This window comes from Microbispora sp. NPDC046933, assembly GCF_040644635.1.
Taxonomy (GTDB): domain Bacteria; phylum Actinomycetota; class Actinomycetes; order Streptosporangiales; family Streptosporangiaceae; genus Microbispora.
In genome coordinates this window covers 1-48,786 of record NZ_JBEYWW010000054.1, presented here as the reverse complement: position 1 = coordinate 48,786, position 48,786 = coordinate 1, and the positions used below count along the sequence as shown (strand labels likewise).

37 protein-coding genes are annotated in these 48,786 nt (G+C 70.7%); 11 read left to right on the top strand and 26 right to left on the bottom strand.

Annotated elements, in window-relative coordinates:
* Positions 1-288 precede the first annotated feature (288 nt).
* Positions 289-1,233, top strand: coding sequence for an RNA polymerase sigma-70 factor (locus tag ABZ857_RS41185; protein WP_357055384.1), 945 nt, complete (start codon positions 289-291; stop codon positions 1,231-1,233).
* Between the two features lie 93 nt (positions 1,234-1,326).
* The gene (locus tag ABZ857_RS41180) at positions 1,327-2,550 is read left to right on the top strand and encodes an FAD-dependent oxidoreductase (protein WP_357055381.1); all 1,224 of its coding nucleotides are present in this window, start codon (positions 1,327-1,329) and stop codon (positions 2,548-2,550) included.
* A 234-nt stretch (positions 2,551-2,784) separates the two neighbouring features.
* On the opposite strand, the gene hpaD is transcribed toward ABZ857_RS41180, so the two are convergent.
* From hpaD to ABZ857_RS41145, 7 genes are all read right to left on the bottom strand, one after another.
* Positions 2,785-3,858: a 3,4-dihydroxyphenylacetate 2,3-dioxygenase gene (gene hpaD, locus ABZ857_RS41175; RefSeq protein ID WP_357055378.1), complete on the bottom strand. Its 1,074-nt coding sequence runs from the start codon at positions 3,856-3,858 to the stop codon at positions 2,785-2,787.
* Positions 3,859-3,872: 14 nt separating this feature from the next.
* Positions 3,873-5,396, bottom strand: a complete 1,524-nt coding sequence (gene hpaE / locus ABZ857_RS41170; protein WP_357055375.1) for a 5-carboxymethyl-2-hydroxymuconate semialdehyde dehydrogenase — start codon at positions 5,394-5,396, stop codon at positions 3,873-3,875.
* 62 nt (positions 5,397-5,458) lie between these two features.
* Complete coding sequence (locus ABZ857_RS41165; protein WP_357055372.1) at positions 5,459-6,142, bottom strand: GntR family transcriptional regulator; 684 nt, start codon at positions 6,140-6,142, stop codon at positions 5,459-5,461.
* Positions 6,139-7,629 carry a fumarylacetoacetate hydrolase family protein gene (locus ABZ857_RS41160; protein ID WP_357055369.1) on the bottom strand — a complete coding sequence of 497 codons (1,491 nt, stop codon included), beginning with the start codon at positions 7,627-7,629 and terminating at the stop codon, positions 6,139-6,141. Before ABZ857_RS41160 ends, ABZ857_RS41165 begins: the two co-directional genes overlap by 4 nt.
* Positions 7,626-8,408, bottom strand: coding sequence for an aldolase/citrate lyase family protein (locus ABZ857_RS41155; RefSeq protein WP_357055366.1), 783 nt, complete (start codon positions 8,406-8,408; stop codon positions 7,626-7,628). The genes ABZ857_RS41160 and ABZ857_RS41155 overlap by 4 nt, the downstream gene beginning before the upstream one ends.
* The gene (hpaH, locus tag ABZ857_RS41150) at positions 8,393-9,178 is read right to left on the bottom strand and encodes a 2-oxo-hept-4-ene-1,7-dioate hydratase (RefSeq protein WP_357055363.1); all 786 of its coding nucleotides are present in this window, start codon (positions 9,176-9,178) and stop codon (positions 8,393-8,395) included. Before hpaH ends, ABZ857_RS41155 begins: the two co-directional genes overlap by 16 nt.
* 57 nt (positions 9,179-9,235) lie before the next feature.
* A complete protein-coding gene (locus tag ABZ857_RS41145) occupies positions 9,236-10,489 on the bottom strand; it encodes an Nramp family divalent metal transporter (protein WP_357055360.1) in 1,254 nt (417 codons plus the stop codon).
* 628 nt (positions 10,490-11,117) lie between these two features.
* Here ABZ857_RS41145 and ABZ857_RS41140 point away from each other — a divergent pair.
* The 3 genes from ABZ857_RS41140 to ABZ857_RS41130 are packed head-to-tail and all read left to right on the top strand — an operon-like array spanning position 11,118 to position 13,888.
* Complete coding sequence (locus ABZ857_RS41140; RefSeq protein ID WP_357055357.1) at positions 11,118-12,110, top strand: PDR/VanB family oxidoreductase; 993 nt, start codon at positions 11,118-11,120, stop codon at positions 12,108-12,110.
* Entirely contained in the window at positions 12,103-13,341 is a 1,239-nt protein-coding gene (locus ABZ857_RS41135; RefSeq protein WP_357055354.1) for an aromatic ring-hydroxylating dioxygenase subunit alpha, read from the top strand. Before ABZ857_RS41140 ends, ABZ857_RS41135 begins: the two co-directional genes overlap by 8 nt.
* Entirely contained in the window at positions 13,334-13,888 is a 555-nt protein-coding gene (locus ABZ857_RS41130; RefSeq protein ID WP_357055351.1) for a hypothetical protein, read from the top strand. The genes ABZ857_RS41135 and ABZ857_RS41130 overlap by 8 nt, the downstream gene beginning before the upstream one ends.
* On the opposite strand, the gene ABZ857_RS41125 is transcribed toward ABZ857_RS41130, so the two are convergent.
* From ABZ857_RS41125 to ABZ857_RS41095, 7 genes are all read right to left on the bottom strand, one after another.
* Positions 13,855-14,571, bottom strand: a complete 717-nt coding sequence (locus ABZ857_RS41125; protein WP_357055348.1) for an FCD domain-containing protein — start codon at positions 14,569-14,571, stop codon at positions 13,855-13,857. The two genes, ABZ857_RS41130 and ABZ857_RS41125, sit on opposite strands and share 34 nt — an antisense overlap.
* A gap of 248 nt (positions 14,572-14,819) precedes the next feature.
* Positions 14,820-15,923, bottom strand: a complete 1,104-nt coding sequence (locus ABZ857_RS41120) for an ABC transporter substrate-binding protein (protein WP_357055345.1) — start codon at positions 15,921-15,923, stop codon at positions 14,820-14,822.
* Entirely contained in the window at positions 15,920-17,686 is a 1,767-nt protein-coding gene (locus tag ABZ857_RS41115; protein WP_357055342.1) for an iron ABC transporter permease, read from the bottom strand. Before ABZ857_RS41115 ends, ABZ857_RS41120 begins: the two co-directional genes overlap by 4 nt.
* A complete protein-coding gene (locus ABZ857_RS41110) occupies positions 17,683-18,828 on the bottom strand; it encodes an ABC transporter ATP-binding protein (RefSeq protein WP_357055339.1) in 1,146 nt (381 codons plus the stop codon). The genes ABZ857_RS41115 and ABZ857_RS41110 overlap by 4 nt, the downstream gene beginning before the upstream one ends.
* A 91-nt stretch (positions 18,829-18,919) precedes the next feature.
* Positions 18,920-20,362, bottom strand: a complete 1,443-nt coding sequence (locus tag ABZ857_RS41105) for an aldehyde dehydrogenase family protein (RefSeq protein WP_357055336.1) — start codon at positions 20,360-20,362, stop codon at positions 18,920-18,922.
* On the bottom strand, positions 20,359-21,996 hold the full coding sequence (locus ABZ857_RS41100) for a thiamine pyrophosphate-dependent enzyme (RefSeq protein WP_357055333.1): 1,638 nt from the start codon (positions 21,994-21,996) through the stop codon (positions 20,359-20,361). Before ABZ857_RS41100 ends, ABZ857_RS41105 begins: the two co-directional genes overlap by 4 nt.
* An 18-nt stretch (positions 21,997-22,014) precedes the next feature.
* Positions 22,015-22,215, bottom strand: a complete 201-nt coding sequence (locus ABZ857_RS41095) for a hypothetical protein (protein WP_357055330.1) — start codon at positions 22,213-22,215, stop codon at positions 22,015-22,017.
* A 174-nt stretch (positions 22,216-22,389) separates the two neighbouring features.
* Between ABZ857_RS41095 and ABZ857_RS41090 the strand changes: the two genes are divergently transcribed.
* A complete protein-coding gene (locus ABZ857_RS41090) occupies positions 22,390-23,115 on the top strand; it encodes an FCD domain-containing protein (protein ID WP_357055327.1) in 726 nt (241 codons plus the stop codon).
* A gap of 118 nt (positions 23,116-23,233) precedes the next feature.
* Complete coding sequence (hisC, locus tag ABZ857_RS41085; protein WP_357055324.1) at positions 23,234-24,304, top strand: histidinol-phosphate transaminase; 1,071 nt, start codon at positions 23,234-23,236, stop codon at positions 24,302-24,304.
* Between the two features lie 79 nt (positions 24,305-24,383).
* On the opposite strand, the gene ABZ857_RS41080 is transcribed toward hisC, so the two are convergent.
* The 3 genes from ABZ857_RS41080 to ABZ857_RS41070 form a co-directional block, all read right to left on the bottom strand.
* Positions 24,384-25,589, bottom strand: coding sequence for a M20 family metallopeptidase (locus ABZ857_RS41080; protein WP_357055321.1), 1,206 nt, complete (start codon positions 25,587-25,589; stop codon positions 24,384-24,386).
* 8 nt (positions 25,590-25,597) lie between these two features.
* Positions 25,598-26,803, bottom strand: a complete 1,206-nt coding sequence (locus ABZ857_RS41075) for an amidohydrolase family protein (protein ID WP_357055318.1) — start codon at positions 26,801-26,803, stop codon at positions 25,598-25,600.
* A 79-nt stretch (positions 26,804-26,882) separates the two neighbouring features.
* Complete coding sequence (locus ABZ857_RS41070; protein WP_357055315.1) at positions 26,883-28,322, bottom strand: hypothetical protein; 1,440 nt, start codon at positions 28,320-28,322, stop codon at positions 26,883-26,885.
* Between the two features lie 158 nt (positions 28,323-28,480).
* On the opposite strand from ABZ857_RS41070, the gene ABZ857_RS41065 reads away from it, so the two are divergent.
* Complete coding sequence (locus ABZ857_RS41065) at positions 28,481-29,956, top strand: hypothetical protein (RefSeq protein WP_357055312.1); 1,476 nt, start codon at positions 28,481-28,483, stop codon at positions 29,954-29,956.
* Positions 29,957-30,054: 98 nt separating this feature from the next.
* Here the strand turns inward: ABZ857_RS41065 and ABZ857_RS41060 are convergent, their stop codons facing one another.
* Genes ABZ857_RS41060 through ABZ857_RS41040 form a run of 5 tightly spaced genes read right to left on the bottom strand, consistent with a single transcriptional unit; the run spans position 30,055 to position 36,526 of the window.
* Positions 30,055-31,230: a M20 family metallopeptidase gene (locus tag ABZ857_RS41060; protein WP_357055309.1), complete on the bottom strand. Its 1,176-nt coding sequence runs from the start codon at positions 31,228-31,230 to the stop codon at positions 30,055-30,057.
* A complete protein-coding gene (locus ABZ857_RS41055) occupies positions 31,230-32,045 on the bottom strand; it encodes an ATP-binding cassette domain-containing protein (protein WP_357055306.1) in 816 nt (271 codons plus the stop codon). The genes ABZ857_RS41060 and ABZ857_RS41055 overlap by 1 nt, the downstream gene beginning before the upstream one ends.
* Positions 32,045-33,979, bottom strand: a complete 1,935-nt coding sequence (locus ABZ857_RS41050) for a dipeptide/oligopeptide/nickel ABC transporter permease/ATP-binding protein (protein ID WP_357055304.1) — start codon at positions 33,977-33,979, stop codon at positions 32,045-32,047. Before ABZ857_RS41050 ends, ABZ857_RS41055 begins: the two co-directional genes overlap by 1 nt.
* On the bottom strand, positions 33,976-34,965 hold the full coding sequence (locus tag ABZ857_RS41045; protein ID WP_357055302.1) for an ABC transporter permease: 990 nt from the start codon (positions 34,963-34,965) through the stop codon (positions 33,976-33,978). Before ABZ857_RS41045 ends, ABZ857_RS41050 begins: the two co-directional genes overlap by 4 nt.
* Positions 34,966-34,969: 4 nt before the next feature.
* The gene (locus ABZ857_RS41040; RefSeq protein WP_357055300.1) at positions 34,970-36,526 is read right to left on the bottom strand and encodes an ABC transporter substrate-binding protein; all 1,557 of its coding nucleotides are present in this window, start codon (positions 36,524-36,526) and stop codon (positions 34,970-34,972) included.
* Between the two features lie 738 nt (positions 36,527-37,264).
* On the opposite strand from ABZ857_RS41040, the gene ABZ857_RS41035 reads away from it, so the two are divergent.
* Positions 37,265-41,533, top strand: coding sequence for a bifunctional nitrate reductase/sulfite reductase flavoprotein subunit alpha (locus tag ABZ857_RS41035; protein WP_357055297.1), 4,269 nt, complete (start codon positions 37,265-37,267; stop codon positions 41,531-41,533).
* A 30-nt stretch (positions 41,534-41,563) separates the two neighbouring features.
* Here ABZ857_RS41035 and ABZ857_RS41030 read toward each other — a convergent pair whose 3' ends face one another.
* From ABZ857_RS41030 to ABZ857_RS41015, 4 genes are all read right to left on the bottom strand, one after another.
* On the bottom strand, positions 41,564-42,619 hold the full coding sequence (locus ABZ857_RS41030; RefSeq protein ID WP_357055294.1) for an ABC transporter ATP-binding protein: 1,056 nt from the start codon (positions 42,617-42,619) through the stop codon (positions 41,564-41,566).
* A complete protein-coding gene (locus ABZ857_RS41025; protein ID WP_357055387.1) occupies positions 42,601-43,362 on the bottom strand; it encodes an ABC transporter permease in 762 nt (253 codons plus the stop codon). The genes ABZ857_RS41030 and ABZ857_RS41025 overlap by 19 nt, the downstream gene beginning before the upstream one ends.
* Positions 43,363-43,472: 110 nt before the next feature.
* Complete coding sequence (gene modA, locus ABZ857_RS41020) at positions 43,473-44,282, bottom strand: molybdate ABC transporter substrate-binding protein (RefSeq protein ID WP_357055291.1); 810 nt, start codon at positions 44,280-44,282, stop codon at positions 43,473-43,475.
* 10 nt (positions 44,283-44,292) lie between these two features.
* On the bottom strand, positions 44,293-44,706 hold the full coding sequence (locus tag ABZ857_RS41015) for a helix-turn-helix transcriptional regulator (protein ID WP_357055288.1): 414 nt from the start codon (positions 44,704-44,706) through the stop codon (positions 44,293-44,295).
* Positions 44,707-45,868: 1,162 nt separating this feature from the next.
* On the opposite strand from ABZ857_RS41015, the gene ABZ857_RS41010 reads away from it, so the two are divergent.
* The gene (locus tag ABZ857_RS41010) at positions 45,869-47,275 is read left to right on the top strand and encodes a family 43 glycosylhydrolase (protein WP_357055285.1); all 1,407 of its coding nucleotides are present in this window, start codon (positions 45,869-45,871) and stop codon (positions 47,273-47,275) included.
* A gap of 18 nt (positions 47,276-47,293) precedes the next feature.
* The gene (locus ABZ857_RS41005) at positions 47,294-48,718 is read left to right on the top strand and encodes a family 43 glycosylhydrolase (protein ID WP_357055282.1); all 1,425 of its coding nucleotides are present in this window, start codon (positions 47,294-47,296) and stop codon (positions 48,716-48,718) included.
* The last annotated feature ends 68 nt before the right edge of the window (positions 48,719-48,786 follow it).

The window sequence follows — 48,786 nt, the reverse complement described above, 5'->3', positions numbered from 1 at the left end:
TGCTCAGTACCGATGTAGTTGTGGTTGAGCATCCGGGCCTCTTCCTGGGCCAGGACGACAACCCGCCGCGCACGGTCGGTGAACCTCTCGAACATGTCGGCTCCCTCCGGACTGAGCCTGAATCGGAGTCTCCACTCTAGTTGGATCGATCGGCCCGGCGTCCTCAGGTTCTTTCGCGTCAAGCGAAACCCGCGCCTGTGAGCCGGTTGAGCGGGACGACCCCCGTGAGGTACGGCATGACCGTAGGTGGCGGCGTCGGTTCGCACCGCGCGATCTAGGATCGGGGTCATGCCCTTGACCGCGAACGACGTCGACCGGTTCGAGGCCAGCAGGCCGCGCCTGGAGGCCATCGCCTACCGCCTTCTCGGCTCCGCCGGGGAGGCCGAGGACGCCGTGCAGGAGACGTACCTGCGCTGGCAGGCCGCCGACGTCGACCACGTCGAGGTCCCCGAGGCATGGCTGACGAAGGTCCTCACCAACCTGTGCCTCAACCAGCTCAGCTCCGCGCGGGCGCGCCGCGAGACCTATGTGGGCCAGTGGCTTCCCGAGCCGCTGCTCGCCGGGGACCCGATGCTCGGCCCGGCCGACACCGCCGAGCAGCGTGAATCGGTCTCGTACGCGGTCCTCACCCTCATGGAGCGCCTGTCCCCCAACGAGCGGGCGGTGTACGTGCTGCGGGAGGCCTTCGACTACCCACACCGGGAGATCGCCGAGATCCTCGACATCACCGAGGCCGCCAGCCAGCAGATCTTCCACCGGGCCAAGAAGCACGTCGCCGACGGCAAGGCCCGCACCGCGACCGACGAGGCCGCCACCCGGCGCATCGTCGAGGAGTTCCTGGCGGCCGCCACCACCGGCCGTATCGAGCCGCTCGTGCGCCTGCTCACGGAGGACGCCATCGCGATCGGCGACGGCGGCGGGAAGATCCCGGCCCGCGCCAAGGCGTTCGAGGGCGCCGTCGCGGTCGCGAAGTTCCTGCGGGGCCTGTTCAAACCGGCCGAGGTCAAGCGCGCCATGGTCGGCGGCACGCCCGAGGTCTACATCTGGACCGCCAACGGCGATCCCGCCGTCGTGGCCGTCGTGGAGGGCCGGGTCGTCGGTGTCATGTGCCTGGAGCTCACCGCCGGGGGCATCGCCGCGGTCCGCAGCCAGGTCAATCCCGACAAGCTCGAACGCGCGACCGCGCACTGGGCCGCCACGGACCACGGGGAGCCCCTGTTCGAGGCCCTCTGATCGCTATGTGAGGTGCTTCACATCGCGTTCCTGTCAGGAAATGGCGCGCCGCCCGGTTCAAGGGGCAAATCGCGCAAGACAGGAGCAAGGGCCATGCAGCACCGCATCGTCGTCCTCGGAGCCGGATACACCGGAGCCATCGCCGCCGGGCGCCTCGCCAAGCGGCTTCGCCGCGAGGACGTCGCCATCACCCTCGTCAACGCCGAGCCTGACTTCGTCGAACGCGTCCGCATGCACCAGCTGGCGGCCGGCCAGACCCTCAAGCCCCGGCCGTTGAGCGAGATGTTCGCGGGCACCGGCGTCGAACTGAGGCTCGCGAAGGTCACCGGCGTCGACGTCGACCGCAAGACCGTTGCCGTCGTCGACGCGAACGGCGCCGACGTGACCGCGCCCGGGTCCGGCGCCGAAGAACTCGCCTATGACACGCTCGTCTACGCCCTCGGCAGCGGCTGGAACGCCCAGGGCGTCCCCGGGGCCGCCGAGCACGCCTATGAGATCGCCGGCCGCCCCGGAGCACTCCGGCTGCGCGAGCGCCTGGCCCGCCTCGACGCGGGGCAGACCGTGGTCGTCGTCGGTGGCGGCCTCACCGGGCTGGAGGCCGCGACCGAGATCGCCGAGGCCCGCCCGGACCTCGACGTCGCCCTCGCCGCCGGCGGCGGCCTCGGCGACTGGCTCTCCCCCAAGGGCCGCGAGCACCTGCGGAAGGTCTTCGGCAGGCTCGGGATCACCGTGCACGAGCATGTCCCCGTGACCGGCGTCGAAGCCGACCACGTGGTCACCGCCGACGGCACGGCCATTCCGGCCGCGGTCACCGTGTGGACCACCGGCTTCGCGGTCCACCCGATCGCGAAGGCGACCACCCTGGAGGTCACCGGCACCGGCCAGATCGTGGTCGACGGGACCATGCGCTCGGTCTCGCACCCCGACGTGTACGCCGTCGGCGACGCGGCCATGGCGATGGGCCCCGGGAACAAGCCGCTGCGGATGTCGTGCGCCTCGGGAACTCCGGCCGCCTGGCAGGCCGCCGACGCGATCGCGGCGCGCCTGACCGGCGGGAAGCTCCCGAACGCGCCGATCCGCTACTTCAACCAGTGCGTCTCACTGGGCCGCAGGGAGGGCCTGATCCAGTACGTCACCGCCGACGACCGCGCCATGCAGGCGGTCCTGACCGGACGGCTCGCCGCCGTCTACAAGGAACTGGTCTGCAAGAGCGCCGCCTGGGGCGTCGCCAACCCGACGCTCGGGCTGCCGACCCGGCGCCGCCGCGTCACCCGGGAGCAGGCCGCGGCGGGCTCGGCCGTCAAGGCGCCGGCGTAGAGCACGAAGCGAAGCGAGCTCCCTCGATGCCGCCGTGTCCCCGGCCGGCCCTGCTCGTGGGCGCCTGCTGAAGATCCGGACAGTCGCCGGCTGCCCGGCCGTACGCAGGACGTCCCCGTACGCGGGCGCGGTGGCGGCCCAGGTCCTCTGAGCCGCCACCACCGCGTCGAGGCACGTCGGCCGTCCTCGGCCCCGGCGCCGGCGATCATCACGATGACGTCGCCCGCCGCCGGCTCACAGCTGCTCGCCGAGCTTGAAGCCGCGCTCGACGTCGCCCACACGGGTGTAGGAGAAGCCGTCTGCGCCGACCGTCACGGCCATCTCGCTGGTGTGCGTGCGCTCCACCACCGGCACCGGATTGCCGTCGAGGTCGAGCACCGTCGAGGCCTCGGTGTACCAGCTCGGGACGACCGGGTTGCCCCACCAGTCGCGACGCTGGTTGTCGTGGACGTCCCACGTCACGAGCGGGTTGTCCGGGTCACCGGTCCAGTAGTCCTGCGTGTAGATCTCCACACGGTGGCCGTCCGGGTCGAGGATGTAGAGGTAGAACGCGTTCGAGACGCCGTGACGGCCCGGGCCGCGCTCGATCCGGTCTGAGATGCGCAGAGCGCCCATCTTGTCGCAGATCGCGATGATGTTGTGCTTCTCATGGGTCGCGAAGGCGACATGGTGCATGCGCGGGCCGTCGCCACCGGTCATCGCGGTGTCGTGCACGGTCGGCTTGCGGCGCATCCACGCGGCGTACACGGTGCCCTCGCCGTCCTCGATGTCCTCGGTCACCCGGAAGCCGAGGTCCACCATGTGCTTGGCCGCGCGCGGGACGTCCGGCGTGACCTGGTTGAAGTGGTCGAGGCGGACCAGCGCGCCCGGGGTGTGCAGCTGGTAGTGCCAGGCGAGGCGCTCGACGTGCTCGACCTCGTAGAAGTACTCGATCGGGAACCCGAGGGGGTCCTGGACGCGGACCGCGTCGCCGACGCCCTTGACGAAGCCCTCCTTGCGGCGCTCGACACGGCAGCCGAGCTCGGTGTAGAAGGCGACCGCCTTGTCGAGCTCCTCGGGAGAGCGAACCCGGTAGGCGAACGCGGCGACGGCGGCCACCGGGCCCTGACGCAACACGAGGTTGTGGTGGATGAACTCCTCGAACGTCCGCAGGTAGATCTCGTTCTCGGTCTCCTCTGTCACGACGAGGCCGAGCAGGTCGACGTAGAACTCGCGCGACTTCTTCAGGTCGGTGACGACCAGCTCCATGTACGCGCACCGGACGATGTCGGGCGCCGGAGCCTTCGGGGTGGGGATGTCGGTGGTCATGGTGCTCTCCTCGCTCATTTCTGCGTCGTGAAGGACGTGGCCGCCTCGGGCCCGCGGCCGAAGCGCGGCGAATGGGCGTCGTTCAGGGTGATGTGCACGGCCTGCTGGTACGTGTAGAAGTCGATCGACCGGTAGCCGCCCTCGTGGCCGAGGCCGGAGGCCTTCACGCCGCCGAACGGGGTGCGCAGGTCGCGCACGTTGTTCGAGTTGAGCCAGACCATGCCCGCCTCGACGCTCTGGGAGAACGTGTGGGCGCGCTTGAGGTCGTTCGTCCAGACGTACGCCGCGAGGCCGTACTTGACGCCGTTGGCGAGCTGGAGAGCCTCCTCGTCGCTGTCGAACGGGGTGATCGCGACAACCGGGCCGAAGATCTCCTCCTGGAAGATCCGGGCGTCCGGCTCGACGTCGACGAAGACGGTCGGGGCGACGTAGTTGCCCTCGGGCAGGCCCTCCGGGCGGCCTCCGCCCGCGACGAGACGGGCCTCGTTCCTGCCGATCTCGACGTAGCTCATGACCTTGTCGTAGTGCTCGGGGTGCACAAGCGCCCCGACCTCGGTCGCCGGGTCGTGCGGGTCGCCGACCACGATGTTCTTCGCGCGCTCGGCGTAGCGCTCCACGAACTCGTCATAGACGGAGCGCTCGACGAGGATGCGGCTGCCGGCCGTGCAGCGCTCGCCGTTGAGCGAGAACACCCCGAACACCGTGGCGTCCAGCGCCGCTTCCAGGTCGGCGTCGGCGAAGACCACGGCCGGCGACTTGCCGCCGAGCTCCATGGACAGGCCCTTGAGGTGCGACGCCGCGTTGCCGAAGATGATCTGCCCGGTACGGCTCTCGCCGGTGAACGAGATCAGCGGCACGTCGGGGTGCTTCACCAGCGCGTCGCCGGCGTCCTCGCCGAAGCCGTTGACCAGGTTGAACACCCCGTCCGGCACGCCCGCCTCGCGGAAGATCTCCGCCCACAGCGATGCCGACAGCGGGGTGAACTCGGCGGGCTTGAGCACCACGGTGTTGCCGGTGGCCAGCGCCGGGGCGAGCTTCCAGGACTCGAGCATGAACGGGGTGTTCCACGGCGTGATGAGGCCCGCGACGCCCTTGGGCTTGCGGTTCACGTAGTTCACCTGGCGGCCGGGCACCTTGTAGGTGTCGTCGCGCTGGGCAACGATCAGGTCCGCGAAGAACCGGAAGTTCTCGGCGGCGCGCTGGGCCTGGCCGAGCGCCTGCGTGATCGGCAGACCGGTGTCCCACGTCTCCAGCTCGGCGAGCCGCTTGTCCTGCGCCTCGACCAGGTCGGCCACCCGGTGCAACACCCGCGAGCGCTGGCGGGGCAGCAGCTTCGGCCACGTGCCGTCGAAGGCCCGCTTCGCGGCGGCCACCGCGAGGTCGATGTCTGCTTTCTTGCCGGCCGCGGCCTTGATGTAGACCTGGTTGGTGGCGGGGTTGAGCACGTCGAAGGTGTCGCCGTCGACGCTGTCGACGAACTTTCCGTCGATGAAGTGCTGGATGTGGTCCGGCAGCCCGTCGGGGGCGTGCTGTCTCATGGTTGCTCCTGAGCCGGGTGAGTGGATCGGGTGGGTGGGTCGGGTGAGTTCGTGGATCGGGGTCAGCGGCCGGAGCCGGACGTGGCATGGCGCCGGCGGTCGGCCTGGTAGGCCAGCACCGCGTTGAGAGTGCCGAGCCGGTGGTCGCGGGCCGCGAGTTCGACGGTCAGCGGCGTCTCCCCGGCCTCGATCAGCCGCAGGAGCGCCTCGTGCTCGTCGACGGACTCGCGCGCGCGACCGGGCACGAAGCCGAAGACGGAGTCGCGGAGCACGGTCAGCCGCTTCCAGCCGCGGTGGACGAGGTCGACGACGTGCGGGTTGGGGCACTCCTCGAAGAGCACCGTGTGAAAGGCGCGGTTGAGCTCGGTGAACCGGTGCGGGTCGAAGGCCTCCAGGGACTCGGCCATCTGGTCGTTGATCGCTCGCGCCCGGGCGATGTGGTCGCCGGTGACGCGGGGTGCCGACAGCGCGGTCGCGGCGCCCTCCACGAGGGCGAGCGTCTGCATCGTGTACAGGTACTCCTGCTCGTGCATGAAGGCGACCTGGGCGCCGATGTTGCGCTCGAAGGTCACCAGGCCCTCCGCCTCGAGCAGGCGTATCGCCTCGCGCACCGGGACCGTGCTGACGCCGATCTGCTTCGCGACGGCGTCGAGGACGAGGCGGTACCCCGGCGAGAACCGGCCGGACTCGATCCGCTCGCGGATCCAGTCATAGGCGATCCGGGACTTGCTCCTGGTCTGGGTCACGCCTGTTCCGCCCGCCAGGCCTGATAGCGCCTGCGCCACTCGGCGTCGAGCGGGAAGAGGCCGTCGACGGGATGGCCCTCCGCCACCCGCGCGGCGACCCACGCGTCCTCGGCCTCCTGGTCGGCCGCTCCGGTGGCGACCTGCTCGACGAGCCGCCGCGGGATGACGACCACCCCGTCGTCGTCGCCGACGACGACGTCACCGGGCACCACGGCGGCGCCTCCGCAGGTGATCGTGGCGTCGACCTCCCACGGGACGTGCCGCCTCCCGAGCACGGAGGGATGGGCGGCCTGGGCGAACGTCGGAATGCCGATGGCGGCGACGGCGGCAGAGTCGCGCGCGGCCCCGTCCGTGACGATTCCGGCGGCGCCCAGCGTCTTCGCGCGCAGAGCGAGGACGTCGCCGACGGTGCCGGCGGTCGCGTCGCCGCGGGCCTCGATCACCAGCACCTCGCCCTCCGCCAGCGAGTCGAAGGCCTGCTTCTGGGCGTTGAAGCCGCCGCCGTGCGACTCGAACAGGTCTGGTCGATGAGCGACGAAGCGCAGGGTCCGGGCGATGCCGATCATCTTCGTCCCGGGGACCAGCGGGTGGACGCCGTCGATCGACGAGTGCGGATAACCCAGCTTGCGCAGCTGCGCGCTGATCGTCGCCACGGCGGCCGACGAGAGCTTGTCACGCAGCTCGTCGGTCAGGGCGAACGGCGCCGGCACAGTGACATTTCCCGGCACAGTGACATTTCCCGGCACGGTCACGCCAGCCGTCTCTGCGTCGCCCCACGCCTCGATGCGCTGCAGATCGTCGACATGGGGCTTCGCGCCGTACTCGGCGAACGGCGTCGTCCCCTCGACCACCCTGGTGACCAGGCGGCCCGTGCTCGGCGCGCCGGGGGCGGTCGGCGCGTCGACCTCGACCTCCACCACGTCGCCCGGGACCGCGACGGAGGAGCCGGCCGGCGTGCCGGTCAGGATGACGTCACCGGGCTCGAGAGTGATCAGCTGGGACAGGTCGGCCACGAGCGTCCCGAACGGGAAGACCAGGTCGGCGGTCGTGTCGTCCTGCTTGAGCACGCCGTTGACCCAGGTGCGGACCCGCAGGGCCGTGGGATCGACCGACGCGGCCGGGATCACCTCCGGGCCCAGCGGAGTGAACCCGTCTCCGCCCTTGTTGCGCAGGTTCGAGCCCTTGTCGACGAGACGGAGGTCGTAGACGCCCCAGTCGTTGGCGGCGGTGATCCCCGAGATCGACGCCCACCCCTCCTCCGGAGTGACGCGGCGCACCCGGGTGCCCACGATCAGCGCGACCTCGCCCTCGTACGCCAGGAGCTCCGTGCCGGCCGGCCGCTCGATGACGTCGCCGCTCGCGGCCATCGACGAGGGCGGCTTGAGGAAGAACGACGGGTACGCCGGGGTGCGCCCGCGCTGCGCGATGCGGGACGGGTAGTTCAGGTGCAGAGCGATGATCTTGCCGGGTCGTTCGATCCTGCTCACGGCGTCTCCTCGATGAACTCGGCGGCGAGCCTCTCGCTCCCGCGGGCGAGCAGCTGGACGTCGGCGCCGACGAGGATGAAGTCGGCGCCGGCGGTGAGGTATCGCCGGGCCAGCGCCGGCGCGAAGGCGTTGAGGCCGGCCTTGACGCCGGCCGCCGCGGCGACCCGGAGGCAGTGCTCGACCGCGGCCACCACCTCGGGATGGTCCTGCTCTCCGAGCACACCCATCGAGGCGGCCAGATCGGACGGTCCGACGAAGATGCCGTCGACTCCGGGCGTGGCGACGATGGCTTCGACGTTCCCGACCGCCTCGGCGGACTCGATCTGGAGATAGAGCGAAACGGTCTCCCGGGCGGTGCGCAGATAGTCGGGGACCCGGTTCCAGCGCGAAGCGCGCGCGAGTGCGCTGCCCACTCCCCGGACGCCGCGCGGCGGGTACTCCACCGCGCTCACCATCGCCGCGGCCTGTTCCGCGGTGTCGACCATCGGGATCAGCAGATTCTGCGCGCCCAGGTCGAGGTACTGCTTGATGACGACGGGGTCGCCGACCGGCGGGCGCACCAGCGGGGTCACGGGGTAGCCGTGGACGGCCTGCAACTGGGCGAGCAGGGACTCCACGCCGTTGGGGCTGTGCTCGGCGTCGACCAGCAGCCAGTCGAGTCCGCTGCCGGCGCAGATCTCGGCGACCAGCGGGCTGCCGCTGCACACCCACATGCCGACAAGTGGCCGGCGGGCCGCGGCGAGCGCGTCGCGGAAGGTCGGCTCTACTCGAAGCGGCACGTGATCGCCCCCAGGTCGCCGTACTCGGCGTGGACGGTGTCGCCGCGCTCCACCCACATCGGACGGGTGAACGAACCGGCCAGGATGATCTCCCCGGCCTCGAGCGTGGTCCCGTGCTGGGCGAGCTTGTTCGCGAGCCAGGCCACGCCCGTGGCCGGGTGGTTGAGCACGCCCGCGGCGACCCCGGTCTCCTCGATCGTCTGGTTCCTGTAGAGCAGGGCGCTCACCCAGCGCAGGTCGACCGCGTCGGCCGCGACAGGGCGCCCGCCGACGACCATCGCGCCCATCGCCGCGTTGTCGCTGATCGTGTCGACGATGGTCCGGCCCTGCAGCTCGATGTGCGAGTTGAGAATCTCCAGGGCGGGGACGACGTACCTGGTGGCGTCGAGCACGTCGAACAGGGTGCAGGCCGGGCCGGTGAGCGGCTTGTCCAGCACGAAGGCCAGCTCGACCTCGATGCGCACGTTGGAGAAGTCGTCGAACGGGATCACGGCGCCGTTCTCGAGGATCATGTCGTCGAAGATCACCCCGTAGTCGGGCTCGGTGATCCCGGTGGCGGCCTGCATCGCCTTGGAAGTCAGGCCGATCTTGTGGCCGACGATCCTGTGGCCCGCCTCGACCCGGCGCCTCGCCCACAGCGCCTGGACGGCGTAGGAGTCCTCGATCTCCATTCCGGGGTTGCGGGCGGACAGGAGCGGCACGACGCTCCGGTCACGGTCGGCGGCGAGCAGCTCGTCGGCGATCCGCTCGATCTGTTCTTGCTGCAACACGATTACTCTCCGTTACAAACGTGGACGATTTCATGCGTTGAGAGGGGGCGACGTCGACTAGGTGACGACCATGAGGATCAGGAGGACGTTCAGCGCCGCGACGGCCACGCAAACCGCCGTGCTCGCGGCACGGAGAGCGGGACCGTTGGCGAAGTCGCCCATGACGCGCCGCCGGCTCGTGTACCAGACGAGCGGCACGAGCACGAACGGGATTCCCACCGAGAGCACCACCTGAGTGAGGACGAGGGCCCACGTCGGATCGACGCCGAGCGCCAGCACGATCAGGGCGGGGACAAGGGTCGCGACTCGTCGCACGAGGAGGGGCACCCTGACGTGGAGAAGGCCGTCCATGACCGCCGCTCCCGCGTGGCTTCCCACGGAGGTGGATGCCAGCCCCGAGGCGAGCAGCCCGACTCCGAAGACGAGGCCGGGGACGACCCCGAGATTGGCGGTGATGGCGCGCGCGGCCCCCTGGATCGTGTCGACGCCGGGCGCGCCCGGCAGAGCCGCCGCCGCGAGGAGCAGCATGGCGACGTTGACGCCGCCGGCGACGACGAGAGCGCCCACGACGTCGTAGCCCGTGACCTTCAGCAGCCGCCTCGTACGTCGGGGATCGTCGCGGTGGCCATGACGATCGCGCACCAGGCCCGAGTGGAGGTAGACCGCGTGCGGCATGACGGTCGCACCGATCATGCCGGCGGCCAGCAGCACCGTGGGCGCCCCGTCCAGCCGGGGGATCAGGCCGCCGGCCGCGCCGGACCAGTTCACGGGGCTCACCAGCAGGCCGCCGGCGAACCCGATCGCGATCACCACCAGCAGGCCGATGACGAGTCTCTCGAAAGCGCGCTGGCCACGGCGGGAGTGGATTTCGAGCATGGCCGTCGAGAGCACGCCGACGAGGACGCCGCCCACCGGAAGAGGCAGACCCAGCAGAATCTCCAGGGCGATGGCACCGCCGATCACCTCGGCGAGATCGGTGGCGGCCACGGTGACTTCCGCCTGCGCCCAATAGAGCAGGCGCGCCGGTCGTGGCAGGCGGTCGCCGAGAATCTCGGGGAGCGTGCGTCCCGTGACCAGTCCCAGTTTCGCGGACAGGTACTGGACCAGGACCGCCATCGCGTTCGCGAGGACGAGGACCCAGACCAGCAGATAGCCGTACTTCGCTCCGGCGGACAGGTTCGCGGCGACGTTACCGGGATCGACGTAAGCGATCGCGGCGACGAAGGCGGGGCCGAGCAGCCGGAGCAACTGACGCTCCGGCCGAGGGGTGACGGACGCCTGGATGTCGGCGGCCAGGGGCTGGGCAGTCATCGCGCGGGCGCTGTCCCGGCCGCGCCGCTCCGCACCCTGCCGTCCGACGGACGGCGTCCGGTCCTCGGCCGGAAGCCGGCGACATCACCGGTGACACCCGGCGCGAGTTCGTCAACGCCGGTTCTGCCGAGCACCACGTGTGCCACCTCCCCGAGACCGGTTGGCGCGGTACGGGTCGCAGCCGCCGCGTTCGATCGCCACGCACCATATACGATCTCGCATCACAATGGAACCATTAAATACATTCAACATGTTGAATAGGGGCCGACCGGGACGCGAGCAGCGAGGGTCGCACGACCCGGAGACGTCCCGGAACCGGAGCGCCGACGCCGCCACATTCGGCGGCGCCGCTCGCGAGCCCACCCGCCACCGGGCCGGCCCCCGCGGTGAGCGGCCCGGCGACGGACCGGCGAGATAGCAATCAAACCTATTAAACATGTCTAATATGCACTATTGTGGCCGCTGCCACGGCTCCTTGTGGGCGTGGCGCCGCCGCCTTGGACGGGAAGGACAGGATGAATCAGAGTGCCATCGAGGCGCCGGCACGCTTCTCCGCTGCCGGACGCGAAACGGGCGTGACGGGACTGCCCGCCGATCTCAACCGGCTCTTCGTTCGTGAGCCGCTTCGATGACGGCGACGCAGCTCGACCGGCCGCTGGAGACCGGAGCACAACCACAGGCGTACCTGGCACTACGCGTCGTCACTCTGCACTGGGAAGCCGCGGGGATCGTGTCCGTCATCCTCGGCTCGGACGACGGAGCGGCACTTCCGGCGTGGACGCCGGGCGCTCACATCGACGTCGAGCTGGCCCCGGGCCTGGTCCGGCAGTACTCCCTCAGCGGCGATCCCGCCGACGGCTCGTCCTACCGGATCACCGTCGCTCTCGATCAGGGCGGCCGCGGCGGGTCGAAGCACGTCCACGAGCGGCTCCGCGTCGGCGAGATCCTGAAGGTGAGCCCACCGCGCAGCACGTTCCCCTTCGTCGACGCCCCGCGCTATGTCTTCCTCGCGGGCGGCATCGGCATCACTCCGCTCCTCCCGATGATGCGGCGTGCCACTGCCGAGGGGAGGCCGTGGGTTCTGCATCTCGCCGTCCGTTCCCGCCGCGCCATCCCGTTCCGCGACGAGCTCGGCGACGGCAGCGGCACCGGGACCGTTCAGGTGTTCGCCTCGGACGAGGGACAGCGCCTCGACCTGCGCGATGCCGTCGCGCACGCGCACCCGTCGGCGGCCGTCTACTGCTGCGGCCCCGAACGGATGCTCGTCGAGGTGGAGCAGCACGCCCGCGACCTCGGGCGCGAGGTCAGGGTGGAGCGCTTCCGGGCCAAGCCGTTGAGTGAGCCGTTGCGCCAGGGGAGCTTCGTGGTGCGGTGCGCGCGCTCGCGGCTGTCCGTCACCGTCGAACCAGGCCAGAGCATTCTCGACGCCCTGGCGGATGTCGGCGTCGACGTCCCGTCCTCCTGCCGCGAAGGCGTCTGCGGCACCTGCGAACTGGCCGTGCTCAACGGCGTGGTCGACCACCGCGACTCGATCCTCACCGACGCGGAGAAGGAAGAGAACGAAACGATGATGGTCTGCGTCTCGCGGGCCCTGACAGAGGAGCTGGAACTCGATGTCTGACGCGACGACAACCCCCGCCGCCGAAGCCGTGCCCGACACGGGAACCGCCTATGGGCTGGCACTCGGCGGGCCGCTGAACGAGCTCGCCCAGGTCGGCCCGGGCACGCCGTACGGGGAGGTGATGCGCCGCTACTGGCATCCGATCTCGAAGGCCGAGAAGGTCACCACGACCCCGCGCCGCGTCAAGGTCCTGGGCGAGGAGCTCGTCCTCTTCCGCACCGGCCGTGGCGAGCCCGCCCTGCTGCATCCTCGATGCATCCACCGCGGCGCCTCGCTCTACTACGGAGGGGTGGAAGAGGACGGCATCCGCTGCTGCTACCACGGCTGGGTCTTCGATCCGAAGGGGCACTGCCTGGAACAGCCGTGTGAGCCCGACCTCGGCCAGCACCGCGACAAGGTCCGCCAGCCCTGGTACCCGGTGCAGGAGCGCTACGGACTGGTGTGGGCCTACATGGGGCCTCCGGACAAAAAGCCCGTTCTGCCCCGCTACGACGTCTTCGAGAACATCCCCGAGGGCCTGCATCTCATCGTCAACGACGCCGGCGTCGGCGGTGGCGGGCCGGAGGTGCTGGACTTCAACTGGCTGCAGCACTGGGAGAACGTCATGGACCCCTTCCACGTGCCGATCCTGCACGCGCGGTTCAGCGGCGAGCAGTTCACCCCGGAGATGGCCGTGATCCCCGAGGTCACGTTCGAATACACACCGGTCGGGGTCCGCTCGACGCAGATCAGGAAACTCGACGGCAAGCGGGCGCTACGCCGGCGGACCGAGGTGATGTTCCCCAACCTCCGCGTCGTGCCGAGCCCCCGGCTCACGCCGGGCCAGACCAACCTGATCGGATGGGTGGTGCCCGAGGACGACACCACCTTCCGCATCTTCACCCTCGCGGTCCACGAGGACCTCGACTTCCTGTCCAAGCTGCGCTCCACCTTCGGCGGCAAGCCGTGGGCCGAGCTCAGCGAGGAGGAGCACCGGCGCATGCCCGGGGACTACGAGGCGCAGAAGAGCCAGGGACCGATCTCGCTGCACTCCGAGGACCACCTCACCACCACCGACCAGGGCGTGGCGATGCTGCGCCGGATGATGGCCAAGCAGATCCGCGCCGTCGCCGCCGGCAAGGACCCGGTCGGCGTGATCCGCGACCCCGCCGACGAGGTCGTCACCATCACCGGCGGCAACTTCTTCCTCACCCACGAAGAAGCACTGGCCGAGGGACTCGTGGATGCCTAGCTCTGGCGCGCTCCTGGCCAAGTACACGCCGGCGGCCGTCACTCACGGGACACCGCTGGCCGTGCTCGGTGTCGACGGCGTCGTCGTCCTCGAGGGCGAGGCGCACGTCCCGGCTCGGCTCGAGCATCTGTCGGCGCGGGGAAAGTGGGTGCGCGACGTCCAGGTGCCCGAGGGCACCCGCGAGGCCGTCGCCCACCTCGCACAGCGCTACAGCATCGTCTGGGCCTCCGAGTGGGGACCGAACGCGCACCTCGCGCTGGCCGGCGTTCTCGGCCTCCCGGCCACTCCGTGGCCCTACCTGCCGGTGCAGTTCGACAAGCTCGCCGCCATCCGGCAGTACGCCGGCGGCCGGCCCTGGGTGTGGATCGACGACCCGGTCGTCGACCTGCACCCGCTGCCCGACGATCCGGGCGGCGTCGTCGTGCGGGTCGACCCGTCCAAGGGCCTCGTGGGACTCGACCTTTCCGAGATCGACGAGGCGGTCCTCCGTACGGCGGCTCGAAGAGCGCCTTCTCACGGAGCGTCGACGATCCGGAAGTCGTCGTAGACGGTCTGGTGGCGCCGGACGGCATCCGCGGTGGCGGTTCGATCCCCCGCGACGATCGCGGCGACCAACTCCTCGTGGATCTCCAGCCGGACCGGGGAGTTGGGTGGGATGCCGTCGTCGGCGACGTAGAAGTCGTCGTGTGACTCCACGTACGCCAGCAGATTGAGGTAGACCGTCTTCAGGACGGGGTTGGGCACGATCTCCGCGATCCGGCGGTGCAGCCGCCAGTTGGCACGCAGGCCCTCGACGCGGTCGCTCCATGTCGTGCGGAGCTTTTCGAGGATCAGGTTGAGGTCGTCGGCGTCGGCCGCGGACCGGTGCTCGGCGGCCGCCTGCGCGACTGCAGGCTCCAGCGCGTCGATCACCCGGACGCAGTCGATCGCGGTGCTCGTCACGTCCTGGAGGTTCAGGAATCCGTTGGCGATCACGGCCTGCGCCGTCCGCTGGGCGACGAAGACGCCGCCCTGGGGGCCGGTGCGGGTCGTGATCAGTCCCTTGGCCTCCAGGACACGCACCACCTCGGCGATGGTCGTCGGCGCCACCCCGTATCTGCCGGCGAGCTCCGCGCGGGTGCCGAGTCTGCTGCCCACCCGGAGCCGTCCCTCGGTGATGCCGTCTTCGATCTCGGACGCGACAGCGTCGACGGCTGAGCGCCGGCGGGGAACAGCTCGTGCAACAGACATGGTGAATCCAGTATCTCAGGCCGGTGGCGTTCAAGCAGCCGACACAGGACCGACAACGGTTTCCGGCCTTCCGGCTGCCTGCCGGTCGCCTCGGCGGCGCCGGTTGTAGTGATCTTCCCGGCCAGGCACACGGCCTTCCTCGGCCGGGACCCGCTCTGGCCTGGGGCGGCGCGCAGGCCGCCCCTGACCTGTCCGGACGCCGATCGCGGCGTGGCGGGCCCCGGCCGGGCACGACTCGACGGCGCGGCTCAGCCCTTGGGAGAGCCGAAGACGTCCTTGAACTTGGCGGTCATGGGGTCCCAGAGGGAGGTGATCTCCTCCGGGCCCGGAATGTCGAGCAGCTTCACCTGGTCGAGCGGGACCAGGCCCTGGACCGCGGGCGCGCCCGGCATCGTGGGCAGCGCGTCGATCCCGGCGAACGCCTGCTGCGCCTCCGCCGTGAACAGCCAGTTCATGAGCAGCTCGGTGGCCTCGGGGGCGGCGCCGTCCTTGAGCGCGGCGAAGTAGGTCGGGGTCGAGACGTTCCCGTCCTCCAGCGGGAAGGCGAACCCGATCGGCGCGCCCTTCCTCTTGGACGGGAAGTAGAAGTCCGACAGCGTGGTGAGCAGGATGTCGAACTCGCCGCGGGCGACCGCCTGGTCGGCGATCTCCAGTGACGACTTGAACGTGACGTCCTGCGCCTTCAGCCGGTCCAGCCAGGCGTCGTCGATGGCATGCGCGCCGTACAACCGGATGAGCGTGCCGGAGGTGGCGCTGGGCGTGGTGGCGTCACCCGCCACGATCCGGCCCTTCCACTTCGGGTCCAGCAGATCGGACCACTTCCTGGGCACGTCGGCGCCGGTCACCTTCTCCGAGTTGTACTCGATGCCCCAGACCGTGGTCGTCGGCGCGTAGAAGATGCCCGAGTCCTCGCGGTAGGCGGCATCCAGCGTCTTGGCCGTCGGCAGGTCCAGTGGCTTCAGCACGTCCTTGCGCTGGAAGTCGGGACCGCCGAGCAGACTGCCGACGTGCTTGCCCGAGGAGCGCTCGGCGGACAGCTTGGTCGTCAGCTCGGGCCCGTTGACCGCCAGGCCCTTGGTGGTGATCCCGGGGAAGCGCTTCTCGAAGGCGTCCCACACCTTCTGGTACTGCTCCCAGCCCTGCATGTATCCGACGATCTTGGTGTCACCACTGGTCGTGGCCTTGGTGTAGAGGTCCTTCAGGTGGGCGGCCGTGGCCGCGTCCACCTTCAGCGGCGCGAGGTCGAGCCCGTCGGCTCCGACGGACGTGCCGGCGGATCCGCCGCAGGCCGCCGTCAGCGAGAGCGAGACCGCGGCGGCCAGCACGCAGGCCGCCCTGAACAGGTGCTTCATCGGTTCTCCTTGAGGCGCCGGCCCAACGCGCGGGCCGACAGAGCGAGTACGGCAAGCACTCCCCAAACGGCGAGCAGCAACCCGAACAGGGCGGCCGCGGTGGCGGTGTCCCCCGATCGGTTCAGGTTGAGGACCTCGATCGCCACGGTCGCGACGTCGGGCGAGGCCAGCAGAAGCGGGACGGCGAGGTTGCCGGAGATGAGGATGGCCGCGACCAGCCAGCCGTACCCGAAGCTGGGGATGAGCAGGCGCAGGATCAGGCCGAGGAAGGCGCGGACACGACCGGCTCCGGAAACCCTGGCGGCCTCCTCGAACTCCGCCGGGATCTGCGCGACCGAACCCTCCGCGGTGCGTACCGCGACCGGGACCGCTGCGATGACCAGGCCGATCAGCATGATCCAGACGGTGGCGTACAGCTGGTTCAGGCCGGGGACCGAGAGGAACGACCACATGATCCCCATCCCGAGCACGATCCCGGGCACCGTGACGGTCACCCAGAGCGCGCCGGCCATGTAGCGGCTGAGCAGGCCGGGCCGCGTCCTGACCACCCAGGCGAGCACCACGCACAGGAGCATGGTCGCGAACCCTCCGACGAGGGCCAGGCCGAAGGTGGTGGTGATCGCGCTGACCGTGTCCGGGTCGTCGAGCACCCTGCGGTAGTTGTCGAGCGTCCAGTTGTCGTAGAGCCCGAAGAAGGACTGGAAGCTGCCGATGTAGAGCTGGATCAGCGGCAACACCAGGGCGAGCAGCGCGTGCAGCACGATCATCGCCGTGCCCAGCCAGCGCACAGGACCGAGCGACCATCGCTCCGTGCGGTAGGACTTGCCGCTCATCGTGGTGTAGCGCCTCCTGCCCAGCACCCGCGACTGCACCGCGATCAGCACCACGATGATCACCATGAGCACCAGCGCGAGGCTGCTGGCCTCGGCGTACCGGCCACCGGCGTCACCGCTGATGTAGCGGTAGATCTCGGTGGAGAACACCCGGATCCCCGCGGGGAGCCCGATGATCTGCGGGAAGTCGAACGCCTCCAGGAAACTCACGAACGCCAGCAGCAGCGCTCCCAGCAGCGCGGGGGCGAGCAGCGGCACGTGGACCCGGAAGAACGTGCGGATCTTTCCCATCCCCGAGACCAGCGACGCCTCCTCCATCGACCGGTCCATCGCGAGGAACGGCGCGAGGATCAGGAAGTAGTTGAACCCGACCGCCTTGAGCACACACACGAAGATCAGGCCGGGCCACGACGTGATGTCGATCGGCCCTCGCTCCGCCCCGGTCATCGCCATGACGACCTGGTTGATGAGGCCCACCCGCGGGTTGCCGAGCATGTCCCAGGAGATCGCGAAGAACAGGTTCGGGCTGACCATGGTGAGCAGCATCAACGGCGTCACCAGCCCGCGCAGCGGCACGTCGGTGCGGGCGACCATCCAGGCGAAGACCGCCGCGACCAGCATCGACAGCACCGACACGACGCCCGCGAGAAGGACCGACTGGCCGAGCACGGCGAGCGTGCCGGGGTCGGTGAGCGTCTCGACCAGAGGTCCGGCCGTCCACGTCCCGCCCGGGTCGCTGATCAGGCCGTCGTGGAAGGCGGCGACCACGATCATCGAGACCGGCCACACGAAGAGCACCGTGCAGAGCGCCGCCAGCGCCCACGCGCCCGGGCCGATCCCCCGCGCCCGCGCGACCAGGCGGGCGGGGAGGCCGCGCGGCACGCCGGCGTACGGCGCCGCCCCGGCGGGCGCGCGGCCACCGGCGGTCATGCGCTCGCTCCGGCCGGGATCGGGGCCCTCCCGAGCACCACGGCGTGCCCGGCGCTCAGCGTGACCGCGATCCGCTCCCCGGCGCGGGGAACCCGGACTGCGTCGTCCTCATGCCCGGTGCCGTGTCCGTGCGGCACGGACACGGTGATCGGCAGCCCCTCCGCGTCCACCGTCAGCTCGGTCCGCCCGCCGAGGTAGACGGCGTCGCGGACCACGGCCCGGCGCACGCCGGGCTCCTCGCCCGCCGCCCCTTCCGGGACCATCCGCACGTGGGCGGCCCGTACGGCGACCTCGACGGCGGAACCGGACGGGCCCGGCGGCGGCCCGGCGACCCTCAGGGGCGGCCCGCCGGTGGACGGGTGGAAGGCGAACCCCGTGGCGTCCGCCTCGCCCACGGTCCCGTCGAAGATGTTCTCGAAGCCCATGAAGTCCGCGACGAACCGGTTGGCCGGGCGTGTGTAGACCTCACGGGGCGTGCCCTCCTGCTGTATCACCGACTCGCTCATCACCACGACCCGGTCCGAGAGCGCCATCGCCTCTTCCTGGTCGTGTGTGACGTAGACGGCGGTGGTGCCGATCTCCCGCTGGAGCCGGCGGATCGCGGTGCGCATGCCGACCCGCAGCTTGGCGTCGAGGTTCGACAGCGGCTCGTCGAAGAGCATGAGCCGGGGGTGTGCGGCCATCGCCCTGGCGAGCGCGATCCGCTGCTGCTGCCCGCCGGACAGCTCACCCGGGTAGCGCCCGGCGAAGTCGGCCAGGCCGACCGCCTCCAGCATCTCGGCCACCCTCGCCCTGCGCTCGGCCGCCGCCATCCGGGCGGCGCGGAGCGGGTAGCCGACGTTGGCGCCGGCCGTCAGGTGTGGCCAGAGCGCGTAGCTCTGGAACACCATCCCCACGCGGCGCCGCTCCGGCGGCACGCATAAGCCGCGCGCGGCGGAGTAGACGGTGTCGCCTCCGATGGCGATCTCGCCTCCGGTCGGCGTCTCCAGCCCGGCGAGGCAGCGTAGCGTGGTCGTCTTGCCGCAGCCGCTCGGACCGAGCAGCGTCAGGAACTCGCCGTCGGAGATCGTCAGCTCGACGTCCCGTACCGCGGTGACGTCCCCGAAGCGCTTCACCAGTCCGGTGATCCGCACTTCTGCCATGCCGGCTCCAACCAAACCAAAGAGATGACTGTTCTGATGTCGCGGCCCTGTCCGAGAACCGCGATGGGACCCGTCACGGAGCGGTGACGCTTCAGGCGGCGCCCGCGGGCATGCCGACCACGGTCTTGGTCTCCAGGAACTCCTCGATGCCGTAGCGTCCGCACTCGCGGCCGACGCCCGACCGCTTGTAGCCGCCGAAGGGCGCCGCGACGTTGAGTCCCGCCCCGTTGATGCTCACCATCCCGGTGCGCAGGCGGCGGGCCACCGCCAGTGCCCTGTCCGTGTCCGCCGACCACACGCCACCCGACAACCCGTAGTCGGAGTCGTTGGCGATGGCGACCGCCTCGTCCTCCGTGGCGTAGCTCATGATCGAAAGGACCGGGCCGAAGATCTCCTCACGTGCGATCGTCATCTCCGGGCGCACCCCGGAGAAGATCGTCGGGGAGACGTACGCGCCCGGCCCCGCTGTCTCCTGGCCGCCCACGATGAGCCGCGCGCCCTCCGCGATCCCGGCGCGGATGTAGTCCTGGACGATCCGCTGCTGCCGCCGCGACGCCTGCGGGCCGATTCTGGTGGCCGGGTCGGACGGCGGCCCGGGCACCCACCCGGACGCCGCCTCGATCGCCAGCCGCTCGACCTCCTCCAGCAGGTGTGCGGGGACGAGCAGCCGGGTCAGCGCGGCGCAGATCTGCCCCGCGTTCGCGAAGCACCCGCCGACCGCCTGCGGGACGACGGACGCGAGGTCGGCGTCGTCGAGCACGATTCCGGCCGACTTCCCGCCGAGTTCCAGCGTGACCTTCTTGATCGTACGGGCGGCCAGCTCGGCCACCCGCGCTCCAGCCCGGACGGATCCGGTCAGGGTGACCACGTCCACCAGGGGATGCGCGACGAGCGCCTCCCCGGTGACCGGCCCGTCCCCCGGCACCAGGTTGAACACGCCGTCGGGCGCCCCGGCGGCCTGCACGATCTCGGCGAAGACGTAGGCGTCCAGCGGGGTCAGCTCGCTCGGCTTCAGCACGACCGTGCACCCGGCCACCAGGGCCGCGCCCACCTTGAGCGCGATCTGGTGCAGCGGGAAGTTCCACGGGGTGATCGCGGCGACCACGCCGGCGGGCTCGCGTACGACCAGGGCGCCGCCGACGACCTCCTCGGCGGCGTAGCGGCGTCCGGCCTTGACGATCTCGTCGAGGTCGGCCAGCGCGACGCCGAGCTGCGCCTGCCTGGCGAACGTGATGGGCGTCCCCATTTCGAGCGTGAGCAGCCCGGCCAGTTCCTCCCGCCGCTCCGCGACGCCGTCCCTGATCCGCTCGACCAGCGCGACCCGGTCCGTCATCGGCACCTGCGACCAGGCCGGGAACGCCGCGGCGGCGGCCCGGACCGCGGCGTCGACGTCCTCGGCCGACGCGATCGGAACACGTCCCACCACCTGGTCGGTGGCCGGGTCGACCACGTCGATCGTGCCCGGGGTGCCGAGGGTGTCGCCGCGCGCGGCGGTCCACTCGCCGCCGATCAGCAGGTCGTTGCGCTCGATCATGGCTTCTCCAGCGGTTCGGGGCGCGGCACGCCCTCGTGGATCAGGTGCCAGGGGCCGGGGAACTCCCCGACGGGTGCGTCGACGAGCACGGGCTCGTCGGCGGCCAGCGCCTCCTTCAGCACCGCCTCCAGCTCATCGGGGCCGGTCGCCCGGGCGGCGGCGATGCCGAAGGAGTCGGCGAGCTTGGCGTAGTCGGGGTTGACCAGGTCGGTGGCGAAGTAGCGGGCGCCGAAGCGGTTCTTCTGAATTCGCCGGACGTTGCCGAAGAAGCCGTCGTTGAAGACCACTGTGACCGTGGCCAGGCCGTACTTCTTCGCGGTGGACAGTTCCTGCAGCGTCCAGGAGAAGCCGCCGTCACCGGTGATGGACACGACCGGGCGGTCCGGATCGGCCGCCTTCGCGCCGAGCGCGGTGGCGAAACCGTACCCCAGCGTGCCCTGGTATCCCGGGGTCAGATAAGTCCGCGGCCGGTAGACCGGGAAGGCGACGTTGGCGACATAGCCGACCTGGGTCAGTTCGCTGACCAGGACGCCCTCGTCCGGCAGTGCGGCCCGGATCGCCCGCAGGTAGGCCCGTTGCGGGGCGATGTCGGCGTACTGCTCCTCCAGCCAGTCCCGCGCCGCGTCGAACTCGGCCGTGCGGGACTCGCGGTCCACGCCGCGCAGTTCCTCGGCCAGCGCGGCGAGGGCCAGCCGGGCGTCGCCGTGCACGGCGAGGTCGGGGGTGCGGGGCTCGCCGAGGTCCGCCGCCTCCGCGTTGATCAGGACCAGCCGGGCCCCGGCCGTGTTCACCTGGGAGCTGAACGCGGTCACGAAGCGGGTGCCGACCGCGAGCACGACGTCGGCGTCCTCGCGCAGCCGGCGGAACGCGAGCGCGTCGAACGCGAGCGGGTGCCGGGCGGAGATCGCGCCGCGGCCGTTCTCGCTCACCACGACCGGCGCGTGCAGGATCTCCGCCAGCTCGCGCAGCTCCTCGGATGCGTCGGCGGCGATCACACCGCCACCCGCGTAGATCACCGGCCGCCGGGAGCCGCGCAGCAGCTCGGCCACGGCGTCGATCAGCTTCTGGTCCGGGACGGCGGGCGCGTGCGGCGCGGCGCCGGGGATCTGGACGTCGGCCCGCGCGGCGAGCACGTCCGGGGGGATCTCCAACCCGACCGGGCGGGGCCGCCCCGAGCGCATCTCGGCGAAGGCGCGGTGGACCAGGCCCGGGATGTCCTCCGGACGCTCCGCCAGGCCGCTCCACTTGGTGAGCGTACGCAGGATGCCGCTCTGGTCGGGGATCTCGTGCAGCGCGCCGAGTCCTCTGCCGATCGCCGCCGAGTCGATCTGGCCGCAGATGTAGAGCAGCGGTGAGGAGCAGGCGTACGCGGTGGCCAGGCCGGCCAGGCCGTTCAGCATGCCCGGCCCCGGCACCACCATCGCGACGCCGGCCCGGCCGGTGGAGCGTGCGTAGCCGTCGGCCATGTAGGTGGCCGCCTGCTCGTTACGCACGCAGGTGAAGGCGATGTCGTCGCTCGCGTGGTAGAGCGCGTCCGCGGCGTGGTCGAGTTGCACGCCGGGGATGCCGAATACCTGGCTGACGCCGTTGGCCGCCAGCGAACGGGCGAGAGCCTCGCCGCCCGTCATGTCCATGTATCTCCTTAGGGAAGTTCAGCGGTCGAGGACCAGGCGGGGCGAACGGCAGCGGGAGACGCGGGGGACCATCGTGTCCCCGGCGACACGCTCGGCCTCGGTGAGCACCGAGTGAGGCCCGAAGGTTCCAGCACCACCTCGGGGGCGCCGTGCCCGGCGGATGAGGTCCGGGAGTTCGCGGGACGCGCGGCTCCCCGTCGCGAGGACGATCGAGCCCACCGCACACCTCTTCCGACCGAGCCGACCTCGTAAATCATGTATATGGTTATGGCCGTTGAGGGAGAGTGTCAACCATTTGTATGGTTTCTATGGATCGAGGACGCGTGAACGACGCCCCGACGGCACGGCGAACGATCTACAGTTGACGGGTCGCCGTCCCAGAGAGAAGCCGGAATGTACGACGCAGACGCGGTCACCCAGGTGACCTTCGACCGCAGCGACGCGCGGTCGTCGATCGCCGAGACGCTGGTCGAGCGCCTCGAAAACGCGATCCGCCGCAACCACCTCGCGCCGGGCCACCGCCTGGGCACCAAGGACGAGCTCCGCCAGCAGTTCGGAGTCGCACCCGCGACGCTGGCCGAGGCGATCCGCGTACTGCGGCTGCGCGGCGTGCTGGACGTGCGCCCGGGGCCGGGCGGCGGCATCTTCGTCGCCGAGCAGTCCCCACTGGTCCGGCTCGGTCACGACATGCTGCAACTCGGCGCCGACGGCGCGTCGGTGAAGCACTGCCTGGCCGTCCTGGACGTGCTCGACCAGGAGGTGGCGCTCGACGCGGCCGCCCACCGCACCGAACAGGACATCGACGAGCTGGCCGGGATGGTCGAGCAGCTGCGGCGGTCCTGGCCGGACGCGGCCGAAGCCCAGCGCTGCAACTGGGACCTGCACCGCCGGCTCGCCCTGATCTCCCCCAACGTCCTGCTGCGCACCATGTACACCCGGCTGGTCGACTACATCAGCAGAGACCTGTCCTCCGCCATAACCGCGGAGGACTTCCGCAAGGGCTCGGCCGACCGGCTCCAGGTGCACGTCGATCTGGTCGAGGCGGTCATCCGGGGCGACCAGCGCGGCGCCGAGGCCATGGCCCTGCGCCATCGCGGGCTGACGCGCGACGACCGCTGATCTCGGGCACCCGGAAGGGGCCGGCGCCGGACGGGCGCCGGCCCCTTCCGCGTCTTGCGACTCGAACAAAATCATTATATAGATTTACGTGATTTGGTCCTGTCCTAAGAGGAGTGAGATGACCGTCAAGCACCGTGCCGCCATCGACGGATTGGTCGCCTACAAGCCGGGCCGGGCTCCTACGGCGGGCCGTCCCCAGGTCAAGCTCTCTTCGAACGAGATGCCGTTCGGGCCGCTGCCGACCGTGCTGGACGCGATCTCACGGGCCGCCGCCACACTGAACCGCTACCCCGACTTCCACCGCGTGGAGTTGACCGAGGCGCTGGCGAGGCGGCATGGCGTGGATCCGTCGCAGGTGGTCGTGGACAACGGCTCCGGCGCGCTGCTCCAGGTCCTGGCCTCGGTCATGGCCGGTCCCGGCGACGAGATCCTCTACGCGTGGCGGGCCTTCGAGAGCTACCCGATCGTGACCGCGGTCTCGGGGGCGACCGGGGTCACCGTCCCGCTGGACAACCGGTACGGGCACGACCTGGCCGCGATGACGGCGGCGGTGACCGACCGGACCCGGATGGTGATCGTGTGCAACCCGAACAACCCGACCGGCACGGTGGTGTCCCGCACCGAGCTGAACCGGCTGCTCGACGCGCTGCCCGATGACGTGCTGCTCGTGCTGGACGAGGCCTACTGGGACTTCGTCACCGACCCCAGCTCGCCGTGCGGCGTCGACCTCGTCGGCGAGCGGCCCAACCTCGCCGTGCTGCGCACGTTCTCCAAGGCGTACGGCCTCGCCGGGCTGCGGGTGGGATACTGCGTGACCCGGCCGGAGACGGCGGAGCTGATCAGGAAGGCGATCGTCGGATTCTCGGTCTCCACCCTGGCCCAGGCCGGCGCCCTCGCCGCGCTGACCCCCGAGGCCGACGTCGAACTCAAGCGGCGCATCGCGCACGTCGTCGAGGAGCGCACCCGTGTGACCGACGAACTGATCCGCCTGGGCGTGTCCGTCGCGCCCAGCCAGGCCAACTTCGTGTTCATGCCGATGCCGGACGGCCCCGCCATGGCCGCCGCGTTCGAGGAGCGCGGAGTGATCCTCCGGGCGTACGGCACGGACGGGCTGCGCGTCACCATCGGCACGACCGAGGAGAACGACCGCTTCCTCACCCTCGCCGCCGAACTGCTGCGCCGGTCCTGATTCTGCGGCGCCGACGCGGCGGCGGTCTGCCGCGTCGGCGCCGCAGGTGCGCAGCGGGCGGTCGACAGGCCGGGGGCGCTCAGTCCCGGGCCGCGAGGTGTCGCAGCGCGAGCGCGGCCAGTGCCGCGGCCTGGTCGGCGAGCACGCCGTCGTCGAAGAGCGCGCGAGGAGAGTGGTTCATCTCGGCCTGCGCCGGGTCGACGTGGGAGGGCGTCGCCCCCAGGAACACGAAGGCTCCGGGCACCTCGTCGAGCACGAACGAGAAGTCCTCCGAGGCCATCACGGGCGACTCGAGCCGCTGCACGCGGTCGGCCCCGAAGGTCTCGGTCAGCGTCCGCAGGGCGCTTTCCGCACGCTCCGCGTCGTTGACGGTGACCGGGTAGACGATCTCGAACTCCGTCTCGGCGCGGCAGCCATGGGCCTCCGCGATACGCGCCGCGAGTGCGGGCAACTCCGTGGCCAGGCGTTCGGACGACGCCTTCGACATGGTGCGCACCGTCCCGCCGAGCTCGGCGTGATCCGGAATGGCGTTCAGCACCTCACCCGCCGAGAGCTTCGCCACTGAGATGACGACCGGATCGAACACGGAGACGCGACGGGTGACGTACGACTGCAGCGCGAGCACGATCTCCGCGAGCACCGGCACCGGGTCCACCGCCTCGTGCGGGCGCGAACCGTGTCCGCCGCGTCCGGCGACCCGCACGCGCAGCACGTTCGCCCCGCCCATGAGCGGACCGGGACGCGTGGAGAACGTGCCGGGCGCACCGGGGAGGACGTGGATGCCGTACGCCGCCTCGACGCGCTGCCCGGCCGCCTCGAGAACTCCCTCCTCGATCATCAGGGGGGCGCCCCCGCCGGCTTCTTCTCCTGGCTGGAACATGAAGACGACGGAACCGCGGATCTCGGACCGCCGAGCCGCGAGCAGCCGCGCCGCACCGACCAGGCCGGCGACGTGCAGATCGTGACCGCAGGCGTGCATCGCACCGTTCCGCGAGGCGAACTCCAGACCGGTCTCCTCATGGATCGCGAGCGCGTCCATGTCCGCCCGCAGCAGCACCGAGGGGCCGGGCCGGTCCCCGCGGAGGACGGCGGTCACGGAACTGAGGCGCTCACCCAGGCGGATGTCGAGGTCGAGCGGCTTGAGGGCCTCGACGATCGCCGCCTGGGTGCGCGGCAGGTCGAAGCCCACCTCGGGGTCGCGATGCAGGCGGCGTCGAAGCGCGACGAGACCTTCGGCGAGTCCGGCGGCGTCCGCGCGCAGCGACTCGGGCGTGGACGCGCTCATCGCCCTGCTCATCGCCCCGCCCACCGATCCGCCACGATCAGCGCGCCGTTCTCGACCCGGTAGACCTCGCGTCCGAGGATGTGCACGCGCTCGACGGTCGAGCCGATCTCGAGCGGGTCTCCGCTCCACACGACGACGTCGCCGTCGCGGCCGGGTTCGAGGGCGCCGACCCGCTCGTCGAGTCCGGCGATCTCGGCCGCGGCCGAGCTGATCGCCGCGATCGCCTCGTCCCAGGTCAGTCCGGCTCTTCTGGCGACGGCCGCCTGCAGGACGAGAGCGTCGATCGGCACCACCGGATGATCGGTGCAGATGGCGGTGCGGACGCCGGCGCGCCTCAGCGCGACGAGATTGCCCACGGACGCCTCGCGGGTCTCGACCTTGCCCCGGGTGGTGAGCACCGGACCGAAGATGACGGGCACGTCGCGTTCGGCCAGCTCGGCGGCGAGCCGGTGGGCCTCGGTGCCGTGGTTGAGCACGAGGCGAAGGTCGAACTCGCCGGCGATCCGCAGCGCGGTCGCGATGTCGTCGTGGCGGTGCGCGTGCTGGTCCCACACGAGGTCGCCCGCCAGCGCGGCGGCGAGCGCCTCCTTGCCGAGGTCGCGGGCGAAGAACTCGCCCTTCTCCCGGGCGCCGGCCCGCCGGGCGGCGTACTCGCCCGCCGCGATGAGCGCCCTGCGGATGACCAGCGCGACGCCGAGCCGCGTGCGCGGCAGCTGGCCGCGCTCCCCCCAGGCGTTCTTGGGGTTCTCGCCCAGGGCCGACTTCACCCCGACCGGATGCTTCACGACCTGCTCGTCGACGGTCCGGCCGCCCCAGGTCTTCATCGCCACGCTCGTCCCGCCGATCGGGTTGCCCGATCCGGGCTTCACGACGACGGTCGTGACTCCGCCCGCGAGCGCGTCCCGGAAGGCGCGGTCCTCGATGTTGACGGCGTCGATGGCACGCACGGCGGACATGTCGGGTGCGCTGACCTCGCTGGCGTCCGCGCCGGCGGGCCCCTCGCCGTCCTCGTGGGCGCCGATGTGGGTGTGCGCGTCGACGAACCCGGGGAGCACCCAGCGCCCGCCCGCCTCGACGACGGGGACGCCCTCGGGGACGCGTGGATCCTCGTCGACGCGTTCGATGACGCCGTTTCGCACCAGGACCGTGCCGCGGTCGATGACGCGACCGGTGCCGGTCACCACGCGTCCACCGACGAATGCGACCTCCGCCATGCTCACTTCCCTTCCCTGCCGTTGCCGAGCGCGGATGTCCGCCGCGCGAGCGTGTGGATGCCGGCGCCCGCGACGCCGATCATGCTGTTCCCTCGCGGACGAAGGCCCTGAGGTCGTCCGACAGCGCGGCCAAGCTGTGGGGATCGGTGTACATCATGTGTCCGGCCGGATAACGCCCCTCGCGCAGGCGCGCGGCCGGCAGCCCGTACTGCGAGCGCAGGTGCTCGAGCGAGCCGACGGTCGTCAGGGTGTCGAAGTATCCGGTGCCGAAGAACAGGCGCGCGCCGGCGTTGGCACGGAGCAGCGCCGCGAGGTGCGCCGGGTAGTCGAACATCGCGAAGGGCGAGGGCATCGCGCTGCCGCCGAACCGTCCGACGGCGGCGTTCTCGAGGTAGTTCCAGCGTTCGTGAGCGGCGACGGCGACACGGTAGCGGCGCTTGCGGGGAATACCCAGGTGCTCGGTGAACAGTCGCCGTGCGGCGGCGTAGAAGACGGGATCGAGTCGGACGGACGCGGCGTCGACGTGCGGCTCGCCCGCGCCGGCCGGGGCGGGCAAGGTGTAACGCGCGTCGGTCAGCCCGAGCACGAGCCCTCGGTCGGCGAGGAGCAGCGTGCGGAACTCCTCCTTGTCGACGCGGAGGCGGCGCGCCCGGAGTTCCTCGGCGCCGAGTCCGGTGAAGCCCGCCAGCCGCTCGACGACCGGGCCGGGCATCTCGCCGGTGAGCAGCGCCGCCGCGTACTCGTCCACGGCGAACGCATGCGCCCGGCGCACCACCTCGTCCAGAGTGAGCGCGCCGTGGGCGCTCTTCCCGTGGTACCACGCGGTGGCGGCGAGCAGCGGGAGGGCGGCGATGAACCCGACCGGGTTGCCGGGACGCTGCGTGGTCTCCTGCGCGTTCACGCACTGGCCGAGCATGGCGACGCCGGAGACCGCGACCGGCTCGTCGGCGGTGAGAAGGGCTGTGGCGGTGAGTGCCGCCCGGATCGTGCCGTAGCTCTCGCCGAGCAGGTAGACGGGTGATTCGAGCCGGTTGTGACGCTCCAGCCACGACCGTACGATCTGCGCGGTTATCCCGGCGTCACGGTCGACGCTCGAGATCGCGGCGGGTTCGACGCCGTCGGCGAGCCGGCCGAAGCCGGTGTCGATCGGGTCGACGAACACCAGGTCGGCGGTGTCGACGAGGGCGTCGGGGCTCGGCTCCAGCGTGTCCCGCACGACGGGCGCGGCGTCGAGCTCGCGGGGAACCGCGGCGCGCCAGGGGCCGAGCCCACCGAGGTGGAGCCACAGGGAGGAACAGCCCGGCCCGCCGTTGAAGAGGAAGAGAACAGGCCGCTCCACCTCTGCCTCGTCCCGGATGTACGCGAATGTCCACGCGTCGCCGAGCGTGCGCCCCGACTCGTCGGAGATCGAGACGCGACCCGCCTCCGCCGTGAAGTCGATCGAGGCGTCGCGGATCACCGCGGAGTGCCGGCTCGTGTAGTGCTGGGGCATGTCGTGGTCCTCGCGAAGCCATCGCATAAATGGTTATAATCATTTATGATCATATGAAACGCAAGTTACAGGTGTCAACAGCGCCGGGGGCTCGAAAGCGACCTGGCCCCACACGTCGGGCGAAGGGGCATCGCGGAGCGTTCCGCTAGGCTAATCGCAATAATCTATATATTGATTGGAGCAGGATGACCGATCCCGGAGCCGCGATCGACGCGGAGGAACGCGTCGAGACCCGGCACACGATCCGATTCGGCGAGCGCACGCTTGACTACACGGCGGCCGTGGGAACCGTCCTCGTCCAGGACGACGACGGGCGTCCGAGGACGAGCATGTTCTACGTCGCGTACTCCGCCCTCCGCGAGGAAGGCGCCACGAGGCGGCCGATCACCTTCCTCTTCAACGGCGGACCCGGCTCGGCGAGCCTGTGGCTCAACATCGGCGGATTCGGGCCGAAGAGAACGCCGACCGCGACGCCGTCCGCGACCCCGCCCCCGCCGTACACCGTCGGCGACAACCCGCACAGCCTGCTCGAGTACAGCGATCTCGTCTTCCTGGACGCTCCCGGCACCGGCTACTCCCGCCTGCTCGGCGACACGTCGGCCGCGGAGGTCTGGGGTGTCGACCAGGACGTCGACGCGTTCGCCCGCGCGATCACCCGCTACCTCACCCTCACGAACAACTGGAACGCCCCCCGGTTCCTCTTCGGCGAGTCGTACGGCACGACCCGGGCGGCCGCGCTCGTGCACCGGCTGCAGAACCAGGGACTCGACTTCAACGGCGTCGTGCTGCTCTCGACCATGCTCAACTGGGCGGAAAACCACCTCGGCCTCGACCAGGAGCACATCAACCTCCTGCCTTCGTTCGCCGCGACCGCCTGGTATCACGGCCGGTCCCGCATCGGCGCGACGAGCATCGAGCAGGTGCTCGACGAGGCGCGCGAGTTCGCGCAGACCGAATACGCGACCGCGCTCCAGCTCGGCGACCGGCTCCCCGCCGATCGCGAGCAGGCGGTCGCCGAACGGTTCAGCGCGTTCACCGGCCTCGATGCCGACCTCGTGCGGCAGCGCCGCTTCCGCATCGGCATGGAGCCGTTCCGCTACGCCCTCCTCGGCGACAAGGGCCGGGTCGTCGGCCGCTTCGACACCCGCTTCGTCGCCGATCACCAGTACGTGGTCGGCACCGGCTCGCACGATCCCGCGACCGACGACGCGGCGACCGCCGGTGTGAACAGCGCGCACCTGTCGGCGTTCCGGGAGCACATCGCCGGCGATCTCGGTTACACGAGCGACCTGCACTACCGCCACCTGTACAACATGGTGATCTCGCGCGCCTGGGACTGGCACCACAAGGCCCCCGGCATCGACGAACCGATGCCGGTGCCCGTCGTCAGCCTCGACCTCTCGGCGGCGATGCGCCGCAACCCGAACCTGCGGGTCGCGGTGATGGGCGGCGTCTACGACCTCGCGACCCCGTTCTTCGGCGCCGAAGTCGACATCGCCAAGCTGTATCTCGCCCCGCACCTGCGCGAAAACGTCGAGTTCCGCTTCTACGAGTCGGGCCACATGACGTTCGTCGACGAGGTCGTCGTGGCGAAGATGAAGGCCGACCTCGCCGGCTTCTACGCCCGGTCGACCGCCCACCGGCCGGTCGACCCTTCCTGACGACCTGACGCGCGAGGCGGAGCGAGCCGCGCGAGCGTGAGCACCGCGGCTCGCTGACCGCCTGGCGCGCCATCAGAGTGCCGACGACGTCCGAAGATTCAGCCGAGGTGCCGCAGCGCCAGCGACGCGAGCGCGACGGCCTGGTCGGCGAGCACGGCGTCGTCGAAGACGACATGGGGCGAATGGTTCGGCGCCGCCGTCTCGTGATCGATGTCGCGCGGTGTCGCGCGGAGGAAGACGAAGACCCCGGGCACCTCGCGCAGGACGTAGCTGAAGTCCTCGGATCCCATGACGGGAGCGGGCGAGACGCGGACGCGCCCGTCACCGAAGGTCGCCGACAGCGTGGCCAGCGCGCCGGTCGTGAGGGCGGGATCGTTCACCGTCGGGGGGCACAGCACGCGGACCTCGACGTCGGCGGCACACCCGTGGGCGGCGGCGACGCCTCTGACCAGCCCGGGAAGCTCGGCCTGCAGCCGGTCGAGCGCATCCGCGGACAGCATGCGGATCGTCGCGCCGAGCCTGGCCTCGTCGGTGATGATGTTGCGGGCCGCTCCGCCCGCCTGCAGTTGCGTGGTGGTGAGCACGACGGGGTCGAAGACGTCGAACCGCCGCGTCACGAACGTCTGGAGCGCCAGGACGAGTTCGGCGGCGGCGGGCACGGGATCGATCGTGAGGTGCGGGGCGGACGCGTGGCCGCCCCGGCCCCGGACGACGACATCCAGCTCGGCGCATCCGGCCATGAGCGGTCCGGGACGTGTCGAGAAGACGCCGAACTCCCCCGGCACCACGTGGATGCCGTAGGCCGCGACGGGGCGCGCCCCGGCCGCGTCGAGCACCCCCTCGGCGATCATGCGAGCGGCGCCGTCTCCGAGCTCCTCCCCGGGCTGGAACATGAACACGACGTCGCCGGCGAGCCTTTCCCGCCGCCCGTGCAGGAGCCTCGCGGCGCCGACGAGTCCGGCCACGTGGAGGTCGTGCCCGCACGCGTGCATCGCGTCTCCGCGCGCCCGGTACGGCAGGTCGGCCTCCTCGCGCATGGGCAACGCGTCCATGTCGGCACGCAGCAGCACGACCGGCCCGGGACGGCCGCCCCGCAGCACCGCCACGACCGAGTCCAGCTCCGTGCCGAGCGTGACCTCGAGGTCGAGGTCCGCCAGCGCGGCGATGACCCGCCGCTGCGTCCTCGGCAGCCTCAGGCCGAGCTCGGGGTCGGCGTGGAGCTCGCGGCGCAGGCGGACGAGCTCGGGCAGGATCCGGCCGGCGTCCTCGCGCATCAACGGAGACCGTCCGTGTCGGCGAATCGCAGCAGGTGATCGGTGCCCGCGTTCTCGATCCGCGGGATCGCCGACACGAGTGCCCGGGTGTACGGCTGCCGCGGATTCGCCACGATCTCCTCCGCGTCACCGTGCTCGACCACGCGTCCGCGGCTCATCACCGCGGTGGTGTCGGCGATGTAGCGGACGGCGGCGAGGTTGTGGGTAATGAAGATCATCGAAAGTTCGAGCTCGCGCTGCAGGTCGCGGATGAGGTTGAGCACCGCGCCCTGGACCGAGGCGTCGAGCGCCGAAGTGATCTCGTCGGCGACGATGAGCCGCGGACGCACGGCGAGGCACCGCGCGATGGCCACGCGCTGCCGCATCCCGCCCGACATCTGTGACGGGTACTGGTCGGCGACCGCCGGCTTCAGGCGCACGAGATCGAGCAGTTCGCGAACGCTTGCGGCCCGCTGCTTCGCGTCGAGGTCACCGTGCGTGGCCAGGGCCTCCTCGATCGTCTCGCCGACCGTCATGCGCGGGTTCAGCGACGAGTAGGGGTCCTGGAAAATCATCTGCACGTCCCGCGCCCGGCGGCGGCGGTCGACGCCGCGCGTACGCAGCAGGTCGTCGCCGTCGAGCGTGATGCGCCCGGAAGTCGCCCGCTGCAGCCCGGCGACCGTGCGCGCGACGGTGGACTTGCCCGACCCGGACTCTCCGACCAGGCCCACGATCGTGCCGTGCGGCACGGTCAGCGAAACCCCGTCGACGGCGTTGAAGGCCCGGTGACGGTGACCGAAGGTCACGACCAGATCCTCGATGACGAGCTCGGCCATCAGGCTCCCACCTCCTCAGGTGCCGTGTCAGGTGCGACCGCGTCCTGCGGATGCCGGCACGCGACCCGGCCGCCGTGGCGGTGCGGAGCCAGGACGGGGGTCTCGGTCCGGCAGCGGTCGGTGGCGAACGCGCAGCGGGCGGCGAAGGCGCACCCCGTTATGGGACGCGACAGGTCCGGCGGCTCCCCGGGGATCGTCACCAGCGGCTTGGTCCGATCGGTGTCGAGGTCCGGAAGCGAGGCCGCGAGCGCCCTCGTGTACGGATGCGCGAGCCGCTCCGGGGTCGCCAGGAGTGCGATGTCGACGTCCTCGACGATGCGGCCGGCGTACATCACGAGAATTCGCTGGCAGAGCTCGGCCAGGACGGCGACGTCGTGCGACACGACGATGGCGGCCGCGCCGGACTCGGCGCACTCGCGGCGCAGGAGCGCGAGCACCCGCCGTTGGACGGTCACGTCGAGCGCCGTGGTGGGCTCGTCGGCGATGATGAGCGACGGCGAGCCGATCTGCGACATCGCGATGAGCGCGCGCTGGCGCATCCCTCCCGAGAACTCGTGCGGGAACTGCTGGGCGCGCTGCGCGGCATCGGGGATCCGCACGTCGTCGAGCGCGCGAACCGCCCTCTCATGCGCCTGCCTACGGCCGGCGCCACCGTGGACGCGCGGGATCTCGGCGAGCTGGGTGCCGACGCGCAGGGCGGGGTTGAGCGCCGTGAGAGAGTCCTGGAACACCACGCCGACGCGGGTCCCGAGCACCTTGCCCCCCTCCGCGGGCGTGAGCCCGGTCAGGTCCTCGCCGTCGAAACGGAGCCGTCGGGCGGTCACCGCCGCACCCGCCGGGGCGAGCCGCGCCACCGACATCATGGTGACGCTCTTGCCGCTGCCGGACTCGCCGACCACGCCCACGATCTCACCCGGGGCGATGCGGAAGGAGACGTCCTGGACGGGGCGGATCCAGCCGTCCGGCCCGGGAAAGGACACCGAGAGTCCTTCGACCTCGAGGAGCGGGACGACCGTCTCCGCGTTCTCGGCCCCGGTCGTGGACGGCGTCTGCGCCGGCACCTCGGCGACCGGCGCCGGACCGAGCCGGCGAGGCGGCAACGCCTTCCGGTGCTCACGGTTGCGCAGCTGCGCGGCGAGCGACTCACCGAGCATGCTGAACGCGAGGCCGGCGAACACGACGGCGACACCGGGGCCGATGGCGGCGACCGGCGAGTTGTACACCTGACCGAATCCCTCGCTGAGAAGGCGGCCCCAGTCGAAGTCCGGCGGCTGCACGCCGACGCCGAGGAAGCTCAGGCTGGACAGCGCGAGCAGGCCGCCTCCGATCGAGGTGGTCACGTTGACGATGACGGGCTCGGCGATGTTCGGAAGCACGTACCGCGTGAACTGGCGCCGCCGGGAGACACCGAGCATGCGCGCGGCGGCGAGGTACTCGGAGCCGCCGACGCGTGAGGAGAGCGTCTGCGCGAGACGCGCGAACGACGGTGTCATCGTGAGCGCGAGGGCGACCACCGCGGTCGTGGCCCCCGGCCCGAGGAGGATCACCGTGAGCATGGCCACGAGGAGCACGGGGAACGCGAGCCACGTGCTGACGACGCTCGCGAACCAACGCTGGGCGCGAGCGCCGAGCACCGCGGGCAGGGCTCCGAGCACCAGGCCGGCGCACACGCCCATGAGTGTCGCCGCGACGGCCATCACCAGCGAAAGCCGCGCGGCCACGAGTGTGCGCAGGAGGATGTCGCGGCCGAGCTTGTCGGTGCCGAGCAGGTGCTCGGCGGACGGGGGCAGCGCGATGGCGTCGGGATTCGCCGCCACGGCCTCCTCGCCCCACAGGACCGGAGCAAGCACGGCGAGCAGGACGAGCACCCCGAGCATGCACACGGCAATGATCGCCATCGGCTGCCGCAACAGCCCGGAACGGCGGGTCGTCATGAGGTCTCCAGGAGCGAGGTGCGCCGGTCGAGCAGGGAGAGCACGAGGTCGACGAGCAGGTTGACGACGAGGATGATCGCGGCGTACACGAGCGCGAGGCCCTGGACGATGCCGTAGTCCTTCGTGGTGATGGCTCCGACGAAAGCCATTCCGAGCCCCGGCCAGTTGAACACCTGCTCGACGAGCACGCTGCCCGCGATCATCGTCCCGAGCAGCGTCCCGCCGATCGTGAGCGTCGCGGTGAGCATGTTCGGCAGGGCGTGCCGGAAGTAGACCATCCAGGCGGGAAGCCGCTTCGAGCGCGCCGTGCGCATGTAGTCGTCTTTGAGCGTGTTGAGTGCCTCGATACGGGCGATGCGTGAGATGGACGCGGCCGCCGACACCGACAGGGCGATCACGGGCAGCACGTACGACGCCGGGCCCGTGCGCCCGGCGACCGGGAACGCGTGCAGCGTGATGGCGAAGACGATGACGAGGACCACACCCAGGAGGTATTCGGGGATCGCGGCGATGAAGCCCGTGACCCCCGTGAAGACCGTCTCGGCGCCGCGGCGGCCGTTGCCCTGGGTGATGATCGCGATGGCGAGGCCCACGGGGACGGCGACGAGCAGCACGACGACGAAGGCGATGCCCGCGAGTTCGAGCGTCGCGGGCAACCGGTAGGAGACGAGCTCGGTGACGGAGCGGCCCGTGATGATCGAGGCGCCGAGATCGCCGCGGAACAGACCCGCGAGATAGTCGAAGTACTGCAGGATGAGGGGATCGTTCAGGCCGAGCTGCTCCCTTCGGGCCTGCACCACGCTCGCGTCGGCGGTCGCGCCGAGCGCGGCACGGACGGGATCGCCTCCCGCCATCCGCAGCACGAGGAACGCGACCGTGATGATCACCCACATCGCGACGAGCATGCGTGCCGTGCGGCGCAGAAGGAAGCCGAGCCACCGGTGGCCGCCGCGGCGGCCACCGGACGCGGATGTCGAGTGCGTCATCAGGCTACTTCGACGACACGCGCAGGCTGGTGGGCACGACGAGCGTGTTCGAGTTCAGAGCGAACTTGACGCCGTTGCCGTAGGTGGTCTCGGTCGCCTCGTAGAACGGCAGCACTTCGAGGTCCTTGACCAGCGACTGCTGCGCGGCCTGCCAGCTGTCGCAGCTGTTCTCGCCGGCCTGGTCCTGGGCCTTGGCGGCCAGGTCGAAGAACTCCTTGTTGGTGTTGTACGTCCAGTTGCCACCCTTCGGGGGGAAGTCACCCGAGAGGATGCCCTGCCACGTGTTCGGCAGGGTCGTCGAGATGGGAGCCCACACCAGGTCCCAGTCGCCGCCCTGGAAGATGACGTCGGTGTACGACGGCGACGGCGTCGGGGTCGCCTTCACCCCGATCTCGGCCAGTTGCTGCTGCATGAGTTCGATGCCCGAGACAGCCGACTTGTCGGAGTTCGCGGGATAGAGCAGCACGAGCGACAGCGGCTTGCCGTCCTTCGCACGGGTGCCGTCCGCGCCCTTCACCCAGCCGGCCTTGTCGAGCGCGGCCGCCGCGGCGTTCTTGTCGAACGCGGTGATCGCCGGAGTGATGTCGGTCGTCTTGCAGACGTTGCTGTACGACGTCGTGAGGCTCTTCATCGGCGTGCCGCGACCGCCCGTGCTCACCTTGCCGACCGCGTCGCGGTCGATGGCGCCGGCGAGCGCCTGGCGCACGGCGAGGTCGTGGGTCGCGCGCCCCTTGGCCTGGTTGAAGAACAGCAGACCTGGGCGGGCCGGCACGTCGATCTTGTTGAGGCCGAGCGGGTCGAGACGCTCGCGGTCGTCGCCGGCGACGAGCCCGAGATTCACCTCGCCCGACTGGAGCATGTTGGCGATCGTCGACTCGCTCTCGACGACCTGCACGGTCACGGTGGAAGGCAGGCCGGGCGTCTTGGCGGTCACCCCGCCGGGACCCCAGGCGTACTCGGGGCGAAGCTGGAGCGTGTAGCTCTGGCCGGGCGACGACTTGACGAGCTTGTACGGGCCGGTGCCGAGCCACTCGGTGTCGAGCTTGCCGGGGTCGGCCGAGCCCGCGTGGCAGACGACCGGCATGAGGCCGATCGTGGCGAGCAGGAAGCTCTGCGGGGTGTCACTGTGGAACGTGACGGTGCGGCTCGCGTCGTCGGCGTCGATCTTGAGTCCGGTGGCCGGGAAGTACACGCCGCGGTACGGGGATCCGGTCTCCTTGAGGCCGGCGTAGTCGAAGCTCGCCTTGACGTCGCTCGCCTTCAGCGGGGAACCGTCGGCGCAGACGATGCCGTTCTTGAGGGTGAAGCGCACCTCGGTGGTCGACTCCTCCCACTTCTCGGCGAGCAGTCCCTGGGGGTCGGCGCCGGCGGTGAAGGACACGAGCGACTCGTAGCCGAACGCGGCGAGGCTCTGAGCCGCCACGGTCGCGTTCTTCACGGGGTTGAGCTGGCCCGGGTCGCCGGCGAGCGCGTAGGTGACGCCGCCGTCCGACGCCGCGCCGCCGTCGCCGTCGCCGCCCGTCGAGGCGCAGCCGGTCAGCGCGAGCGCGCTCGCACCCACGGCACCGAGGAGGGTAACAATGCTTCGTTTCATGGTGGTCCTTCAACACAGACGCGGAGCACGCGCCCGGCACTAAATGAGTGTTATGAATTATGTAGATACCGATGTTTCGGCGGTGTAACGATTCGTTATACGAGTCTCACGCACGCGCGGAGCGCCCAGGGCCGCCTGCACTCGATGGGGTGTTCGAACCCGCTGCCCTCTCCTCCGCGGCCGAGTTCCGACCGGCCGGAGCCGCCGGACGGAGCGCCGGTTTGATCCGGCATCCGCGGGCGGCACTCCACGCTCGTTGCGCGCACACCAGGCCGATCCGGCCGGCACGCGAGTACGGCGCGTGGGAGACGACATCGAGGCGGACGCCGGAGGCGCCGAAGGCGCCGAGACCCCATGGGCGATCGGCGCGTCGGCGAGCAGATCGTCACCGGCCTGTTCCTTCATCGGATCCCTCCCACTGATGGCGGAACACTGTATTCGTTACAATGATTCATGGCAACCATCGCTGAGCTGCGTGATCGCCATCTGGTACCCCTCAGGCGCGGGAGGGTTGGGGGTGCGGCACTCCTCATGTATGGCAGGCGGGCATCGGCGGTGATCTCGATGTAACAGGCGGCCGCCGGCACCTGTGACAGCCGTGTAACGGCCCATTCCTACGTTGTCGTCGTTGGATCTGCCCGCTGCGGCTGCGGCGCGCCCACTGCTCGGGGACGGCGTCCAGGCCCTGGAGAAGAAGAAGGGCCGATGACGGCGACAGGCTCGGACAACGCCAACGCTCGAGTGAAGACCGTCTGCTCCTACTGCGGGGTCGGCTGCGGGATCGTCCTTGAGGTGGCGCGGGGCTCGGACGGGCGACGCCGGGTCGTCAAGGTCGGCGGCGACAAGGGCCATCCGGCCAACGCCGGTCGCCTGTGCACCAAGGGAGCCACCAGCGCCGACATGCTCGCAGCCCCCGGCCGGCTGGAGCGGGCGCTCATCAGACCCCGCAGGGGCGCGGAGCCGGAGGAGACGAGCGTCGACGGGGCGATCACGGCGACCGCCCGGCGGCTGCGCGCGATCCTGGACGAGCACGGGCCCGACGCCCTGGCGTTCTACGTGTCAGGACAGATGACGCTGGAGGCGCAGTACCTGGCGAACAAGCTGGCCAAGGGCTTCGTCGGCACCAACCAGATCGAGTCGAACTCGCGGCTGTGCATGGCGAGCGCGGGCAGCGGTTACAAACTGTCGCTGGGCTCGGACGGCCCACCCGGCTCGTACGAGGACTTCGACCGCGCCGAGGTGTTCTTCGTCATCGGCGCGAACATGGCCGACTGTCATCCCATCCTGTTCCTGCGCCTCATGGACCGGGTCAAGGCCGGGGCCAGGCTGATCGTGGTGGACCCGCGCCGCACGGCCACGGCCGACAGGGCCGACCTGTTCCTGCGGATCCGGCCGGGCACGGACCTGGCCCTGCTGAACGGCCTGCTGCACCTGCTGGTGAAGAACGGGCACGTCGACGAGGAGTTCATCGCCGAGCACACCCGCGGCTGGGAGGCCATGCCGGACTTCCTGCGTGGCTACCCGCCGGCGGTGGTCGCCGAGCTCACCGGCGTACCCGAGGCCGACCTGCGCCGGGCCGCCCAGTGGATCGGCGAGGCCGGCGAGTGGATGAGCTGCTGGACGATGGGGCTCAACCAGAGCACCCACGGCACCTGGAACACGAACGCGCTGTGCAACCTGCACCTGGCCACGGGCGCGATCTGCCGTCCCGGCAGCGGGCCGTTCTCCCTGACCGGCCAGCCGAACGCGATGGGCGGCCGCGAGATGGGCTACATGGGGCCCGGCCTGCCCGGCCAGCGCTCGGTCCTGGTCGAGGAGGACCGCCGTTTCGTCGAGGACCTGTGGGGCATCGCGCCCGGCACGCTGCGCACCGACATCGGCCAGGGCACGATCGAGATGTTCTCCCGGATGGCCGAGGGCGAGATCAAGGCGTGCTGGATCATCTGCACCAACCCCGTGGCCAGCGTCGCCAACCGCAAGACCGTCATCGCCGGGCTTGAGGCCGCCGAGTTCGTCGTCACCCAGGACGTCTTCGCCGCCACCGAGACCAACTCCTACGCCGACGTGGTCCTGCCCGCCGCCCTGTGGGCCGAGACCGAAGGCGTGATGATCAACTCCGAGCGGAATCTCACTCTGCTCCAGCAGGCCGTCGACCCGGTCGGCGAGGCGCTGCCCGACTGGCGGATCATCGCCCGGATCGCGTGCGAGATGGGATTCGAGGAGGCGTTCTCGTACGACAGCGCCGAGGAGATCTTCGAGGAGATCAAGCGGGCCTGGAACCCGGCCACCGGTTACGACCTGCGCGGCGTCAGCTACGAACGGCTGCGCCGCGCACCCGTGCAGTGGCCCGCCGCTCCTGAGTCGGGCGAGCGCAATCCGACCCGCTACCTCAACGACGGCCGCAGCCGTTCGCTGCTCACCGGCGACGACGGCGGCAGCCCCCGGCTGGCCTTCGCCACGCCGGACGGCCGGGCCGTCTTCTTCCCGCGCCCCCACCTGCCCGCCGCCGAACTGCCCGACGACGACTTCCCGTTCGTGCTCAACACCGGGCGGCTGCAGCACCAGTGGCACACCCTGACCAAGACCGGCAAGGTCGCCAAGCTCAACAAGCTCAACCCCGGGCCGTTCGTCGAGATCAACCCGCAGGACGCCGCCGAGCACGGGATCGGCGAAGGCGACATGGTGGCGATCTCCTCCCGGCGTGGCCGGGCCGTCCTGCCCGCCGTCGTCACGGACCGGGTCATGCCGGGCAACTGTTTCGCGCCGTTCCACTGGAACGACCTGTTCGGCGAATACCTCAGTGTCAACGCCGTCACCAGCGACGCCGTGGATCCGATCTCGTTCCAGCCCGAGCTGAAGGTGTGCGCGGTCTCCCTCGCCAGAATCGCCACCGAAGCGGCGGCCCCGAGGCCGGCCCCGGCTCTCGCCTCCCTCGGCTCGTCGCAGGCGTCCGGCGACGCCTCGACTCCGGTGGCGGAGCCCGCGCGGGGCGGTCAGATCTCCGCGGGCGCGCAGGTCCTCCCCGACCCGGACCGTTCCGCGACGGTGGCGGCTCTGTCGGCCCTGTTCGGGCTGCCCGACCAGGCCCCGCCGGACCTCGGCGCGCGGGAGCGCCGTTACCTGTCCGGGTTCCTGGCCGGCCTCACGCTCTCCCCGCTGACCGGCGCGGACGTCCCCGTCCTGCCGGACCACGCACCCGTCGACCCCGACCACGCGCTGTGGATCAACGGAGCCCTCGCCGGCGCCTTCTCACGCTCCCCCGCCCCGATGACGGGACCGCCGCCCGGCGAACCCGCGCGGGAGATCGTCATCCTGTGGGCCTCGCAGACCGGCAACGCCGAGGAGTTCGCCTCGGCCGGCGCCCGCCGCCTCGCCGAGGCCGGCCGCAGCGCCCGGCTGGTCAGCATGGCCGACTGCGGACCGGCCGCGTTACCGGCGAACGCGGACGTGCTCGTCATCTCCAGCACGTTCGGCGACGGGGACGCTCCGGACAACGGCACGACCTTCTGGGAAGCCCTCTCCGACGCCGGGGCGCCCCGGCTGGACGGGGTGCGCTACGCCGTGCTCGCCTTCGGCGACTCCAGCTACGACGACTTCTGCGGGCACGGGCGCCGGCTCGACCTGCGTCTGGCGGAGCTCGGCGCCGTACGCCTGGTTCCGCGGGTGGACTGCGAGCCCGACGAGCACGAGCGTGCCCTGGGCTGGCTCGCACAGGTCCTCGACGCCCTGTCCGGCACCGCCGCGCCCGCCTCCGCCGCGGGCGAGCCCGGACCCACGGTGGGCGAGCCCGGACCCGCGGTGAGCGAGCCCCGACCCGCCGCGGCCGTGCTCGCCGAGCCGTCCGCCTCCCCCGTCCGATACGGCAAAACCTCCCCTTTCACCGCGAGACTCTCCGGCAACCGGCTGCTCAGCCTGCCCGGCTCCACGAAGGAGGTGCGCCAGTTCACCGTCGACACCGGCGGCGAACTGACCTACCAGGCCGGAGACGCCCTCGGCGTGGTGCCGGTCAACGCGGCCGACCTGGTCATGGAATGGCTGGCCGTGACCGGCCTCAGCCCGGCCGAGGACGTCGAACTCCCCGGCCTCGGCATCGTGCCCTTCGGGCAGGCCCTGCACCGCCACCTCGACATCACCAGAATCAGCCCCGACCTGCTGAAGTTCGTCGCCGAACGCACCCACGACCGTGATCTGGCCCGCATCCTCCGTCCCGGCAACAAGGGCGAGCTGGACAAATGGGTGTGGGGCCGCCAGGCCATCGACGTCGTCGCCTACCTGCCGGTCCGCGCCACGGCGCAGGAGTGGGCCGGCGTGTTCAGAAGGCTGCAGCCGCGGCTGTACTCCATTTCCTCCAGCCCCCTGACCAGTCCCGAGCGGATACGCCTGACCGTCTCGGTGGTCCGTTTCGCCAACACGCGCGGCGTCATGCGGAGCGGCGCCTGCTCGGCGTACCTGGCCGACAACCCGCAGGACTCCTCCGTTCCCGTCTACGTCCAGCCCACCACGCACTTCCGGCCGCCATCCGACCCCGCCACCCCGATGATCATGATCGGTCCCGGCACCGGCGTCGCCCCCTTTCTCGGCTTCCTCGACGAGCGCCGCGCCCTGGGCCACCGCGGCCGCAACTGGCTCTTCTTCGGCGAACAGCGCCGCGCCACCGACTTCTACTACCGCGACGAGCTGACGGCGCTCTGTGACGACGGGCTGCTCACCCGGCTCGACCTCGCCTTCTCCCGCGACCAGCGCGCCAAGATCTATGTCCAGGACCGCATGCGTGAACACGGCGTCCAGCTGTGGGCCTGGCTGCGGGAGGGCGCCCATGTGTACGTGTGCGGCGACGCCGGCCGGATGGCCAAGGACGTCGACCAGGCGTTACGTGACATCGTGGCCCACCACGGCGGCCTGACCCCGGAGGACGCCGCCGCCTACGTCAAGCGACTCGCCGCGGCCAAGCGCTACGTACGCGACGTGTACTGACCCGGAGGCGGTCGTCCGCGCGGGACCTGCTCATGCCGGGTAGGCGTGGGTCTCGGTGGCCTTGACCGAGGCCCAGATCTGCTGACCCGGGCTCAGATCGAGGTCGGCCAGGGCGGCGGGGGTGATGTCGGCGAAGGCGGTGATCGGGCCGTCGAGGTGGACGCGGACGTTGTCACCGTGCCGTTCGATGCCGCCGATCGTGGCCTGCCAGAGGTTGCGGGGGCTGCCGTCGGGGCGGGTGCGGTAGAGGGCCACGGCGGCGGGCGAGAAGGCCACGAACGCGGGCCCGTCGAACTGCTCGATCGTGCTGAACGACAGCTCGCCCAGCGTGACCCGGGCCCCGGCGCCGATCCCCCGGTAGAGGTTGAGCCCGACGAGGCGGGCGACGTAGTCGGTGCGCGGGCGGCGGGCGACGTCGGCGGGGGTGCCCTGCTGGACGATGGCGCCGGACTCGACGACGATCAGCCGGTCGGCCAGCACCATCGCGTCGAGCGGGTCGTGGGTGACCAGCACGGTGGCGCCGTCGAAGTCGGCCAGGTGGCGGCGGAGCTGGGAGCGGATCTCCAGCCGGGTGTGCGCGTCCAGCGCGGCCAGCGGCTCGTCCAGCAGCATCAGCCGGGGCCGTACGGCCAGCGCCCGGGCGAGGGCGACGCGCTGTGCCTGCCCGCCGGACAGCTGACGAGGCTTGGCCGCCGCCCGGTCGGCCAGGCCGACGCGTTCCAGCAGGGTCGCGGCGACGCGGCGCGCCTCGGCCTTGGAGACGCCCTGGCAGCGCGGCCCGAAGGCGACGTTGTCGAGCGCGGACAGGTGCGGGAAGAGCAGGTAGTCCTGGAAGACCATGCCGACCGGGCGCTGCTCGGGGGCCAGGTGGTGCAGCGGCCGGCCGTCCAGGCTGATGTGCCCGCCGGACATCGCGGTCAGCCCGGCCAGGGCGCGCAGCGCGGTGGTCTTGCCCGCGCCGTTCGGCCCGAGCAGTGCGACGACCTCGCCGGGTGCGACGTCGAGCGTGATGTCCAGGGTGAACGCGGGTCGGTGGACGACCAGGGTCGCCCGCAGGCCGTCGGAGGTCACGGGCTGCTCACCCACCGATCGCGCAGGCTGGCCAGGATGACCACCGAGACGGCCAGCAGGACCAGGCTGAGCACGATGGCCGCTTCCGGCTCGGTCTCCAGCGCCAGATAGACGGCCAGCGGCATGGTGCGCGTGGTGCCGGGGAAGTTGCCGGCGAAGGTGATGGTGGCGCCGAACTCACCGAGCGCCCGTGCCCAGCACAGCACCGCTCCGGCCACGACGCCGGGCATGATGAGCGGCAAGGTGACCCGCCGGAACACGGTCCAGCGGGAGGCGCCCAGCGTGGCGGCGGCCTCCTCGAACCGCTGGTCCGCGCCGCGCAGCGCCCCCTCCACGCTGATCACCAGGAACGGCATGGCCACGAACGCCTCGGCGACGATCACTCCGATGGTCGTGAAGGGCAGCGTGATCCCGAAGGCGGACTCCAGCCACTGGCCGATCAGCCCGCGCCGCCCCAGCACCAGCAGCAGCGCCACCCCGCCCACCACCGGCGGCAGCACCAGCGGCACGGTCACCAGGGCCCGCACCACCCGCCTGCCCGGGAACTCCACCCGGGCCAGCAGCCAGGCCAGCGGCACCCCGAACAGCAGACAGATGGCCGTGGCGGCGGTGGCGCACAGCAGCGACAGCCGCAATGCCTCCAGCACCTGCGGCTCGGCCAGCCGCCGGAGCAGCGTGGACCAGGGTGCCCGGATCAGCAGCCCGGCCAGCGGCAGCACCAGGAAGGCCAGCCCCGCCACGGCCGGCAGCACCAGCATCCACGGCAGACGACCGGAGACCCCACGGCGGGCGGCCGGGTGGCCGGCCGCACCGCTGCCAGATGTGTCCGAGCGGCTGGGACGCCGCGCGTGCGCAGAGGTCATCCGGGTCAGGGTGCCTCGAAGCCGGCCTTGGTCAGCACGTCCTTGCCCTGCTGCGACAGCACGAGATCGACGAACTGCTTGGCCAGGTCACCGGCGGGAGCCTTCGACAGGGTCGCGATCGGGTAGTCGTTGATCGCTTTGTCCGCCTCGGGGAACGCGACGCCCCGCACCTTGCCCGCCGCGGCGATCACGTCGGTCGTGTAGACCAGGGCGGCGTCCACCTCTCCCAGCTCGACCTTGGTCAGCGTGGCCTTGACGTCCTGCTCCAACGTGACCGGCGTGACCTTCAGCCCGGCCGCGTCCAGCGCCTTGACGGCCGCCGCCCCGCACGGCACCTGTTCGGCGCACAACGCCACCTTCACCGAGGGATCGGTCAGGTCCTTCAGCTCGTCCACCTTGGCCGGGTTGTCCTTCGGCACGGCGATCTCCAGCTTGTTGCGCACGAAGGTGGTCGGCCCGCTCGCCAGCGACGCATCCGTGACGGTCTTCATCGTGGCCGGACTGGCCGCGGCGAACACATCGGCCGGAGCCCCCTGGACGATCTGCTGGGCCAGCGTCGCGCTGGAACCGAAGTTGAACTTCACCGCCGTACCCGGGTGAGATGTCTCGAAGGTCTTCCCGAGCTCGGTGAACGTCTCGGTCAACGACGCGGCCGCGAACACCGTCACCTCCTTCGCCCCGCCGCCGGCCGGCGTCGAGGCGGGAGCGGAAGACGTGGACGCGGCCGGTTCACCGGAGCCGCAACCGGACAGCCCGGCGATCGCCAGCGCGACGGGCACCGCGATCGCCCATCGCGAAAGGCGCCTGAACACCAAGGGGAGCTCCTCACGGGGTAGTGGCCACGCGCTCGTGGCCGGGAATCTCGACGACGACGTTGGTGGACTTGATCACGGCGACCGCCACCACCCCTGCCTCCAGACCCAGCTCGTCGGCGGCCTGCCGGCTCATCAGCGACACCACCCGGAACGGCCCGGCGGCGATCTCCACCTGAGCCATCACCGAGTCCTTGATGACCTCGGTGACGATCCCGCGAAAGCGGTTGCGCGCCGAGGACCGCCGCCCGTCGCCGGTCGACTCGACCTGTCCGCGGGCGAAGGCCGCCAGGTCGGCCCCGCTGACCTGCCGGTGGCCGTGCTCGTCCCGCACCGCGGCCAGCCGGCCCGCGTCCACCCACCGGCGGACGGTGTCGGAGCTGACTCCGAGCAACGCGGCGGCCTCGCTGATCCGAAACGTCGTCACAGAGCTTCACCTTACCTCTCGCACATTCCAGCCTGAATACCTCTCTCCCGCCGCAGCAGCGACATAATCTACGGTTTTCCCATTGCATCCACGAGATCTGTGAGCATGCGGGCGGGTTCCCCGCGCCGCCGAGGGGCCGTGTCGGCGCTCACCGCCGTGCCGTTGACGCCGCTCACCCCACGCTCACCCCACGCTCACCCCACGCTCACCCCATGGCCACCGCCGCTGCTGCTGCCGGGCCATCCTCCACCGTCCAGGCGGCGCCCGGAGCGGCCCCGGTCACGTCAAAGCCCCGGCAGGGCCTGCCGGGGCTGCTGACGGGGCACACGCCCCGGCCCGGCTCATCGCCACCGGCACAAGCCGGTGGAGCAGCGACCCGGGGTGGCACTCCGCGCGGCGACGCAAGGGGCGCTGGGCGCAGATGGCACAGGACAGGGACGCGGCAGCCGTCGAGGCCCCGGCAAGCTCCCCCGTGAACATTATTGTGAACCCGGGCGTTTCCGCGGGATGAATGCCAAACAGGCCCGGCACGCATTGTGCCGAGCATCGAGTCGCGGGATGTGAAAGCACATGGCCGATCACATCCATTTTTGCCGACTTAATGTTAACGCTAACAGAATCAAGCACGCAGGACGGTCGTCGACCTCCAGGAGTGAATCGCTACGACTTGAGCGATGCGGCAGGCATCACTATGAACCCCGCAGGGATGTCGCGTCAAGGTTTCGAACAGGTTCGCACACGCGGTTGAACCATGCCCGGAGACGGACAACTCCCGCGGCGGATCGAGGGGCCCTCCCCCTGGTGAGGCGCGGCTCGCCGGCCCGAAAGTCCAGGCCCCCGCCTCCCGACCGGCGCGCCCGGCAAGCGACCCATCTCACCCCGGCCATCAAGAGTGGGCCGGACGACTTTGGCATCGACTCGGACAACTCCTGCGGTCTAGAAAATTTCGATATTGCTTCGAAAAGTTTAGGCAAGCTGGCCGGACGACGTGCTCCCTGAAACTTTCAATGCCATTCAGTGAAGATCAACACCCTTTTGAGCTGTGGCGTTGCCCAAGGATGTTAGCTATAACATTGAGCCCTTTCTGCGTTTCGTTGACGGCACGAGTCGCCCCTTCTTACCGTCTGAATCCCTTCAAGCACCGACTCGAATGGGGTTGGTTATGCAACGTTCAACCAGATGGGCCGCACGAGTCGCGGCCCTCGCCGGCGTTCTTGTGCCGGCGGTCGCCGGGGCGATGGCCGCACAGGCGCCGGCCATGGCCGCGGTCTCCTGCCGTGTCGACTACGCGGTCACGAACCAGTGGCAGGGCGGCTTCGGCGCCAACGTGACGATCCACAACGTCGGTGACGCGGTCAACGGCTGGCGGCTGACCTGGTCCTTCGGGGCGGGTCAGCAGGTGACCCAGGCGTGGAACGCCACCGTGACCCAGGCCGGCGGCAACGTGACCGCCGTCGACGCCGGATACAACGCCGCGATCCCCTCCGGCGGAAACACGTCCTTCGGGTTCAACGGCTCCTGGAACGGCGCCAATCCCAACCCGGTCTCTTTCTCGCTGAACGGCGTGCCGTGCACCGGCGCTCCCGGCTCGCCGAGCGCGAGTCCCAGCCCGTCGCTTCCGCCTTCACCGCCCGTCTCTCCCAGTCCCTCTGCACCGTCGGGTGGGCCCACGACCCCGCCGGGGTCCTATCCCAACCCCGGACGCGTGACCGGCGACACCGGGGTCCACGACCCCAGCGTGGCGAAGCGTCCCGACGGGGGTTACCTCCTGGCCCACACCGGCGACAACATCGTCCTCAAGACGTCCCCCGACCGGACGGCCTGGCGTAACGCCGGAGTGGTCTTCCCCGGCGGCGCGCCGTGGACCACCTCCTACACCGGTGGCAGCAGGAACCTGTGGGCGCCGGACATCTCGTACCACAACGGCAGGTACTACCTGTACTACTCGGCCTCGTCCTTCGGGTCGAGCAACTCCGCGATCTTCCTGGCGACCAGCACCAGCGGCGCCTCCGGCTCGTGGACGAACGAAGGGATGATCATCTCGACCAACTCGTCCAGCGGCTACAACGCGATCGACCCCAACCTCGTCATCGACGACCAGGGCAGATGGTGGCTGTCCTTCGGCTCGTTCTGGAGCGGCATCAAGCTCATCCAACTCGACCCGGCCACCGGCAAGCGACTCGACAACACCGTCCGGAGCATCGCGCAGCGTCCGGGCAGCACGGCGATCGAAGCGCCGTTCATCTTCAAGCACGGCGGCTACTACTACCTGTGGGCCTCCTTCGACATGTGCTGCAGGGGCGCTTCCAGCACCTATCGGATCATGGTCGGCCGCTCGTCGAGCGTGACCGGTCCGTACGTGGACCGCAACGGCGTGGCGATGACGTCCGGCGGGGGCACGCAGGTGCTCGCCGGCCATGGCGGCATCCACGGCCCCGGTCACCAGGCGGTCATCAACGACGGCGACGGTGACGTGCTCTTCTACCACTACTACGCCGACAACGGCGCGGCCCTGCTCGGCATCAACAAGATCGGCTACGACTCGGCCGGCTGGCCGTTCGTCTACTGACAAGCAGGAGAGCTCTCCATGAAAATCTCCCCCTCCCGGGCCTACCTCGCCACGTCTCTGGCCGCCGTCCTGGCCGCCGTCCTGCCGGTCGGCGTCGACGAGGCGCAGGCGGCCGTCGGCTGCCGTGTCGACTACACCGTCACCAACCAGTGGCAGGGCGGCTTCGGCGCCAACGTGACGATCCACAACGTCGGTGACGCAGTCAACGGCTGGCGACTGACCTGGTCCTTCGGGGCGGGTCAGCAGGTGACCCAGGCGTGGAACGCCACCGTGACCCAGGCCGGCGGCAACGTGACCGCCGTCGACGCCGGATACAACGCCGCGATCCCCTCCGGCGGAAACACGTCCTTCGGGTTCAACGGCTCCTGGAACGGCGCCAACCCCAACCCCGTGTCCTTCTCACTGAACGGCGTGCCCTGCACCGGAACGCCGGGATCGTCTCCTTCAGCCTCCCCCTCGCCTTCGCCTTCCCCCTCCTCACCTACGGGACCTCGCAACACCTTCACCAACCCGCTCAAGCAACACGGCCCCGACCCGTGGCTGACCTACCACAACGGCTACTACTACCTGGCGACCACCACCTGGAACTCCACCATCACCATGCGGCGGTCCCGTACGCTCGCGGGTCTGAAGAACGCGCCGGACACCACGGTGTTCAACCTGTCCGGCCTGCCGAACGGCTGCTGCAACATGTGGGCCCCGGAGTTCCACCTGCTCGACGGCCCCAACGGCAGGCGCTGGTACATGTACTACGTCGCCGGCCAGAACGTCGGCGACTACAACCCGACCCAGCGCCTGCACGTGCTGGAAAGCGACGGCACCGACCCCATGGGCCCCTACCACTTCAAGGCCGACCTCGGCAATGTCTGGGCCCTGGACGCCAGCATCCTGCAGCACGGCGGCCGGCTCTACCTCATGGGCACCTACCAGAACGGCGGCCAGAGCCTGTTCATCCAGGCGCTCGGCAACCCCTGGACCACCAGCGGCCCAATGGTGAAGCTCACCGGCCCCACCCTCGCCTGGGAGAGACAGACCTTCCCCGTCGCCGAAGGCCCCGAGCCGCTCTACCACAACGGCAAGACCTTCGTCATCTACTCCGCCAGCGCCTGCTGGGGCCCCGACTACAAGCTCGGCATGCTCACCCTCACCGGATCCGACCCGCTCAACCCCGCCCACTGGACCAAGTCGCCCAACCCGGTCTTCCAGCGCAACGACGCGAACGGCGTGTTCGCCCCGGGCCACAACGGCTTCTTCAAGTCCCCCGACGGCACCGAGGACTGGATCGTCTACCACGCCAACGACTCCGCCGGCGGTGGCTGCGACATGAACCGCAGCACCCGCGCCCAGAAGTTCACCTGGAACCCTGACGGCACCCCCAACTTCGGCACCCCCGCCAGGCTCGGCGTCACGCTCCCCGCACCCGCCGGCGAACCGGCCAACTGACCACCGCCGTCCCCGGTGCCTGGCACCGGGGAGGGCGGCGGGCGGGTTCGCCCCGGCGGGCGGAGGGG

Bases quoted from the DNA above. Each gene is read 5' to 3' on its own strand.
- ABZ857_RS41140 (WP_357055357.1), top strand. From the start codon at position 11,118: ATGACGGCGACGCAGCTCGACCGGCCGCTGGAGACCGGAGCACAACCA.
- ABZ857_RS41055 (WP_357055306.1), bottom strand. From the start codon at position 32,045: ATGGCCGAGCTCGTCATCGAGGATCTGGTCGTGACCTTCGGTCACCGT.
- hpaD (WP_357055378.1), bottom strand. From the start codon at position 3,858: ATGACCACCGACATCCCCACCCCGAAGGCTCCGGCGCCCGACATCGTC.
- ABZ857_RS41135 (WP_357055354.1), top strand. From the start codon at position 12,103: ATGTCTGACGCGACGACAACCCCCGCCGCCGAAGCCGTGCCCGACACG.
- ABZ857_RS41060 (WP_357055309.1), bottom strand. From the start codon at position 31,230: ATGCGCGAGGACGCCGGCCGGATCCTGCCCGAGCTCGTCCGCCTGCGC.
- ABZ857_RS41005 (WP_357055282.1), top strand. From the start codon at position 47,294: ATGAAAATCTCCCCCTCCCGGGCCTACCTCGCCACGTCTCTGGCCGCC.
- hisC (WP_357055324.1), top strand. From the start codon at position 23,234: ATGACCGTCAAGCACCGTGCCGCCATCGACGGATTGGTCGCCTACAAG.
- ABZ857_RS41130 (WP_357055351.1), top strand. From the start codon at position 13,334: ATGCCTAGCTCTGGCGCGCTCCTGGCCAAGTACACGCCGGCGGCCGTC.
- ABZ857_RS41075 (WP_357055318.1), bottom strand. From the start codon at position 26,803: ATGGCGGAGGTCGCATTCGTCGGTGGACGCGTGGTGACCGGCACCGGT.
- ABZ857_RS41070 (WP_357055315.1), bottom strand. From the start codon at position 28,322: ATGCGATGGCTTCGCGAGGACCACGACATGCCCCAGCACTACACGAGC.
- ABZ857_RS41090 (WP_357055327.1), top strand. From the start codon at position 22,390: ATGTACGACGCAGACGCGGTCACCCAGGTGACCTTCGACCGCAGCGAC.
- ABZ857_RS41010 (WP_357055285.1), top strand. From the start codon at position 45,869: ATGCAACGTTCAACCAGATGGGCCGCACGAGTCGCGGCCCTCGCCGGC.
- ABZ857_RS41115 (WP_357055342.1), bottom strand. From the start codon at position 17,686: ATGACCGCCGGTGGCCGCGCGCCCGCCGGGGCGGCGCCGTACGCCGGC.
- ABZ857_RS41100 (WP_357055333.1), bottom strand. From the start codon at position 21,996: ATGGACATGACGGGCGGCGAGGCTCTCGCCCGTTCGCTGGCGGCCAAC.
- ABZ857_RS41050 (WP_357055304.1), bottom strand. From the start codon at position 33,979: ATGACGACCCGCCGTTCCGGGCTGTTGCGGCAGCCGATGGCGATCATT.
- ABZ857_RS41120 (WP_357055345.1), bottom strand. From the start codon at position 15,923: ATGAAGCACCTGTTCAGGGCGGCCTGCGTGCTGGCCGCCGCGGTCTCG.
- ABZ857_RS41065 (WP_357055312.1), top strand. From the start codon at position 28,481: ATGACCGATCCCGGAGCCGCGATCGACGCGGAGGAACGCGTCGAGACC.
- ABZ857_RS41185 (WP_357055384.1), top strand. From the start codon at position 289: ATGCCCTTGACCGCGAACGACGTCGACCGGTTCGAGGCCAGCAGGCCG.
- hpaE (WP_357055375.1), bottom strand. From the start codon at position 5,396: ATGAGACAGCACGCCCCCGACGGGCTGCCGGACCACATCCAGCACTTC.
- ABZ857_RS41045 (WP_357055302.1), bottom strand. From the start codon at position 34,965: ATGACGCACTCGACATCCGCGTCCGGTGGCCGCCGCGGCGGCCACCGG.
- ABZ857_RS41105 (WP_357055336.1), bottom strand. From the start codon at position 20,362: ATGATCGAGCGCAACGACCTGCTGATCGGCGGCGAGTGGACCGCCGCG.
- ABZ857_RS41125 (WP_357055348.1), bottom strand. From the start codon at position 14,571: ATGTCTGTTGCACGAGCTGTTCCCCGCCGGCGCTCAGCCGTCGACGCT.
- ABZ857_RS41080 (WP_357055321.1), bottom strand. From the start codon at position 25,589: ATGAGCGCGTCCACGCCCGAGTCGCTGCGCGCGGACGCCGCCGGACTC.
- ABZ857_RS41035 (WP_357055297.1), top strand. From the start codon at position 37,265: ATGACGGCGACAGGCTCGGACAACGCCAACGCTCGAGTGAAGACCGTC.
- ABZ857_RS41025 (WP_357055387.1), bottom strand. From the start codon at position 43,362: ATGCTGGTGCTGCCGGCCGTGGCGGGGCTGGCCTTCCTGGTGCTGCCG.
- ABZ857_RS41145 (WP_357055360.1), bottom strand. From the start codon at position 10,489: ATGACTGCCCAGCCCCTGGCCGCCGACATCCAGGCGTCCGTCACCCCT.
- ABZ857_RS41110 (WP_357055339.1), bottom strand. From the start codon at position 18,828: ATGGCAGAAGTGCGGATCACCGGACTGGTGAAGCGCTTCGGGGACGTC.
- ABZ857_RS41180 (WP_357055381.1), top strand. From the start codon at position 1,327: ATGCAGCACCGCATCGTCGTCCTCGGAGCCGGATACACCGGAGCCATC.